A 55,956-nucleotide genomic window follows, 5' to 3' on the forward strand; every position below is an offset into this window, starting at 1 on the left:
ATTAACCGGTCAACTTCAAGAGTTGATCGTCAACAGTGAACGATTGGCGGATGAACGCATCATTCCGATTCCAGCGGCCGTATCTTCACGAAACGAGGTCGGACAATTGACGAACTCATTCCGTCAAATGGCCTCTTCGCTCGCGACACAACGCAACCAAGTCGAGGAAGAACGCGAGAAAACGGCGCGCCTCCTGCACTCGATTCGTGATGCGGTCATTTATGTCGAGCATACGACACATGAGAAGTTCGCCAACCAGGCCCTCTTCATCATGTTCAATCAAGCCGCCACGAAACGGAACGAGATGGACTTGTATCGTTTGGATGCCGATTTAGAAGAACTTGGTTTCCAAGTCGATCAAAAAGACTCGTTCTTCTCATTCATGCGCCGCGCGTTTGATGGCGAGAGCATGGAAGAAAGTGTGACGTTCTCGATGAATCAAGAAGAACGCTTCATTCAGATGTATGCGGAGAAAATCCACTTGCGCGGCACCCGTCACGGCACGATGCTCGTCTTCCGGGACGTGACACAAGAGACCGAGGTCGACCGTTTGAAAACGGAGCTCGTGTCGACCGTGTCGCACGAACTGCGCACACCGCTCACGAGCATCATCGGTTTCACCGAGCTGCTTCGCTATCGGACGATGCCCGCGGAGCGCATCGATCAATATTTAGGGATGATTCACCAAGAGACGCTCCGTCTCGAAGACTTGATTTCCAACTTGCTCGATGTGCAACGGATGGAGTCCGGAAAACAGACGTACCATAGCCGACCCGAGAGCTTGCATACGATTTTAAAAGAAACGATCGCCATCCATCAAGGTGCGAGTGAACATCATCAGCTCGACCTCGAATGTGATACGAATCTATATGTATACGGTGATCGGGATCGCTTGAGTCAACTGTTCACGAACTTGCTCCACAACGCGATCAAATATTCACCAGAAGGCGGAAAAGTCGCCGTCTGTGTCACGAATGACAAGTCCGATGTCATCGAAATTTCGATTCAAGACACCGGCATCGGCATTCCGACGTCGGCGCTGCCGAAACTCTTCGACAAGTTTTATCGCGTCGACAACTCGGCCAGTCGTAAAATCGGTGGCACGGGCCTCGGCCTGGCCATCTGTAAAGAAATTGCCGAAGGACACGGCGGAACGATTCGCGTCGATTCGAGCGTCGGCCACGGCTCGACATTCACCATCATCTTGCCGAAATACGCGGCGGAAGATCAACTAAGCAGTTAATAGACAAAGGGAGACGCCGCTTGACGCGGAGCCTCCCTTTTATCATTGCACTTTATTTTCAGGACCGAATGATGGATAGAGCGACAAGCCTCCGTCCGCGAAAATCGTCGCGCCGGTGACGTATGATGACTCGTCTGAAGCAAGCCATGCCGCAACGGCCGCAATCTGTTCCGGACGACCAATCTCATGAGTCGGGATGAGCGCCTCGAGCCCTTTCTTCTCTTCAGGGTCTTGCATTGTCTCTTCATTGATTGGTGTGTCGATGGCGCCTGGTGCGATGCCATTGACACGAATTTTGTTCGGTGCGTACTCGAGGGCGACCGATTTCGTGAACATCTTCACGCCACCTTTACTCGCCGCATAATGCGTATAGCCTGGACGTGGAATCACTTCGTGCACCGATGACATGTTGATGATGTTCCCTTGAATCTCATGGTCGACAAAGTATTTGAGGGCGGCACGTACACCGAGGAACGTTCCCGTCAAATTCGTGTCGATGATTTTCTTCCAGTTATCGAGCTCCATCTCGTGCGTCTTCGCCTCGACCTGTACGCCGGCATTGTTGACGAAAATGTCCATCTTCCCGAACTCCGATACGGCCGTTTCAATCATCTTCTCGGCGAGACCCTCTTCGGCGACGTCCCCTTTGACCGCGACCGCTTTCCCGCCAGCAGCCTCGATGCCTTCAATGACTTTGTTCATCTCGTCCTCGCTGCTACGATAATTCAAGACGACATGAACCCCTTCCTTCGCATATCGTTCCGCGATGGCGCGCCCGAGTCCTTTCGAACTCCCGGTGATGACCGCGACTTTTCCTTTTAGTTCTGGATAGTTAGCCATATCAATTCCTCCTTCGTCTCTTCTCGATTTGTAGTTCCCTCATTCCCCTCTTGTCGAAACCTTTCCGCCTGTTTTTTGAATATTTTTGGTAAATCCACTATACTGAAACAAACTATTCGTTTTCAGGGATTCTCCTGAACGACATACGACTTAACGTTAATGGAGGTGACTCCCCGATTTTTGGGGGAATTTTTGGACAGTCCCATGTTACTCAGCTTATTGATCGTCGCCTTGCTCATTTTTATGACCGCCTTTTTCGTGGCAGCCGAATTCTCCATCGTCAAAGTGCGTGGGGCCCGACTCGACCAACTCGTGCTCGAGGGGAACCGACGGGCCGCTGTCGCCAAGAAAGTGATTGAGAATCTCGATGACTCGCTATCGGCCTCACAGTTCGGCATCACACTCGCTGCCCTCGGGCTAGGCTGGATTGGCGCGGACCAAATCGAAGGGATGATTCAACCGCTCGTCGACCGCTTGAACGTCTCATCGTCGCTCGCGACCATCCTATCTTTCTTGATTGCCTTCTTGCTGATTGCCTTCTTACACGTCGTCATCGGGGAACTCGTCCCGAAAACGCTTGCTGTGCATGAAGCCGAACGCTTGACGTTACTCGTCGCCCGACCGCTCTATTTCTTCACGAAATTACTGTATCCGTTTATCCATGTGTTGAACGGGACGGCCCGGTTGACGTTGCGCTTGTTCGGCGTGCAGACGACCGCGCAAGAAACGGCGCACTCGGAAGAAGAACTTAAGATCATCATGACCGAGAGCTTCCGCAGCGGAGAAATTAACGAGAATGAGCTCGCCTACGTTCAAAACATCTTCTCCTTCGACGAACGGATCGCCAAGGACGCGATGGTCCCACGAATGAACATGGTGACCATCGACGAAGAAGACTCGATTGAGACGATTATCGCTACCGTCCAAGAACATCAATACACCCGTTATCCGGTCACGCGTGATGGCGACCGCGATGACGTGCTTGGCTTCATCAATGCCAAACAATTATTCACCGCTCAACTCGTCAAAAGCGATGCCCCGTTCGAGACGTTCATTCATCAGCTGCCGCTCGTGACGGAATTCACACCGCTCCAAGAAGCGATGGTGAAAATGCAGAACGCGCGGACGATGATGTGTCTCGTCATCGATGAGTACGGCGGCACGGCCGGTCTCCTCACGATCGAGGACATCCTCGAAGAAATCGTCGGAGAGATTCGTGACGAGTTCGACCGTGACGAACAGGCTGAAATCACCGAGGTCACACCCGGTCATTACCGCTTGTCCGGTCTCGTCTTGACGCAAGAGATTGAAGAACGGTTCGGCATCGAAATCGAGGATGACGTCGATACAATCGGCGGTTTCGTCTTATCGCAAAAAGCGAATGCCCGCACCGGTGAACGGTTCGTCTTACCGGGCGAACATGAACTGATCGTCCGTGAAATCGACAATCACCGCGTCGTTTTCGTCGATTTGATTTTAGCCCATAAAGACGAGATTCAACCTGAACTCGACTGACTCAATGGACTGCCCTCCCCGATTTTTCGGGGAGGGCTTTTCGTGGAGCGGTCGAACTGTCGCTATATTTTCATGTCTTGTCGTGATATACTGCACATATGTTGCTAATTTGAGTGCGTGTCACTCATTGACACAACATCACCGAACAGTTCATCAATGTTCGGTCCAACAACTACAGAAAGAAGGTTACGCATGGAACGTAAACTATTTTTAATTGACGGAAACTCCATGCTGGCCAGTGCCTACTATGGTGCCGCCGCGAGCCGAACGAAAAAAGGACGCGAGGTATCTAAAAACGATCGGAGTGCCGTCATCGGTATGACCGGCCTCATCCGGACGATTCTACGCAGACATCGTCCGACTCATTTCGTCGTCGTGTGGGACGTCTCACGTGAAACATTATGGCGCCGCGAGCTTTATCCAGGCTATAAACGCCGTCGCCGCCAGACACCACCCGAGTTGAAAGCACAAATGGAACTCATGCGCCAATTGCTTGAAGAGAGCGGCATTCCGCAATATCAAGTCGAAGGCTATGAAGGTGAAGATTTGATTGCTCATATCGCTCGGAAGTTCAGCTGTAGCGCCCCTGTCGTCATTATGACGAAAGACAAGGACTTGCTTCAGCTCGTGAGCCCACGCATCACCGTCTGGCTTCAAACGCAAGAGCTGCAACAAATGCAGGCTCGTTGCGACATCAAAGACAATCGCCCGCTCCCGCTCAAGCGACATCTCGAGATTCGCCCTGAGGAGATTGCGGCATTGTACGAGGGATTGAAGCCAAAACAGCTCTCAGCAGTCAAAGCATTGACAGGAGACCGTTCAGACGGGATTCCACCTGTGGCCGGATTAGATGAAAGTCAATCGGTCCAGTTAATCAAACGCTTCGGTTCGCTCGATAAGCTCTATACGGCGCTCAGCGTCAAAGGCGACAAACGACAATTGATCAATGAAACGATCGCGGCACTGACGTCAGAAGAAGTGCCCCGTAACTTGAGACGCACACGTAAAAAGGCCGAGCGCAACATGGAGCTCGTCCGTCTCGATGTCACGGTGCCAGAACTTGAACACTTGAAACTCGCTCATCTTGAGCTCAGTATCAATTCAAAACGTGTCGAACAAGCGTATCAAAAGCGCGGCATTCGCCTCTCGTTTGATTCAAGTCAAAAGAAAATTTCAGCACGCTAAAAAAGCGCGGACATTAGTCCACGCTTTTTATATTGACCGTGATGCCGTCGTCATCGGTGAGCGACCATTCCGATGTCGTCCCGCCGAGTTCGCGATTCGTGGCCGTATCGACTAAGAGCGTCCACGCCTCCAGACCGGCCTCTTGTCCCATCGGCTGGCTTGGTCGGGCCCAGACGTTCGCGCCAATGTGGTGATGATACCCGTCGGCCGCTAAAAATAAGGCGCCCGGATACGAATCGGTCGTCACCTTGAAACCGAGACGATTTTGATAGAATAATTTTGCCGCTTCTAGGGAACGTACTTTGAAGTGGACATGCCCCATCGTCGTCCCGTTCGGAAGACCCGTGAACGGACGGTCGGCCGCCGCCTCGAGCATCGATTCATATTCAACTGGGTCCGTCGACATCTTCACATGACCGTTCGCTTCATATTCCCACTGCTCGCGAGGACGATCGGCGTAGAGCTCGATGCCGTTACCTTCCGGGTCGCTCAAATAGAACGCCTCACTGACCAAATGGTCGCCTTGTCCGACTTCAATCCGTTGTTCAATCAAATGACGAAGGATCCGTCCGAGTTCGACGCGGTTTGGCAATAGGATCGCCATATGGAACAAGCCAGCTGTTCGTGGATTTGGACGCACGCCGCTCACTTCATGTAAGACGACGAGCGCCATTTCCTTCGTTCCGAGCGTGACGCGATGTTCTGACGTCTCGAGTACATCCATTCCGATGACGCGCTCATAATATGTTTTCATCGTTTCTAAATCGCTGACGCGCAATGTGACGGCGCCGAGTTTAATGTTTGTTAAGTTCATCCTTGATCACCTCTTTCTCAGTATACCCGCTAAGTAGAATCGACAGAAGACGGCACAAAAAGGTGGTATAGTTACCTCAAGGATACTATAGAGAGGAGTGAGACTGATGCCATTGATTTCAAGTTGCGAAGTCGATACCGCGCTCGAGCTGATCACGGGGAAATGGAAACCGTCGATTTTACTCGCGCTCATTAATGGGGACACGTTACGGTTCAGCGAATTGAAACGCTCGCTCCCAAATATCAGCCAAAAGATTTTGACGGCACAGCTTCGCGATTTAGAGGAGCAAGACATCATCATCCGAACCGTCTATCCCGAAGTTCCGCCTCGTGTGGACTATCGCTTGAGCGAGTATGGGAAGACGTTGATTCCGGTGCTCGAGACGATGAACGCTTGGGGCATCCAACACGCAGAACGTATGCGTCAAAAATAATTGTCCACATGTGGATAACTCGTTCCCGCATTCCCATCTATCACTTATCCACAGGAGGCTCACATGATTCGTTATCCACAATTGACCGGACATCACTTCGGTGTGACGGCCCCTTCGTCTGGCGTTCCCGCTGAATTACATGGACTGCTCCATGAGGCCGAGGCGACATTCTCCCGCCATGGGTTCACGCTCCAATTCGAGCCATCGGTCTGGACGCAAGACAAAGCAAAATCGGCACCAGCAGAAGTCCGCGCCGATGAATTGACCCGGTTGTTCCACAATGATGCAATCGATTTGATTATCCCGCCATGGGGCGGCGTCCTCTTGATTGAGTTGCTAGACGCTATCGACTGGGACGCGCTCCCACCGAAATGGATGCTCGGCTATTCTGACGTCAGCTTATTCCTATTCGTGTACACGCTCAAGACCGGTATCGCTTCGGCCCACGGGACGAACCTTGTCGACCTACGCGGCGAAGAATGGGACGCGACAAGCTCGCGTTGGCTCGACGTCGTATCAGCAAAAGAAGGCGAGACGGTCATCCAGCTCGCCTCGGAACAGTTCCAAAAAGAGTGGCAGCATGAGAACCCAAGCCCGCACGTCTATCATTTGACCGAACCGACGGAGTGGAAATCACTCGGCGGGACAGAAGCGACCGGACGACTGCTCGGCGGCTGTATCGATGTCCTGATGCATACGATTGGTACACCGTACGGCGACGTCGCCACGTTCCAACAGACCCATTTGAACGGGGAGCCGATCCTTTGGTATTTCGAAAACGCCGAGCTCGATGTCCCGGCACTCAAACGGACCCTGCTTCAAATGAAGTGGGCCGGTTGGTTCAATCATACGTCTGGCATTCTGTTCGGGCGTAGCGCGGCCCAACAGCCCGTCCAAGGCTACACGGCAGAAGACGTGTATGCGGAACTGCAGTACTTGCTCGACGTCCCTGTCATTTACGATATCGACTGCGGGCACGTCCCGCCGCAAATGACACTCATCAACGGTGCCCACGCCTCGATTCAAGTCGAGGACGGCAAAGGGACACTCATTCAAACGTTCAAGGGCTGACGCGTCAGCCCTTGATTTTTTTGATGAGCGACATCAGATGGCTGCGGAAACGACCTTCCGGGAACAGACCCACTTCTCGTTCGATCAACGGGACCCATTCATCCCCACACCCGTGACTCGTTCCAATTAATAACCCTTCGAAATAAATCGCTTGATCGACAAATCCATGCTTCGACCATTGATCATGATGCTCCAACAGTTTCAAAAACGATTGCCGGGCTGCCTCTGTCTCACCGGTCAAGGCGAAATAGACACCTTTACTCATCTCGAACGCCGCGATGAATTCTGTATTTCCGTCTAGCAGTTGGTTCATGACCACAATCTGTTGATGGAGCAGCTCCGTCTTCCGATATTCAATCGCATAGAGCGCTTCCGTCATCGCCAAGCGTATTTTCATCGTCACGTCGTCCGTGAAATTCGTGTATTGTTTCGCTTTTTGCAGCGCATCGACAATCGCCGCTTCATCTTTCAAATAGAGGGCACAAATCGCAATCGTTCGATACACATCGTCGACCCGATAATACATTTTCGTTCGTTTCATATAATCGAGCGTGTCCTCGAGACGACGAATCGCGCCCGGTAAATCGTCGTCATACAACATATTTCGGAACACCATCAACATGCTGAATTCGACGCGGGTCTTCGTCTTCATGCTTCTCGAATCAATCAATTCAATCGTATCGATCCGTTCAATTGCCTCATCAAACCGATTCCACATAAGCAGATAAAACGCTTGGCTGATGCGGGCCATAATCAATTCTTCTTTCTCCTCGAGCCGCTCAAACACCGCGATTGCCCGATCATACCACTCCAACAGTTGTTGTTGATTCCCACTATAAAATACACTGTCCGCGAGTAACGTGTACGCCTTCCCTTGCCATACCGAGTTCATCTCAACGTCCACGTAAGGGAGGAGCGCCTTCTGAACGGCCTCGTCTTCCCATGAGTGGAGACCTCCTTGCGTATATTCAATCTCCTCGACGATTTTCTGTAAGTCCTCCTCGCGAGGATCGACGAGCAATGACTGTACCGACACGTCGAGTCGTTTCGCGATTTCACGAAGGCTGCGCATCGACGTCTCTGCTTTGCCGTTCTCAATCATACTGAGCATCGATTTCGTGATGATGCCTTCAGCGAGCTGGCTTTGCGTCAGTTTTTTTTCTTTGCGTAACGCTTTAATCCGTTGTCCAATCATAGAGCACCTCTTAAAAGTTAAATTTAATTGAACTTATTGTATACAAATCGAGTGTCACCGTTTACTATAAAGTTAAATCAGATTGAACTTAACTGTAAAGGAGAATCGATATGACGACCACTTCATCAAACTTGTATGTATTATTGCTCGGAAAATTCATGTCGTTGTTTGCATCCAGTCTCTTCACGTTCGTCGCGGGACTGACGGTTCTGACGACGTCCGGTTCGGGACTACAGTTCGCACTCGTCTTGCTTGCCGGCACAGTGCCACGTGTCTTATTATCTCCGTTTGCTGGGGCGTTTGCCGACAAACTGGATCGCAAGCGCGTGATCATTACGATGGAGTCCGTGAACGCCTTATTATTTTTAGCTGCCGGCATCGCGAGTCTCGTCTGGACGTTCGGCGTTCCTGCTTTCTTGATTATCACATGTCTGCTCTCTGTCGTCTCGACTTTCTTATCCGTCACATTATCGAGTTCGATTCCATTCTTGTTCGACGAAGACGGACTCCAACGCGCCAATTCCCTCATTCAAAGTACCATCTCCATCTCAAGCATCGGCACGCCGCTGCTCGCCGGGGCACTGTTCACGTTACTTCCGGTATCAGCGTTTCTCTTCAGCTCGTCTCTCTTATTTATGATCGCCGCTCTTGTCGCCTCTCGTCTCCACTTTAAAGCGTACGACCATGTCCCCAGCGAGCAATCGACTTGGTCCGAGGTCCGGTCTGGCTTCCGCTACTTGAAACGCCAGCGCGTACTTTGGACGTTGACCCTCTTGGCCGCCTTGCTCAATTTCTTTTTTGTTGCCACCGAAGTGCTGTTCCCGATTGCCGCCCTACAAGAAATCGGCGTCAGCCCGCTTCAATTCGGATTTTTAGAAAGCATGTTCGCCGTCGGATTTTTAGTCGCCTCGCTCGCCCATGCATTGCCGGTCTTTCAAATCAAACATCGGCTAGCCACGACCCGAACCGCGCTGATCATTATGAGTTGCCTCTTTATCGGACCGGCCGTCCCGCTCTATTTCGACTTCTCAGTCACACCAGCTATCGTCTTCTTCGCTGGTTTCGCCTTATTAAGCGGATTCTTCATCATCCGCGTCAATATCCCCATCCAGCTCTATTTACAGACGAACACGGAACCAAGTTATCTCGGTCGCGTGATCGGTGTTCTCGAATCCCTCGCCATGGGCATCACACCGTTCGGATTCATCGTGTTTGGCCTATTGAGCGAATGGATGCCGGTCGCTTCACTCTATACGATTTGTATGCTCTGCCTGCTCACCATCACGTTGTTCGCGATGTATCGGATCCGTCACGACATCTCTGCCGAAAAAGCAAATGTGTCAGCGAAAGCAGAAAGTGCGTGAACACAAAAAGACATCGAACGTTTTTCAGTTCGATGTCTTTTCTGTTGATGGAAGGACGCGTTTCTCTAACAAGAACGGTCCGAGTGGGATGACCGACGCCATGACGGCGAGGACCAACACTTTGAAGCCCCAGTTGAAACGCCATGCCATATAGACGGCTGCCGCCACGTAAGCGACGAACAGGAAACCATGGGCCGCGCCGACGATACTGACAGCGAGCGGCATGCCCGCCAAATACTTGAGCGGCATCGCGATGAGCAACAAGAGTAAGAAAGACACTCCTTCTGTGTATCCGAGCCATTTAAAATGTGTCGCGTTCATATTCGTTCTCCTTTTCAATCGATGCTACGTTCATCGTAGCCGAAAGTGGTGAGGTTTGTCACAGGAGAACGTCATAAAGTCGTTACGCTATTTGACGATTTGGTGAACGATGCATGACTTTTGTTTCCACGAACTTGCGAAGGAACAATCCATCGACGCCAAGTTTACCAGCATTGTAGCCTGCGACGAGAATGAGGACTGAGACGATTAACATCGTCGGGTTCGTGCTGACCGTACCTGAGAGCAAGAACGCCATGTTCATGACGAGACCGAAGAAGGCTGCGCTACGTGTGAGGGCACCCACTAAGAGTCCAAGACCGACTAGGAATTCACCGTATGGGATCAACACATCGAACAAGGCTGCGTTCGGGATGGCGAAGTTTTCAAGGAATGCTGCCCACCAACCGGCAACGGCTGGGTGATCACCCGTGGCGAGAGAAGCTGCGTTTTGAAGATATCCTTCTGAACCAAATCCGCCTGTGATTTTGCCCCAACCTGCTGTGAGCCAGTGATAGCCGAGCCAGACGCGAAGGACTGTCAAAATACCGGTGGCGACGTTGTGGTTCTGCCAAAATTTTGTGAACATGATAATTCCTCCTTAGAATGAGTGAATGATGACTTATATGTGATTACATTCACAATATACCATCCATGTTCATCTTTTCACATAGGTTAGGACAACAGTTCACGTTTCGTTCATATGTGTGTCACAGGTCAGTCACTTTTTGGAAATTGGTCAATTACAAAAGACGCCCACTCGGGACGTCTTTGTTTGAATTACAGATTCACTTCTTGGGGTGGCTGTCCTTTTTTATTCATCACGCGCATCGATTGCGGCGAGATTTTTAAGATGACGAGTTTTGGATCATCTGGACCGTCGAACCAGCCTTCTAGTTTCTCGTTCCATACTTTTTCTTTCATCGATTCGTCATCGGATACCGTCGTCTCCCCCAAAATCTCGAGATACGTGTCCCCGACGCCATCGCCGTCATAGCCAATCAGAATATGCGTATACGGATTGTTCTTCAGTTCATCGACTTTATCCGTGTCTTTCGATGTTGCCGTGTAGAGTGTCAGCTCATCATGGAAAAACGTCATATAACGGCTATGCGGCTTGCCTTTATAGACCGTCGCCATCGTGCCCACGTTACTATGATCTAAAATCTCTCTTGCCGTTTGCATTGCATCCATTCTGAAAAACCTCCTTGTGGTAGTCACTCGTATATTGATTCCCCTGGGACAAGTGATTAAACACGCGGACAACAAAAAACCTGCTCGCCGAAGCGAGCAGGTTATAAAATTCCTTAGAAAGGAAGATTAGATTTTTTCAACGTTAGAAGCTTGTGGTCCACGAGCTCCGTCAGTGATTTCGAAAGTTACTGCTTGGCCTTCTTCAAGTGTCTTGAAGCCGTCGCCTTGGATTGCTGAGAAGTGTACGAATACGTCGTCTCCGCCTTCCATTTCGATGAAGCCGTAACCTTTTTCTGAGTTAAACCATTTTACTTTACCTGTGTTCATAATGAACCCTCCTGAAATAAACGCTGTGCGTTCTAGTAGTGCCTTACTAGAAAAAACTGACCAATAAAAAATCACAAACCTCTAGGATTATCTTAAACGAAAAATAATCCAAAGCGTTTTGTGAATTATGTTTCCAGCTATTCTTAATTAAGCACATATAGAATATACCATGGATAAATGCTTCTGTCTACTAAATACTTCGGTTTGCTAAAAATACTTTTAAAACGGGTACATTCAATTGTAGTGAACGCTAGGAGGATGAACCATATGACCGCACACATTGATCGCTCGAATATCGCTGCCACCATCGCCCACCATTCGAACTGGGCGCTCGGTGATCTATTGAAAGAAACACTTGATTGGCATGAGACGACACGACAGGCTCACTATCCCGACCAAGCGAAAACCTATCTCTCTCACCTGCCGATGACCGAACGCATCGTCCCAGTGACAAGTTCCTTGCCGCTCGAGACGATCGATGGAATCGTCCGCCCGGTGTGGATGCGCCGGCTCGACGCCGAGCACTTGAACTTGAGACAAGCGACACGCCAACATGTCGACGTCACCGACTACGGGGCCGTCGGGGATGGTTTGACGGATTGCACGCTCGCTTTCCGGCTCGCCCTCCGGTCAAACCGCCACGTCCACGTGCCGGCCGGCGTGTATGTCGTCCGCGGCATCCGCATCCCGTCGAACTGTGTGCTTGAAGGGGCAAGCCAGCAGGAAACGATCATCAAGCTCTCGGACCGAGCTCCGAAACATCGACGGTTGCTTCGAAATGCAACCCCGTTCGCCGGAAACCACCATATTGAAGTCGCACATTTGACGCTCGACTGGAACGTGGAGCGCCTCGGTGACGTCGACCGGACCTCGAGTGGCGATACCGCTTCGAGCGCATTGACGTTCGCGCACGTCAAATTCGGTTGGATTCACCATGTCACGGCGAAAAACGCTGGACTCCATGCCTTCGATATCACGTCTCCTCATTATCATTACTTAGGGGACGGGCTTCGCGCCAAAAAAGGGAGCCGGTACGTGTGGCTCGACCATTGCGAAGCGACGAATTACGGGGACGACGGCATTACGACCCATCATAGCGACGCCCTCTATATCACGAACTGTTACTGCCATCATCCACATGGACGCACCCACGCCCATGGCTTCTCGAACTCAAACGGGATCGAGATTGATGACGGGTCACGCCACGTCACACTCGTCAATAATATGAGCGAAGGTTGTTTCGGGGGCGTCGAAGTGAAAGCGCACGGGACGTCTTCAGCCGCTCACGACGTCCACATATTCGGACACTTCTCGTATCACGACAATCGGTCGTTCAATTTCCGTCACATCAGCCATCACTTGGCCGATGACCCACAGTCGAAGACGGCACGCTTCCTTTCAGGGACGAACCTCGTCTCGATGGAACCGGTCCGCTCGAAGCTGTATACGAAATCTTCGGCACGCAGCCTCGTCGTGTCGGCGTATCAGGACGTTTTGATTCATGGATTTACGGCCATCGGCAATCCGGATTACGATTATCGCGCCAATCCAGCCCTCGCCGTCCAATATAAATCTCGCAACGTACGTTTGAAACGGATTGCGACGAGCGGATTTGCATCGGGTCGGGCCGACATTGAACTGTTCGGCGGCGATAACCGGACCGACCACGTCACGATCGAGGACGTTATCTGTCGCAACTCGGCCCCGGTCGCGTTGAAAGTCGGCGGGCAATTGACGAACGTCATGCTCCGTCGGATTGAAGGCGAACAAAAAAGTGGAGATGTACTCATCTCCACGAGTAGCCCGATCGAGGCCCATGATTTATTCGCTTATGGGTTTTCCGATCGCGTACGCAATGACGCTTGAGCCGACTCGACGAGTTCATCGAGCATCGCCTCATCTAAATTGAGTGAACTCACCGTCTGTTTCGCCATCATGCGGACGATGGCTTTGTCGAGAAAGCCCATTCGTTCGAAATCATAGCCGTTGCCGACGACTTCGACGAAATAAGCATGTGCCCGCAACACTTCTCGATAAGCATCCTCGAGTTCTCGTTGCCGTTCGGCCGCAGTCGGCGTACCGGCACATAAATAGAGGCCGAGCGGTCGTTTGAGCAGTTGGGTTTCGTTCCTGTGCAGCCAAGCCGTCATCTCGTCTTGAATTTTGCCCATCCGGATCGAGCTGCCGACAATCACATGATCGACCGTCTCCCACTCGACATCCGGCTGCTCGACTACATTTTGGATGTGAACGTCTCCTGGAAGCCGCTCCGCCAACAAATGAGCAACTTTCTCACTCGTCCCGTAGCGGGTCGAATAAGCAATTAACGTATTCATCGTGTTTCCCCCTTTCGGTCAGACTCTACTATCCCTATTCCCGAAACGGGTCATCTTTACTAACGACACAACAAAAACTCGCCACGGAGGCGAGTTTTTTTCGTCACACTTTATACACTTGCGCTTCGTACGGACGAAGCGTGAACGGCTCGATTGGTTCCATGTTGCCGATGACGCGTTCTGTCACGTCATACGGCAGCTCCCGCGTCACCGTCTCAGCTGAGAAGTTGCAGAGCACGAGCCACGTCTCGCCTTCGAACGTACGTGTGAAGGCGTATACCGCTTCATCGTCCGGCAGCAACAACTCATACTTCCCGTAAACGACAATCGGATGTTGTTTCCGGAGCTGAATCAATTGGCGATAGTAATGGAAGAGTGAGTCCGGATCGCGTCGTGCCGCTTCCGCGTTCACGGTCACATAGTTCGGGTTGACCCCGATCCAAGGCGTGCCGGACGTGAATCCGCCTTGCGCCTCGGCCGACCACTGGACCGGCGTCCGTGAGTTGTCGCGCCCACGTGCGTGAATGCCGCGGAAAATCTCATCATGCGTCAACAGTCCGTTCGTCGTGTAATCCCGATACGCGTTGAGCGTCTCGATATCGCGGTACTCATCGATCGAGTCGAACGCCACGTTCGTCATCCCGAACTCTTCACCTTGATAGATGTAAGGCGTCCCTTTCAACATGTGCAGGAGCGTCGCCAGCATCTTACCGGAGACGACACGGTATTCGTCCGAGTCGTTCCCGAACCGTGAGATGGCTCGCGGTTGATCATGGTTGCTCCAATAGAGACTGTTCCAGCCATCTTCCTCAAGACCTTCCTGCCAACGCGAGAAGATTGTCTTCAAATCCGTCAACTTCCAGTCCGTCGGGTTCCATTTGCCGAAACTGCCGTTGCCGACGTCGACGTGTTCGAAATGGAACACCATGTTCAACTCATCACGGTCTGTTCCCGTATATAGCTTCGCCTCATCGACGCTGACGCCAGGCATCTCACCGACCGTGATCGTATCGTATTTCGACAAGACCTCACGATTCATCTCCTGCATGAACTCATGGATGCGCGGTCCGTTGAAGAAGAACGGTGTGCCGTCCCCATAACCTGTCCCACGCGTCTCCCCGTCTGGATAGCTCGGATCTTTCGAGATCATGTTGATGACGTCCATCCGGAAACCATCGACCCCTTTATCGAGCCAGTACGTCATCAAATCGTATACTTCACGGCGCAACGTCTCTGACTCCCAGTTCAAGTCTGGTTGCTTTTTGCTGAACAGGTGCAAGTAGTATTCGTCGCTTGCCTCATCGTATTGCCACGCACTCCCTCCGAAGAAAGCACCCCAGTTCGTCGGTGGCTGACCGTTCTCGCCTTTTTTCCAAATGTAGTAGTCTCGGTACGGGCTGTCTTTTGAGGATCGCGATTCCATGAACCATTGGTGTTCGTCCGACGAATGGTTGACGACGAGGTCCATCATGATTTTGATGCCGTGACGATGCGCTTCTTCGAGCATCGCATCGAAATCGTCCATCGTTCCGAACTCATCCATGATGGCCCGGTAATCGCGGATGTCGTATCCGTTGTCGTCGTTCGGTGAATCGTACACCGGCGATAGCCAGATGACATCGATGCCGAGTTCCGCCAAATACGACATCTTCTCAGTGATTCCAGGGATGTCCCCAATCCCGTCACCGTTCGAGTCATTAAAGCTACGCGGGTAAATTTGATAGACGACCGCTTCTTTCCACCATTGTTTCATGTTTCATCCTCCTCATACGTTCTGTCGATTTCATCGTACCCGCTCGTCGCCTTGATTTCTATCCATGATATGATGAAAATATGCACGATTTTGCTATTAAGAAAGGATGATTCGATGGAAATTGGCTTTTGTGGCTATTCGTATCATACAACGACCTATACTTTTCCTTTTCCCAATCGGTTGGAGACGTATTTGATTCGCTTGCAAACAGAAGGCACGGCGCGCATCGTCGTCAATGGGAAGACGTATACGGCACGGCCTGGCGACCTGTTGCTCGTTAAACCTGGTGACGCGTACGAACTGCATGTCGATACCCCGGCAAGCGGGGATTATCATCTTTTCTGTGACGGTCTGACCCTCGATGCATGGTGGGTGGCGGTCGATCGTTCCCGCATCACGTCCATCTCGATCGACCCTCGCTTGTTGTCACTCTGGCAGCATATCACCGAAGAGGCGCGACGCCCGACGACTGAACAAAGTCCGGACTTGATTGAAACACTGATTGAAGCCTTGCTCCTCATGCTCGACCGTTCAGTCCAAGAAGTGCAAGCAAACGTGCGACCACCTGTCGTGTCACGCATGATGCGTTATATAGAAGGAAACGTTACAAGCGACTTCAAAGTGGCGGACGTCGCCGACGCGGTCGGGCTCAGTGTATCGCGGACCGTCCACTTATTTAAAGAAGTGACCGGTATGACTATTGTCGCCTATGCTCAATCGATTCGACTCCAGCTCGCCGAAGAACAGATGCAGTATACCCAACACTCTCTCGAACGGATTGCCGAGCTGTCCGGATTCCGCTCCTATCCATATTTTCATCGTATCTTTAAACGAAAATATGGCGTCGCACCAGGGGTTTATCGCACACTTCAACAAAAAAACGAAAAAAAATAAAAAAAGAGTGATCCATTTTTTGAACCGCTCCGTTAGATGGGTGTAAACAACGACAACCACTCAAAAAAAGGAGCGATTACCCATGAAGAAGAAAACAATGAACAAGATTGTAGCACCGGCACTCGCACTCGGCTTACTCGTACCATTGAATGCACAGGCAGCGGATCACGCACCGACAGCAAGCACACCAGCAGGTGACTTACGAGCCACGCTCGACCAATTACTGTCTGAGCATTACGTCTTAGCCGTCACATCGATGATGAAAGCATATGATGGAGCACCAGACGCTGAAGTCGCGATGAAGGCACTCGATCAAAACGCACTCGACATGACACCGGCCATCGCTTCAATTTATGGAGATGAGGGCGCAGCCCAGTTCGAAGACATCTTCGCTGGTCACAACGACTACTCAGCTGACTTCGTTGAAGCGGCTAAATCAGAAGACAAAGAGCTTCGTGCTGACGCTGAAGCTGAGGTCGACGAATTCGTCGAAGAGTTCTCAACATTCCTTGATGCAGCAACAGAAGGTAACTTACCGAAAGACGCTGCTGCTGACGTACTTGAGCTTCACGAAGACCAAGTTCTCTCAGTATTCGACAACTATGTCGCAGGTGACTACGAGTCGGCATACATGACGTACCGTGAAGGGTACAAGCTCATGTTCGACATCAGTAAAGCCCTCTCAGGCGCAATCGTCACACAGATGCCTGACAAATTTGAAACTGCTGCTGACACACCAGCCGTCGAGCTTCGTTCAACATTGAACAGCCTTGCTGGTGAACACTTCGCACTCGCAGCAATCGGCATGCAAAAAGGCTACGATCAAGCAGAAGACTTCGACTACGTGAGCTGGGCTGAAGATCAGAACACACTCGATTTCAAAGCAGCCATCGGTTCAGTCTACGGTGATGAAGGTGCGGCCCAATTCGAAAAAGTATGGAACGGGAACCACATCACAGCCCAAGGTGACATCGTTGCCGCTACACTCGAAGGCGATGAAGCTAAAATTGAAGAAGCACGCATGAAGCTCGACCAGTTCGCTGTCGATTTCAGCACATTCCTCGATGCAGCGACAGAAGGTAACTTGCCACAAGAAGCTGGCCAAGAAGCCATCAAACAACATGAGGCCCTCGTGCTTCAAACGTTCGATCAGTATGTAGCTGGTGACGCGGATGCCGCTTGGATGTCATTCCGTGAAGGATACGCGTTCATGTTCGGTGTTGGTGAGACACTCGGTAACGCGATCGTGACACAAATGCCTGACAAGTTCGCTGAAACAACAATGCCTGAAGAGATGCCTGAAACAGGTCTCGGTGGTGCACAAGAACAATCAATGAACACGCTCTACGCTGGCCTTGCTGTACTTGGCGGAATCTTGCTCGCCTTTGTAACGCTTCGTAACCGTAAACAATCTGTTCAATAATCAATAAGGAGGGAGCCCCATGAACAAGCGCCATTTGTTTCTGGCGCTCTCTCTCTTTTGTTTTGGCTTCTGGACGTGGACGAGCGCCCAAGAATCGTCGTCACCACCTGTAGAAGAAAAACAAATAGAGGAGAGCCCAGATTTATCGGCTGAATTCTCACTTCTACAGGAAGAGGTGAAGAAGCTCCGATTAGCCGAGGAAGAGGAAAGTGCCAAGGCCGCGACACCCGTCCAACTTCAAATCCCAACCGTTGACGTCGACACCGCGATTGAACAAGTCGGTGTGCTCGACAATGGACAGATGGGCGTCCCAAAAGACGAGAACCAAGTCGGTTGGTTCGAACCGGGCGTCAAACCCGGCAGTAAAGGCAACGCCGTCATCGCCGGACACGTCGACAGCAAGACCGGCCCCGCCGTCTTCTATGAACTCGATCAGCTGAAGACAGGCGATGCCGTGACGATTATCGACGAGACCGGTAACACGTTGCGGTTTCGTGTCACAAAGACAGAGAGTTATGACACGAGCAACGCCCCGATCGAAGCAATTTTCGGTGCTACGTCGAGTCGGCATTTGAACTTGATCACGTGTTCCGGCACCTTCGGAGACGGCGGCTATGACCAACGTTTCGTCGTCTACACCGAACTCGTCGATAGCGAGATCAAGTCGACAGTCGAACTCGACGCACCGACGAGCGTCGAACTCCGCGGGAACTTATTGACGTGGCACGCCGTCCGTGACGACGCCGTCATCGGCTATCGCGTCTACGAAATGGTCGACGGTGAAGCGACACATATCGAAAGTATCCCGTCGCACGCCCGGAAGAGCATCGAAGTCACGAACGAGCAGGCAGCGTATTACGTGACAGCGATCGATCAACTCGGGAACGAGTCGAGTCCTTCCGCACAGACGAAGTGATGATCGAAGCACCCACAGACCGCCATCTGTGGGTGCTTTTTATCAACTTGCAACTTCAAGCAAAAAAGCATCCCTCGATGAGGAATGCTTTTTCGTTTAGACGAAACACGGAATCTGCGGGTTGAACGTCTTATTGTTCTCCGTCATGATCTGTTTTTTGATTTTGCCTTCGCCGAGATAGACGATACGGTCAGCGAGCGCCTCCGCGTCCTCTTCATCGTGGGTGACGAAGATTGTCGTCGTCCCCGTCTGTTTGAGGAGGCGGCGCAAATCGTCCCGAATGCGATGTTGGAGCGACGTGTCCAAGTTGCTGAACGGCTCATCTAAGATGAGGAGCGATGGTTTCGGTGCGAGCGCACGCGCGAGCGCGACACGCTGTTGCTGACCACCACTGAGCTCATACGGATAGCGGTGACGGAACTCGGACAGGTTTACGAGCGTCAGCATCTCTTCGACACGCTCGTTCCGCTCTTTCCGGCTCAGTTTATGCAGACCGAAGCGGATGTTCTTCTCAACGGTCATATGTGGGAAGAGCGCATAGTCTTGGAACACCATCCCGACACCACGCTGTTCAGGCGGCATGAACTGGCAATCGTCGCAACAGACACAGTCGTTGACGACGACGACGCCTTGATTCGGCATCTCAAGCCCTGCGATGAGGCGTAAAATCGTACTCTTCCCAGAACCGCTGTCACCGAGAAGCGAGACGATTTCACCTTTCGTGATCGAGATCGAGAATCCTTTAATCGTCTCGGCTTGCGCACCTTTATAGCTGAAGTGTAAATCGTTGATTTGAACAAACATTAGTCGGCCTCCTTATCAAGCACCTTATGGAACACAAAGATCAACAGTCCGCTCATGAGCACGATGACGATTGAGGCGAGCGCGGCCTCATGTATCTTCTCGTCACTGACATATTTGAACGCCTGTGTGGCGAGCGTCGAAAAATTGAATGGCTGTAAAAACAGCGTCAGCGGCAATTCTTTCATAATATCGATAAAGACGAGGATGAACGCGCTCATGATCGCCCCTTTAATCATCGGGATATCGACCCGGAAGAACGTCTGTACCGTCCCCCACCCGAGCATGCGTGACGCTTCCGTGAATGACTTCCCGACTTTCTCAAATCCGCTCTCGATCGAATTATAGCCGATGGCGAGGAAGCGAATGACGTAGGCGAAGATGAGCATGATGAGCGTCGTCCTGAACACGAACGTCTGGCCCAATTCCAAGGCGAGCGCCACGTTCAGCACCCACTCATCGAGCAACAAGAACAACGTGATGACGGCGATGGCGATGGCCGCTCCCGGGATCGAATAACCGAGCGTCGTCACTTTCGAGATGACGCGTGTCATGTTCGACGGGAACAGGCGCGTGTAGTTCGCGATGATGAGCGCGAACACGAGAATGATCACGGTCGCAATGAACGCCACGCTCACCGTGTTCCAGACGAGGCGGAAAAACTCGGCCGTGAACACTTGCTCGAACGTCAATACCGTCCAAGCGACGAGTTGTACGAACGGGATGAGAAACGCGACGGCGAAGATGGTCGCCACATAGCCGAACACGGCGTAGCGGTGCCACCCGGTCAATTGTCTCGGTTTAAGCGGCTTCACTTTTGTCGTCGCATAGCTGAACTGCTTCCGCCCCCGGACGAGCCGTTCCATCGTCAAGATGGCGATAACAAGAATCATGAGCGTCCCGGCGAGTTTGAGCGCCGAGGACGTATCTTTCATCCCGAACCATGTACTGAAGATGGCCGTGCTGAACGTCTGAATCCCGAAGTATTTGACGACCCCATAGTCGTTCAATACTTCCATCAAGACGAGGCTGACCCCACCGATGATGGCGACACGCGAAATCGGGATGACGACGGTGAAGAAGATGTCCCATGAGCCGCGGCCGAGGATGCGGGCGTTCTCAATCATCGAGGACGATTGATTGTGTAGGAAGGCCCGCGTGATCGTATAAATGTATGGATACAAGAACAGCGTGAAGATGAACACCGTCCCTTGAATCGTCATGATGTTGAAGTACGTCTGGTCGACGGTGATACCGAACTCATTGCGCAGCGTCGTCTGGATGACGCCCGTATAGTTCAAGATTCCGTGATACGTGTATCCCCCGATATAAGGCGGGATAGCGAGCGGTAAGATGAGCGCCCATTTGAAGAACCGACGGAACGGAAAATCATAGACGGTGACGAACCAAGCCAAGCTCGTCCCGATGATGGTCGTCAACAATCCGGTCGCGAGCATGATGAACAGCGTATTGCGCACATAAGTCGGTAACAAGTACTCGCGGATGTGTTGCCAGTTCTCGTTGACCGGTGCGAACAGTTCGACCAAGACGACGACGCCTGGCAGGACGATGAACACCAGCGCGATAAAGCTGAGGATGGCCCATCCATTCAGTTGTCGTTTCAGCGCGTACCAGTTCATGTCGTACAACTCCCGTTCTTTCGTTCAGTCACTTCCTGTCCCATCATATCAGGTTCAACGCTCTCGTTGTACCGCTAGCGTGTCGAGAAACGCAAAAATCTTCGGCCTGAACGTTTGTTCAAGCCGAAGTCTTCTTATTTCCAGCCCGCTTCGTTGAAGAGACGGATGGCTTCTTGTTGATGTTCTCCAAGCGCCGAGAGGTTGATGTCTTGCTCTTTGAACTCACCCCATGATTGGAGGAGTTCGTTCGGTTCAACCGATTCGTTGACCGGATACTCATAGTTCGCGCTAGCGAACTGTTCTTGTGCTGACGGATCAGACATGAATTCCATGAGTTTCTTCGCGTTATCTGAGTTCTTCGATGCTTTTGTCATCGCGATTCCTGAGATGTTCACGTGTGTCCCCGTCGTGTCTTGGTTCGGGAAGAAGACGCCGAGTTGCTCAGCCACTTTCTTCTCTTCCGCGTCTTCCGAGTTCAACATGAGACCCATATAGTATGTGTTCATGATGGCGACATCACCTTCACCGGCCACGACTGCTTTCGCTTGGTCACGGTCGTTTCCTTGTGGGTCGCGTGCAAAGTTATTGACCATACCTTTCGCCCACTCTTTTGCCTGGTCGACACCGTTCACTTCGATGAACGAGGCGAGGAGCGAGATGTTGTACATGTTCTCAGACGGACGGACGAGAACTTTGCCGTTCCACTGTTCTTCTGTGAGTGCTTCATACGTTGACAAGTCTTCTGGTTTCACGCGGTCTTTCGCATAGACGATGACACGGGCCCGTTTCGTGAGACCGAACCATTCTTTGTCTGTGTCACGGTATTTCTCAGGGACGTTTGACTCAAGCACGTCGCTATCGACCGCTTGCAGATGTCCTGCTTCTTTCGCTTGATACAAGTTCCCTGCATCCGCTGTGATGAAGAGATCGGCTTCCGTGTTGTCGCCTTCTGTGTTCAAACGCTCGAGCAACTCATCGCTTTTCCCTTCGACGACGTTGACTTTCACGCCTGTCTCTTCTTCGAACTGCTTGTAAAGCTCTTTATCTACATCATAGTGACGGCTCGAGTAAACATTGACGACTTTTGACTCTTCTGCTGTCTCGTTGTCGCTTGAAGTCGTCGTTTCTTCTGTGCTGGCGCAAGCCGCAAGAAGTGATGTCGTGAGCGCAGCCGAAAGGCCAAGTGCCATGTACTTTTTGTTCATTTCATAATCCCCCACTTATTCATCTCTAATATTGGTAATGATAATTACTCTCAGTTACTATCATCACTGATAATCATTCTCACGTCAACCTTTTTTTGAAATCGTTTACAGTGTTTATGAATATATAACTTAACAGTTTTCCTGTCATCATTTCTTGACTTCAAATTGATTAGACGGCTATAGTGAAAAAGAACAAACCGTCTGGTCGGTACAGAAAGGAGGCATGACATGACAAACCGATCAATGATCACGAAACAGAAACTGTTGGATGCAGCGACGGACATCATCATGGAGCATGGTGTGCATCATCTTACTTTAGATGAAGTCGCGAAGACAGCCGGTGTTTCGAAAGGTGGTCTTTTGTATCATTATCCGTCCAAAGAAGCGTTGCTAACTGCCATCGTCGAACGGCTCCAAAACGAGCAAAATGAGTTGTACGAGTCGCTTCAAGCTGATGGCAACGGACCCGTGGAAGCGTTCGTCCGCCTATTTGATGAGACGAAACTCCATCCCGAGCGTTCACCGATTCACATTGACGCCGAGAAAATGATTGCCTTCTTGACACTGTTCGCTGTCGACCAGGAATACGCCGAACGGTGGAAGCACGACCTCGACACGTTCTTCGCAGCGTTCCAACAGACGAGCGATCCCGTCGAGACGATGATTATCCGTTATGCGCTCGAAGGCATGATGATGTCCGAGCACTTCAACGTCGGCGTCGCGCCGCCCCCCTTAAAACACGACATTATCGCTCGCTTGATCGAGCGAGCCCAGAACATCGATTCGGGTAAAACAGACTAAGCCATCAGAGGAGAAATGAACCCCATGCAGAAAATCACGTCCTTCTCCGTCAACAACAAGTTCGCCGTATGGTTGATGACGATCATCTTGACAGCCACCGGAATTTTCGCTGGTCTGACGATGAAACTAGAAACATTGCCTGATATCACGACACCGACCGTTTCGGTGACGACGATTTATCCAGGCGCCTCTCCTGAACAAGTACTCGAGGAAGTGAGCACCGTCCTCGAAGAGAGATTGAAGAACTTGAACGGCGTCGAACAAGTCCGTTCGTCTTCATTCCAAAACGCTTCAAACATTCAAATCGATTACGATTTCAGCACCGACATGGAAGAAGCAGAGCAACTCGTCAAAGACGCGCTCAGCAATGTCGAGTTGCCGGAATCCGTCCAAGACCCGCAAGTGTCGCGTCTCAGCTTTGACGCATTCCCGGTCATCGGAGCCGCCGTCTCAGACGAGAACCTCGATTTGGCCGAGTTGACGAAACTCGTCGAAGAAGAACTCCAACCGGCACTTGAAGGCGTCGAAGGCGCTCAAACCGTCCAAATCGCCGGACAAGAGATTCGTCGCGTCGAGCTCCAATTCGATCAAGACGCGCTCGCTGAATACAACTTGACGGAGGATACGGTCAAACAGTTGATTCAAGCAAACGATGCTCGCATCGCGCTCGGTCTTTATGAACTTGGTGATACGGAACAAGCCGTCGTCATCGACGGGAAGTCAGAGACGCTCGAAGCGTTCCGCGATCTCCAAATCCCGTACTCACCGGCCCAAACTACACCGACTGCTCCGGCTGCATCGGCCGCCCCAGGTGCGCCAACGGAACTTCCAACTGGCGAGACACCACAAGTTCCGACTGAAGTGCCAGGTGCCGTCCCACCTGCGAATCTGCCGACAACTGTCCCGACTGTCGCCTTGAGCGAACTCGCGACGATTGAAGACCGCGGTGTCGAGGAATCGATTTCTCGCTCGAACGGAGAACGTTCCATCGGGATTCAAGTGACGAAAACACAAGACGCGAACACGGTCGACGTCGTCAACGCCGTGAAAGATGTACTTGCCGACTTCGAAGCCGACTTTGACACGGCCAACGTCTCGGTCACGCTCGACCAAGGTCAACCGATTGAAGAATCGGTCGAGACGATGGTCTCGAAAGCGTTGCTCGGTGGCTTGTTCGCCATCTTGATCATTCTCGTGTTCCTTCGTAACTTCCGTTCGACAATCATCGCGGTCATCTCGATTCCGCTATCACTTCTCATGGCATTGATTGTCTTGAAACAGCTCGATATCACGCTCAACATCATGACGCTCGGTGCGATGACCGTTGCCATCGGACGGGTTGTCGACGATTCGATTGTCGTCATCGAGAACATTTACCGTCGCCTCACGCGTTCGAACGAGACGCTCCGCGGCAAAGAGTTGATTATTGCTGCGACGAAAGAAGTGTTCGTCCCAATCGCGTCTTCGACGATTGTCACAATCGCCGTCTTCTTACCGCTAGGCTTCGTTACTGGATTCGTTGGTGAACTGTTCTTGCCGTTCGCATTGACCGTCGTCTTCGCCTTGCTCGCGTCACTTCTCGTCGCGATCACGGTCGTTCCGATGATGGCCGACTCGTTCTTCAAGAACCGCGACAAGTTGAAACCGGAAGAAGGTCCCGGAAAGCTTGCCGAATGGTATCGCGGCGTCCTCAACTGGTCGCTCAACCATAAACTCGTCGTCTTTGGTCTCGCGACAGCACTCCTAATTGGAAGTTTCGCCCTCGTCCCAGCCATCGGCGTCAACTTCTTGAACCAAGAGTCTGAGAAGACGCTTTTCGTCACGTTCGACCCAGAACCGGGTCAAACCCTTGACGATTCAATCGCGGCAGCTGAAGTTGCCGAGACGTACTTCATGGAAGAGCAAGCGAACGCGACCGACGTTCAATTCACGGTCGGTGGTGAGAACCCGCTCAACCCTGGCAATAATAAACAAGGAATCTTCATCGTCCAGTATGATCCGGACACGGAAGACTTTGCTGACGTCAAAATCGCCGATGTCGAACGCTTGAACGAACTCGCCACAGGCGGTGAGTGGAAAGAACAAGACTTCACTGGCGGTGCCGGGACGAGCGGTGTGACGTACAACGTCTATGCCAACTCGCTCGAAGACTTAGAAGCCATCGTCCCGACGTTCATCGAGACGATTGAAGAAGAAACGGACTATGTCCGTCAAGCAACGTCAGATTTGCGTGAATCGTACGTTCAGTACACGTTCAACGTCGACCAACAAGCTGCTGCTGAGGCAGGCGTCTCGGCCGCTCAGCTCGCACAGACGATTGGTCAGTTCCAAGCGCAAGAGAGCCCGCTCTCGACGGTGACGATTGATGACAAACAACTCGACGTCGTCATCCCGACCGAACAAGTCACGTACGACAGCATTGACGAGTTGCAAGAACAAGAAGTAACGACGCCGTTCGGACCGCGTCCAATCTCGGACTTCATCGAAGCTGAGGAAGGCACGACACCAGACACGCTCGTCCAGCGCGATGGAAAACTATTAGCTCGTGTCAACGTCGAACTCAGTACAGACAAAGCGACGGAAGCTTCGGCTGCCATCGAGGAACGTGTGGCTGACATCGAGCTTCCGGCTGGCGTCTCGTATGATGTCGGTGGTGTCACTGAACAGATTGAAGAATCGTTCACCCAGCTCGGTCTCGCGATGCTCGCGGCCGTCGCCATCGTTTACTTGGTGCTCGTCATCACGTTCGGTGGTGCCGTCACGCCGTTTGTCGTCCTGTTCTCGCTCCCTTACGCGATTATCGGGGGACTTGTCGCCCTCCTCATCACAGGCGAAACGATTTCGGTATCTGCCTTGATCGGTGCGCTCATGTTGATCGGGATTGTCGTCACGAACGCCATCGTCTTGATTGACCGCGTCATTCATAAAGAAGAAGCCGGTCTCTCGACGCGTGATGCATTGCTCGAGGCAGCCGGTACGCGTCTCCGTCCGATCCTCATGACGGCGCTCGCGACGATTGGTGCCCTTGCACCGCTCGCCCTCGGCCTCGAAGGCGGCGCCTTGATCTCGAAAGGTCTCGGTGTGACCGTCATCGGCGGATTGACAAGTTCGACGCTGTTGACGCTCCTCATCGTCCCAATCGTGTATGAGTTCTTCGCACGGTTCCGTAAGAAAAAACAAGCATAATTCAAAAAGAGAGTTGACCGTGGACATTGGCCAACTCTCTTTTTTGTGTTCAATGGCATTGCATGATGATTTCGGTCTCTTCAAACCGTTTGGCTCGGAGCGCATCGGTCGGGATCAAGAAATAGAGAATCCCCGCGTCACCGAACATGACGTCGAGCTCTTCTGTCGAGTCCATTTGGAAAAGGAGGAACGGATCGCTGAAACGGTCACCGTACGTGTCTTCCACTTCTTCGAACACATCGTTTTGCACTTCGTCCGGATGTCCGCCGATCGCGTGCACCTCGCCTTCATCGAACAACTCTTCTAAGGCGATGTACTCGTCTTCAGTCATGAGATTGAATAACGTATCAACGTTCGGTGCGTAGGATTCCTCGAACGCGACGGCCCGTTCATTGAGCGCCTCGCCGATCCGGACCCGTTCAAGTGTCGTCGTTTCGGTGTAGAAAACTCGCCAAAGATGACGTTCATCCGCATCACCCCAAGGCTGTTCCTCCATATCATAAAAGAAAGAGAGCAATCCTTGTTTCGGAAGCGCCTCGACCGACTCGAAGCCTACGAAGTCGCTCAAGCGAAATTGCGCTAAAAACGTCAAGTTTTCTCCCGGATGGTCCGACACACTCGGTAAATCTGGGTAACCGCCAAATTTTGAATGTCCGATGGCCACTTCTTCTCGAGCAGTCCGTGGTACGAGCTTCAAGTTGATCCGTTTCGTGAATGCTGCCAAGACTTCGTTCCCGTCCTTAATCCCATGTGTTTGTATAAACTGCTTTACCGCTTGTAGTTCCATCTCCACACCTCGTTTATATAGGATGCTCATAGTGTATCACAGCGAACGTACGTACCCATTCTCTTTTTTGTCATCGCCTCTCTCTTGACCTAGATGATAAAGTTTGAGAGAATCCATACGTTTTGAACTTATTCGCGAAAGGGTGTCACATATGCAACGTCTTATCAAATGGGTAATCGGCCTTTCGCTCTTGTTTGGCTTGAGCGCACTCGGCAATTGGATCGTCGCGACGCTTGATTTAAAAATTCCTGGGAGCGTCATCGGCATGGTCCTCTTGTTGCTCTTATTGATGACCAAATTGATCCGTGTCGAGTGGATTGAAGACAGCGCTGGCTTTTTAACGAAGCATCTCGCCTTCTTCTTTATCCCGATCGCGGTCGGACTCATGTCGTACAGTGATTTATTAAAGGTGGAAGGCGTGCCGCTCTTTGCCGCCATGATCATCAGTCTATTCGTCGGTCTCATCGTTACCGCCCTCATCTCCGGAAGACGAGGTGAAGCATCATGACGTTATTTTGGGTGCTCGTCACCATCGGAGTCTACATGTTCAGCCGCAAACTGTCCTTTAAATGGGCGTCCCCGTTTACGAACGTCGTCTTCTTGAGTACGGCGACATTGATTGTGGTGTTGCTCTTGTCCGGACAGACGTACGAGACATATGCCCCGGCCAGAGACGCCATCACGACGCTGCTCGGACCAGCTACGGTCGCACTCGGATTGCCGCTCTATCGCAACTTGCCCATCTTGCTCGCACGTGCGAAACGGGCGCTCGGGGCCATCATGTTCGGGACGCTGTCGACGATTTTCGTTGCTGTTGGCTTAGGGACCGCGCTCAAATTGACGGATCACGTCTTGCTCGCCTTGTCCGTCAAATCAGTAACGTCACCGATTGCCTTAGAATTGGCACGGCAATTACAAGGTGACGCTGCACTCGCCGCTTCGGTCGCCGTCGCTTGCGGGATTCTCGGGGCCATGCTCGGTCCGACGATTCTCACGCGCTTCAACGTGACCGACCCGTTCACGCGTGGACTTGCGCTCGGGACGCTCAGCCACGGCATCGGAACGGCCCAAGCCGCGACGGAACATCCACTGTCAGGGGCCACGGGCGGAGCGGCGATGGGTCTGTCTGCCATCTTCACATCATTCATGTTACCGTTTCTACTTCCTCTTCTGTTTTGATTTGGGAAGAACTCGGGCACGGAGAGGCCTTCGCGCCTCTCTTTTTATTTTCAAACAATTTCGATACTTTTCAAAACGGCTCTCATGCTACACTAATTGAGAACAGATTGATCAGAGGAGGTAGACCATGCAATCGAAATTGATTGAACGTTTAATCACGTATGCAAAAATTGATACACAGTCCGACTTCACGAGTGAGACGACACCGTCGACGGCGAAACAATGGGACTTGATTCGCCACCTCGAGGCCGAATTGAAAGCACTCGGTCTAGAAGATGTTGAAACCGACGAATACGGCTACTTGTTCGCGACCTTACCGAGCAACGTCGACCACGATGTGCCGACGATCGGGCTTCTCGCCCACGTCGATACGGCGACCGACTTCACCGGTACGAACGTCAACCCGCAACTCGTCGAGCATTACGAAGGCGGCGAGATCGTCTTGAACGAGGCGCTCGGTGTCATCCTATCGCCGCGCGACTTCCCGGAGCTCGACGGCTACGTCGGACATACGCTCATCACGACAGACGGGACGACGCTACTCGGTGCCGATGATAAAGCCGGCATGGCCGAGATTGTCACCGCGGTCGAATACTTATTGGCCCATCCGGAGATCCCGCACGGACCGGTCCGCATCGCCTTCACACCGGACGAAGAGATCGGACGCGGCCCGCACAAGTTCGACGTCGCCCGCTTCAACGCCGACTTCGCCTATACGATGGACGGTGGTCCGCTCGGTGAACTCCAATATGAGAGCTTCAACGCCGCCGGTGCCACGGTCACGTTCCACGGAACGAACGTCCACCCGGGCAGTGCTAAAAACAAGATGGTCAACTCGATGAAATTGGCGATGGCGTTCCACAACCGCCTTCCGGCCGATGAGGCACCAGAGCATACGAGCGACTATGAAGGCTTCTTTCATTTGAACGGTTTCTCTGGCGACGTGGAGACGACGACATTGCAATACATCATCCGCGACCATGACCGGGAGAAGTTCGAGGCGCGCAAAGCGTTGCTCGAAAAGCTCGTCGTCGAATGGAAACAGAAATACGGTGAAGCGCGTGTCGACTTGAAAATGGACGATCAATACTACAACATGGCCGAGAAAATCGAGCCCGTGAAACACATCGTCGACACTGTCGCCGACGTCATGCGCGAACTCGGGATTGAACCGAAAATCGAACCGATTCGCGGCGGGACGGACGGTTCGCAACTATCGTATATGGGCCTCCCGACCCCGAACATCTTCACGGGCGGCGAGAACTATCACGGCAAGTTCGAATACGTCTCTGTCAACAACATGGAAAAAGCGACCCACGTCATCATCCAGACGCTCCGCACGTTCGCTGAACGCGCGCGAGCATAATCTATGCGCCTCCAATCGTTCTCTTCTAGAATAGAGACATTGGAGGCGATTTTTTATGAAGCATACGTTTCAAATGAACCTCGACTGGACCGGCGGACGTAACGACGTCGGAACGATCGAGGCCGAACGGTTGAAGACACAAATCTCGATCCCCCCGGAAATGGATGGGCCGGGCATCGGGACGAACCCCGATGAGATGTTGCTCGGTGCTGCGGCGACGTGCTATATCATCACGCTCGCGGCCATGCTCGGTCGAAGCGAACTGCCACACCAAGGCATCACCATCGACGCCGAAGGCATCGTCGACGTGACGAACGGTGTCTTCACCTACGAGACGATTCGCTACGCGACAAACATCAACGTGCCACAGACGGCGACAGACCGTGACATCACGCTCGTCGAACGGATCGCCAAAAAAGCGAAGGACGGCTGTATGATTTCGCGCGCCTTGGCCGGCAACGTCACGTTCGAGCTCGACACGACGGTCACCCGCGTCGACTGACGATGATCCGTTTCGAACGACCGTTGATGGAAGGCACGATCGTCAAGCGGCGCAACCGCTTCATCATGGATGTCTTGCTCGACGATGAAATCGTCGCGTGTCACTGTCCGGTCACGGGGCGAATCGGCGACCTCGTCTTTGACGGTGTGCCATGTCTCGTCTCAGAGGCACCGATTTCCACACGCCGGACTCGGTTCACGGTCGAGGCGATCTCAGTGGACACGGACAATCAATGGATCGGGATTCATCAAGGACAAGTCAACGACCATGTCGCCCATCTATTGTCCTCGACACAACTCGACGTCTTCCCGTCTGCCCAACACGTGGAGCGTGAAGTCCTCATCGACTCGTCACGCCTCGACTTCAACGTCGATGGCGTGTACATGGAAGTGAAGACCCCGCTCGCCGAACTGTTCGTGACGCCGATGCCTCATGTTTCACGAGACGCGGTCAAGGCGCCCGTCGAGACGAAACGATTCCTCCGCCACTTGGAGGCGCTCATCTCGACCTTGCCGGAAACCGGTCGGGCCGTGCTGTTATACGTCTTCTTGTACGACGCGCCCGTCTTCACCGGTCATCCGAACCGAAGACACGACACCTTGATTCGCCAACGGCTTCGCGACGCGACCGTGGATGGACTGGAAGTGTGGCAATTGAACTGTCGTTTCACGGCAGAAGGCATCGTCCCGCTCCGTTGCGTTGAGACAACACCTCACTTCAATTGAAAAAGCCATCGTTGATGGCTTTTTCACTGTAATAACAATGGGGTCACGTACGCCTCGATGACAGCGGAGATCGCAAGGAGCGGAACCGCAATCAACACGAACGTCTTCACCCCAGCGAGAAACAGCGCCTTGAATGTGACGTCCGTCTCTTTCCCGCGCAGCTTCTTCCACACATGACGGTTAAGCGATAACCCCATCGCCGCTCCGAGTAAGATGGCCGAGATCTCGGTGATCCCGTGCGGCAAGATGCCGAGCACGATGACCCGAATCACAGATTCGCCAGCGAACCCGACGAGCATGGCGACCAGGCCGATGACCGCGGCGTTGATGACGACGAACACGTATGGAATGAAGAGTGGGATCAACCCGAATAGAAATGCAAACAGCGTGACACGGGTATTGTTCACGAACAAGGCGATCATCGTCTCGCGCGCGCTCGAATCGAACGTCAATCCCCTCGATTCAAACGTATCCCCGAGCTGGGCTAAAATCTCGTCTATTTGATTAGGTGCGATGACCGATCGAAACAAGAAGTACGATCCGATGCCCGTGATGATGAATAGCATCCACAGGCGCAGAAAGTCTTTCCGATAATAGTTCGACCATGCCTCGCGAATGGATAGCGATGTTTTCATTTGAATTCCCCCTTACCAAGCTATACGAATCTCGTCAACGTTTGTTTCATTTTCCCCACAACTGCGCGTTTTCAAAAAACGTGATACAATACACGTCGTAAACAAATCAGAAAAACGAGGGATCCTATACATGATTACAGTAAATAACGTAAGTCTCCAATTCGGTGGCCGCAAGTTGTTCGAAGACGTGAACATCAAGTTCACACCAGGCAACTGTTACGGCTTGATCGGCGCAAACGGCGCCGGGAAGTCAACATTCTTAAAAATTCTTGCCGGTGAGCAAGACACGACAACAGGTGACGTCAGCTTCTCGCCTGGCGAACGCCTCGCCGTCCTCAAACAGGACCATTACGCGTACGAAGACCAAGCGGTACTCGAGACGGTCATCATGGGCCACGAGCGTTTATATCAAGTCATGAAAGAGAAAGACGCCATCTATATGAAGGAAGATTTCTCTGACGAAGATGGTATGCGCGCGGCTGAACTCGAAGGCGAATTCGCCGAGATGAACGGTTGGGAAGCCGAATCAGAAGCAGCCATGGTCCTTCAAGGACTCGGCATCACGGACGCGTCACACCACAAGCTCATGAGCGAGCTCACAGGTGGCGAGAAAGTCAAAGTCCTCCTTGCTCAAGCATTGTTTGGCAAACCTGACATTCTTCTCCTCGATGAGCCGACGAACGGTCTTGACCTCAAGGCGATTCAATGGCTCGAAGAGTTCTTGATCAACTTTGAGAACACCGTCATCGTCGTATCCCATGACCGTCACTTCTTGAACAAAGTGTGTACGCACATGGCCGACCTCGACTTCGGGAAGATTCAATTGTACGTCGGTAACTACGACTTCTGGTACGAGTCGAGCCAACTCGCTTCACGTATGGCCAACGACCAGAACAAGAAAAAAGAAGAGAAAATCAAAGAACTTCAAAACTTCATCGCCCGCTTCAGCTCGAACGCCTCGAAGGCGCGTCAAGCGACGTCGCGTAAGAAGTTGCTCGATAAAATCACGCTCGACGATATCCGTCCGTCGTCACGCCGTTATCCGTTCGTCGGCTTCTCGATGGAGCGCGAAATCGGGAATGACGTACTCTACGTCGACAACGTCTCGAAAACAATCGATGGCGTCAAAGTACTCGACAACGTCACGTTCTCACTGAACAAGACAGACAAAGTCGCATTCGTCGGCCGTTCGGACGTCGCCATCACGACACTCTTCAAAATCATCATGGGTGAGATGGAGCCTGACACAGGTACAATCAAATGGGGCGTCACGACGACACAGTCTTACTTCCCGAAAGACAACTCAGAATACTTCGAAGGCTCGGATAAGAGCATCTTGGATTGGTTACGCCAGTTCTCACCAGCAGACGAGTCGGATACGTTCCTTCGCGGCTTCCTCGGTCGTATGCTCTTCTCAGGCGAAGAAGTCATGAAGAAAGCGTCTGTCCTCTCAGGGGGCGAGAAAGTGCGTTGCATGCTCTCGAAAATGATGCTTTCGAACTCGAACGTCCTCGTCCTCGACGATCCGACAAACCACTTGGACCTCGAGTCAATCACGGCGCTCAACAACGGCCTCGAGACGTTCAAAGGCGTACTCCTCTTCAGCTCGCATGACCATCAGCTCATCTCGACGATCGCTACGCGCATCATCGAAGTGACGCCGAACGGGATCGTCGACAAAGAAGCGACGTACGACGAGTTCCTCGAGAACGAATCGCTCCAACAACAAGTCGAATCACTTTATCAGAACGCATAAGAAAAATCGATCGGCCGCGGCCGATCGATTTTTTATTTGACCTCGACGGTTTCCATGATGTGTTCATGGATGTCGTGTCCTTTTGTCACATGGACTTGAACGTTGTACGTACCGGTCTCAGGGAACGTATGCTCACCTTCATAGCTTCCGCCTTCCGTTTCATCAAGCTTCACCCAGTCGTGCTTGTCCGCTCCGTCTTTGAACACTTCGAGTTGGACGTCCGCACCCGTCAACGCCTCATGCTCAATTTCGACGTTGACTGTGAACGGTTGGACTTCATTGGCGACAGCTTGAGTCGGATCAAGGACAATGTCTGCTCCCGCGTGGTTGTGATGGTCTTGCTCAGCTTCAGTCTCAGCCTCGGCCGCCGTCTCCGGATGGCCGACCGTAACGTTAGTCGTCGGCATCGTATGCATCGAACGGGCCGTCACATGGACTTGCACCGTGTAAACTGCTTCTTCGACAAACGTCGTCTCCGCCTCGTAGACTCCATCTTCTGTGAGCGACGCTTTCGTCATCTCACTCTCTTCCTTGGCGCCATTTTTCCAGACCTCGAACTTAATCTCGTCGGCATCATCGACCGCTTCACCGTCTTGTGTGACGCGAACCGCCAACGTGACCGTCTCGTCTTTGTCCGCCGTGGCCGGAACGTTTAATTCTGCTTCTACCGGTTCCATCGACTGCACCGTCTCCGTGCCACTGACCGTTTCATCGGCTCCGCACGCCCCAAGGACGAACAGACCGACGAGACCAAATGCCACCCCGAACCGTTTCATTGATTTACTCATGTTGAATCCCCCTATTCAATCGCTTACATTCTTCACACATTGTTCATGATAGCACCCTTTTTTAGGAAATGTGTGAGGATTGTGTGATATTTGACACGTTGGTCACTCATAAATCGAACACAAATATTGAGAGTCATTATCCAAAAATTCCTTTCCCTATTTTTAGGGTTAGACGATGTTTACCACTAAAAGGGGGTATATAAAATATATACACAGCTCAATATATGGAAAGCCTTAACATCAAGATACATACACCCAAGAATGGAGGCGAAACCAAAATGAAGAGCAAGTTTGTACGTGTGTTGATGGCCTTGTTGATCATGTTGGCACCGTTAGTCGCTTATCCAAAATCGGCTGACGCCGCCGCTTCGAAATTCATCACGAGCGTGAATACGACGAGTAAAGTTGTCGCGTTGACGTTCGATGACGGGGCGGATGGTGCGAATACGAATAAGATTTTGGACATACTTGCCAAGAACAACGTCAAAGCCACTTTCTTTTTGACTGGATCAGGCGCCAATAACCATCCTCAATACATTAAAAACATCGCAGCTAAAGGTCACCAACTCGGTAACCATTCGTATACCCATCCAGACTTCACAAAGTTGACCGCCACGCAAATGAAATCAGAACTTGATCGGACGGAAGCGCTCATTAAATCGCTTACTGGCAAAACGACAAAACCAATCTTCCGGGCACCGTTCGGCGCCGTCAATAGCGCCGTGTTGAGCGGAGTCGGCGCTGCCGGCTACGGTTATACGATTCAATGGAACATCGATACCGTGGACTGGAAAGGAGTCACTGCTAGCCAAATCAATACGAAAGTACAGGCGAACATCAAACCAGGCTCAATCGTCTTGATGCACACCGGTGCCGGCGCTCCAGGTACACCACTCGCCTTGCCGACGATGATTGCCCAGTTGAAAGCGAAAGGCTACAAGTTCGTCACCGTCTCGCAATTGCTCGCTTACCAAAACACATCTACTAGCAAAACGTATACCGTCAAATCAGGCGATACCCTTTATAGCATCGCCCGAGCTTACAACGTCACAGTCGCTGCGCTCGCTGCGGCCAACAAAATTACAAACTACAGTCTCATCTATGTCGGACAAGTGCTCGTCATCCCGGGTACCACTGTAACTCCTCCACCTACGACGACCGTCAAGTATACGGTTAAATCGGGTGACACGCTCTATAAGATCGCCACTTTGTACAAAACGACCGTCGCTAAGATTGCAGCCGCCAACAATATTACGAACGTCAGCTTGATTAGCGTCGGGCAAGTGCTTACAATCCCACGCTAACCAAAAAAGTGTCCTCCGCTTTTCGGGGGACACTTTTTTATGCGCCAAGACACTCATCGACCATCGCGATTGCGACGTTCGCGTCATCAATTCCATGGACGAGCACACGACCGTCTTTAAATAAAAGCATCCGATGATTCCGCCATCGCCATTCTAATGTGAACGGTGTCTGTTTCACAGCGATGTCCGCACGCTCGAGTTGATGTGCGATTGGTTCAAGCCCTTCGATGGACCGACGGACTTGGACGACGTCACGCCCACAGAGGAGTGCTGTCTGTTGCCGATTCGGGACGAGGCTCGGATAGTCGTGAATTTGACAAGAAGGACAAGACACATCGACGAGACGTGCGACATCTAGTCGCTGTGACTGGTTTTCCCACATATCTTCAATCAAGAGTCGACGTTCCATCTTTTCATGACGCCCCGTCAAATATTTCAATGCCTCAACGGCTTGACGACTTGCCACATGTTGAACGATTGGCGCTACCACCCCCGCTGTCGCGCACGTTTGCCCGGCTAGCGGCAAATGACGCATGAGACAACGAAGACACGGCGCTTCTCCCGGCATCACTGTGTAGTTCATGCCGTATGCCCCGACGCAAGAGGCAAACAAGAACGGAATGCCACGCTCGAGTGCGAAATCGTTCAATAGAAGACGCGTCTCGACGTTATCGGTTGCGTCCAAGATGAGATCAACGGACGGCAAAGGCCGAAGCCAATCCCACGAGACATCGGCGATTTGAGCGTCCAACTCAACGTCTGAGTTGATGGCCCGCAGGCGTTCGAGCGCTGCGACCGCTTTCGGCGTCTCGGAACGTGCGTCCTGTTCCGTATAGAGCGTCTGTCGTTGTAAGTTCGTCACCTCGACGTAGTCGCGGTCGACGAGGATGAGCGAGACGCCGGCCCGAACAAGTTGATCGCTAACGGCCGCCCCGAGCGCGCCGAGACCGACGACGAGCACGCGTTTCTCCATCAGACGTTCTTGGCCCTCCACCCCGATGCCGTGGAACCGGGCCTGCCGCGCGTAACGTTCTGGGACAGGTGTCATCGGATGTAGTCCCCTGACTTCCCGCCTTGTTTCTCGAGCAAGTATGTCGGTCCGATGACGATGCCTTTATCGACTGCTTTCGTCATATCGTACACGGTCAAGGCAGCGACCATTGCTGCCGTCAACGCCTCCATCTCGACACCGGTATCGCCTTTCGTCTTCACAAACGACTCGATGATGAGCTGTGTCCCGTCCCATTCGAACGTCAAATCGACTTTTTTCAAGGCGAGCGGATGACACATCGGAATGATGCGGCTCGTCTCTTTGGCGGCCATGATGCCAGCCACTTGAGCGACAGCGAGTACATCCCCTTTTGCAAGACCCCCATCCGTGATGAGTTGTTTGAGTTCACCGCTCAGTTCAACTGATGTACGGGCCCGAGTAGTACGTGTCGTTTCCGGTTTATCCGAGACATCGACCATCCGCGTCCGGCCTCATACCATTCCGCATCGAGTTGTTTGAGACCGAGACGAATCGTTTGGTAGATGAGTGGGAACGCGGCCAAGGCGGACGCGATGACGTTCGCCTGTTTGGTGAACAAGATAGTAATCGGCAACAATCCGCCGATCCCGTTGTTCCCAAGGACAATCAAGGCGTATAGTCCGATGACTGTCGGCGGCAAGATGAGCGGCAGTAAAAACACCGTCTCCAGCAGCCGCTTTCCTTTGAATTGACGGTGATGCATGAAATAGGCCGCTCCGAAGGCGAGGACGAAGGCGCTCACCGTCGCCATCATCCCGACTTCGAATGTGAGTTAAAGTGGAGATTGCGTCATTTAGAAAATCCTTTCGCTAAAAAGTGAGCTTGGATATCATCGTCAAACAAACGCGCGTAAACATCGCGCACGTATGGGTTGTGCGTCAATCGGACCGCCGGATACGCGATCGTACCCGTCGTCAGTTCCGTCTTATAGACAAATCCCGCATTGGCGTCGCCTTGTTCGATGAGCGTCAACACTTGTCTCACATTCTGGGCGAACATGATTCGTGGTTCCACTTCTTCCCACACGCCTTCCACTTCTAGCGCCGCTTTCGCGTAGCGACCGGCCGGGACATTGACCGGGTCACCGATGACGATCCGAGCACATGCGTTTAAGTCGTCCCACGTCTCCGCGCACGGATTCCCTTTCGGTGTCACGAGCCACAGCTCGTTATGCAAAAACGCATCCCGCTCTAGAATCGGGATTTGTAATCGGTCGACATCTCAACGCTCGCGGCTAAAAAGATATCTGCCGGAGACCCGTGATCGATTTGTGCTCGCAAGGCGCCGCTCCCGTTCGTCACGACCCGAACGTCGATCCCATCGAATTCCGCTTCAAGTTGTCGCTCGACCGCTTCTAAAGCCGGTCCTAAGCTTGCCGCCGCCAAAATGGTCACGGTGGTGTCCTCCGAATCTGAACTCGACCAGACTTGACTTAGTAATAAGGCGACCGTCACCCCTACGATGACTCCACTCACCCGTTTCATGATTAATCACTCCTTTGCCTCCCCTTTATCGTAGCGCTTGATTTGCCTCCCATCTGTATCAAACGTCACAAAAAGACACCCCCACGTAAGTAGAGGTGTGCCACTGCTTAAGCGAACGTGCGCGCCCGCGGGAATAAAATGTTGTTTTCGAGATGAATGTGTTCAAATGTATCCGATTCGAGCGCTTCTAACCGTTGATAGACAAGACGATACGTCCCACACGCTCCTTCAGGCGGCGTATAGTCGTTCGTGATTTGACGCAACTCTTTTAAAATGTCACCGGCTGCCGCGTGTTCTGACTCGAGCGAGGCCAAGATGTCATCAAGCTCCCGTCTCGTTTCAGCTGTCGGTGCCGTCTCGTGACGAAGCAACGTCGGGAAGTCTTCTGTCTCTTCTTTGACGATATGTTGTTCAAGTTCCACTTTCAATTGATTGAACAGTTGATGAATGCGTCCGAGGTGCGGATGGTTTTGTCCGTGAACCCGGAACACTTTTGTCACATATGGTGTGAGCTGTGGCAATTCGTCCGTCAAAAACTGGTGATGCTTATAAATGATGTGCTCAATCAATTCCGATGAAGAAGCAGCATCCCAATCGATGCTCTTCTCGTTCATCTCTTGCTTGCGTTGATAGAGCGCATTGACTTCTTCTAAAATGTCTTCCGTCGACCGTTTCGATTTGTCAGTCGCTTCAGCGAGTGGCCGGTTGCCGCCACAACAAAAATCGATTCGGTTCCGTTTGAAAATGTCTGCCGCTTGCGGGCATTGTTTGACGATTTCAGATACGTGCGTATCGCCCGTGAATGTCTGTGTCATCTGTCATAACCTCCATATTCATTTTGACATGTTCAGCGTAGCAAAAGTTTGACGACAAAAATGTGAAATACGTCACATTTAAGTGAACAGGATGCACGCGTTCTGAATTTGGACACAAAAAAAGCCCCTCTTGTGGAGGGGCGACGCTTAATGGGACGGCGCTTCAAATTGTTCTGCCTCGGTCGATCCGGTCAGCGCCGTCGTTGACGACTGGCCTCCCGAGATGACGAGAGACACCTCATCGAAATACCCGGTCCCGACCTCACGTTGGTGACGTGTCGCCGTATAACCGTGCTGTTCTGCACTGAATTCGGCCTGTTGCAGTTCCGAGTAGGCGGCCATCCCGCGGTCTTTATACCCGCGTGCGAGTTCGAACATGCCGAAGTTGAGCGAGTGGAAGCCAGCGAGCGTGACGAATTGGAATTTGTATCCCATCGCACCAATCTCTTGTTGGAACGTTGCGATCTCGTCATCCGACAACTTCTTCTTCCAATTGAATGACGGCGAACAGTTGTAAGCGAGAAGTTTGCCCGGATACTTCGCATGAATCTCATCCGCGAATTGACGCGCTTCGTCCAAATCAGGCTCGGACGTCTCGCACCAGACGAGGTCGGCGTACGGTGCATAGGCGAGACCGCGTGCGATCGCCTGTTCGATTCCTGCCTCGGTCCGATAAAACCCTTCTGGCGTCCGGTCGCCGACGATGAACGGATGATCGATTGGGTCGATGTCGCTCGTAATCAAGTTCGCGGCGTGGGCGTCGGTCCGGGCGACGATAATCGTCGACACCCCCATGACGTCTGCCGCGAGACGTGCGGCAATCAAGTTTTTCACGGCCGTCTGTGTCGGCAGCAACACTTTGCCGCCGAGGTGACCGCACTTCTTCTCCGACGACAGTTGATCTTCTAAGTGAACGCCGGCTGCACCCGCCTCAATCATCGCCTTCGTCAACTCGAACACGTTGAGCACACCGCCGAAACCGGCTTCCATGTCAGCGACGATCGGGGCGAACCAATGCGTATCGCCTTTCCCTTCCGCCGTTTGAATTTGATCGGCCCGTTGAAGCGCCTGGTTAATCCGTTTGACGACGCTCGGCACCGAGTTAGCCGGGTACAGGCTTTGGTCCGGGTACATGTGCCCCGACAAGTTCGCATCGGCGGCGACTTGCCATCCGCTCAAATAGATGGCTTCGAGACCCGCCTTCACTTGCTGGATGGCCTGGTTCCCCGTCAACGCCCCGAGCGCGTGGACGTAGTCCCGCTCGTGGAGTAACTCCCATAACCGTTCCGCTCCTTTTGTCGCGAGCGTATGCTCGATTAGTACCGATCCCCGAAGTCTCATCACGTCTTCGACTCCATATGGACGTTCGACCCCGTTAAACCGTTCCGACTGTAACATATCCTCTAGCTGCATTTGTTGTTCGTTCATATCCATTCCTCCTGTATTATATTAACTTATATATTTACCGTTTGTTATATAACAGATAATGCGAGCTTAATCCAAGTATGCACAGCATTCGAGCGCCGCTTTGAATGACGAGTGCTCCATGCCGCAGCAACGACAGACGTTTTCTTCGTCACGATCTTCTGGTTTACGGAATATGACGACCTCTTCGACCGGCTCTCTCATGATTTGGAGCGACCCGTCGGCCCGGTCGAGCACGAGGCGCATCAAATCGTTCCCATAGACGAACGCCGTGTTAGCGAGCGCCGCTGTCGATTCCCCCGAGACGATCCGACGGACGACCCAACGTTCAATCAACTGTTCGCTTTCGATTTTTTTCGTTGTCATGATGATGCTCCTCCTTTTAAATTCGGTTCTAATGTCACTTGTTGTAAAAACTGTCGGCGGCGCCGGTGCAGGATTGGTTCCGTATATCCATTTGGTGATGCATCGCCTTCGAACACTAACTCTTTCGCCGCTTGATAGGCGATGGAGCAGTCTACATCTGGCGCCATCGGACGATAGTGCGGATCTTCCGCGTTTTGCGCGTCGACGACCTCGGCCATCCGGTAAAGCGTCGCTTCGACTTGTTCACGGCTACAGATTCCATGGTATAGCCAGTTGGCGACATGTTGACTCGAAATACGAAGCGTTGCTCGGTCTTCCATCAACCCGACATGATGAATATCTGGCACTTTGGAGCAACCGACACCTTGCTCGACCCAACGGACGACGTAACCGAGCAACCCTTGCAGGTTGTTCTCGAGTTCCTCGTTCACTTCCTCATCTGTATAGAGACGCGTGGCGAGTGGTACCTCGAGCAGACGCCCTCGCTCAGTTGCTGGATCAAACGAACGATTCGCCAACTCACGCTGAACGTCAAACGCATCGACTTGATGGTAATGCAGCGCATGAAGCGTGGCCGCCGTCGGGGACGGCACCCAAGCCGTCGTCGCCCCGGACCGGACATGATTGCTTTTTTCACGCATCATGTCGCGCATCCGATCGGGCATCGCCCACATCCCTTTCCCGATTTGCCCGCGTTGATGGAATCCTGCGTCAAGCCCGATCTGGACATTCAGACGTTCATAAGCATCGAGCCACTCCGATGTTTTCATCTCGCCTTTCTTGCGCATCGGTCCGAGCGTGAGCGAGGAGTGAATCTCATCGCCCGTCCGGTCGAGGAATCCGGTATTGATGAAGACGATGCGTTCCTTCACTTGCTCGATACAGTTCTTTAAATTAAGCGACGTGCGTCGCTCCTCGTCCATCACGCCGACTTTGAGCGTGTGACGCGGTAACTCGAGTACATCTTCAATCGCATCGAACAAGTCGTTCGTGAACGCGACTTCCTTAGATCCATGCATCTTCGGTTTGACGATATAGATGGAGCGTTCGCGGGAATTTCGTCTGGCATCAAGATGGCGGCTCGCGATGAGCGCAGTGAAAATCCCGTCCAAGATCCCTTCCGGTACTTCACGCCCTTCCGCGTCGAGCATCAAGTCTGTCGTCATCAAATGCCCGACGTTTCTAATAAAGAGGAGCGATCGGCCCGGAAGCGTGACTTCACGCCCGTCTTTCCCGACATACTTCCGGTCAGGGTTCAACTTCCGAGTGAGCGGCCGACCTCCTTTCGTGAATGTTGCTTCGAGCGTCCCGTCCATCAGGCCTAGCCAGTTCGCGTAAAGGTGGACCTTGTCTTCCGCCCGAACAGCGGCAACCGAGTCTTCACAGTCGACGATGGCAGACAAGGCGGACTCGAGTTCGATGTCAATGAGCCCTGCTCGATCGACCCGTCCGATTGGGTGGTCCCGGTCAAACTGCAACTCGGCGTGAATCCCGTTATGGACGAGCAAGAGCTTATTCGGATCACTCGTTTCCCCGACATAGCCGACGAGACAATCGTCTTGAAACGCGATGCGGTTCCCTTCGATGATGGCGTATGGCCTGCCCTCTGACACGAGATAGCCGTTCGCTTCTTCGTGCGAGCCCTCCCGGAGCGGAAATGTATCGTCGAGAAACTGTTTGGCGTAGGCGATGACCGCTTCACCTCGGACTGGATTATAACCACTCGACTTCGTTTTCCCGTCCTCTTCGTCGATGACGTCCGTTCCGTACAAGGCGTCATACAGGCTTCCCCAGCGGGCGTTCGCCGCGTTCAACGCATAGCGCGCGTTGTCGAGCGGAACGACGAGCTGTGGTCCGGCTTGCCTACTAACCTCTGAATCGACACCTGAAACGTCGATGCTGAAATCAGGGACGGTCGCTTCGATGTAATCGATGGACCGAAGGAAACGCTCATAGTCTTCCAGGTCGAAGGCTTGCTTGTGCTCGCTGTACCATTCCTGTAATAGTCGCTCATACGACTCACGTTCGTGAAGCAGTGACTCATTCCGAGGAATGAACTCATCGAGTAGGCGCCCGACCCCAGGCCAAAATTGTCGGTGTGCCTCTTCGTCAGGCAATATACGAGCCGAGATGAAGTCGAGCAACGTTTCATGTACGTGATAAGTACCTACTTGTTTGTAATGTTCCAAGCCGTCACATCCTTCCATTCAATTGTTATATATCAGTTGACTTTAATATAGACTATTATATAACAGTTTGACAACAGTTTTTTTGAATCTTTTTATTTGCCTTCTCTCTTCAAACCGATTAGGATGAATTGTGTGACCTATCAATGATTGATTTATCAATTAGTTTTAAGGAGGATGTCTCATGCGCGACGCCTGTTCGCTCAGCGACGAAATCCTTTACCACGTCATCACCGTACAAAAAGAACTCGCCCAACTGTTCGATACGGAAATGGACGGACTCAGTTCGACCCGCTTCGATATTTTGAGCAACTTGCATCACGTCGGACCGTTACGTCAACGTGAACTGCAACAACGGGTCGGAGTCGACCATGCCGCCATCACACGTCATTTGAAACAGCTCGAGACACAGGGCTTAATCACGCGCGAACGATGTCTTCAAGACAATCGGGTCATCTTTGTCGATTTGACGGATGACGGTCGCGAGCGGATTGCACATTGGACCGAGCAAAAGAAGTGCTTATCGGACCGACTTTTTGTAAACATGAAGGTAGAGGATCAACAACAGCTACTCGAATTGTTAAATACATTACAAACCAACATTCAACACGAAAGGAAGACCCTTATATGAACACGACTACACAAAAAGACTTTATGGAGATCGTCAAAGGACGCCGCTCGATTCGCGTCTATGACGAGAACGTCAAAATCTCGAAAGAAGAGATGACACAAATCTTGGAGGAAGCGACGACGGCTCCATCTTCACTTAACCTGCAGCCGTGGCGCTTCGTCGTCATCGATAGCGCGGAAGGCAAAGACACGCTCCTCCCGCTCGCAAGCTTCAACAAACGCCAAGTCGAGACGTCATCTGCCGTCATCGCCATCTTCGCCGATTATCAAATGGCCGATTACACAGAAGAGATTTTCGATACGGCCGTTGAACGTGGCCTCATGCCTTCAGACGTCCGTGACCGCCAAGTCGACATGATTACAGGCATCTTCAAGGACGCGCCAAAAGAGTCAATCAAAGACAGTATCTTGCTCGACTCAGGTCTCGTCGCGATGCAGCTCATGCTCGTCGCCCGCGCCCACGGCTATGACACGAACCCGATCGGTGGCTACGACAAAGCGAACATCGCTGAAGCGTTCGGCCTCGAGAAAGAGCGCTACCTTCCGGTCATGCTCCTCTCAATCGGAAAAGCCGCGGAAGACGGTTACCAATCGGTCCGCTTCCCAATCGACCGCATCACCGACTGGAAATAAGCAAAAGCTCAAGCGCCTCGGCGCTTGAGCTTTTTTTTCATCCGATGTATTTGACGACCTCATTGAAGTCACGGCGTGTCTTCGGCGCGAAGTCACGGGCCCGATGTCCGAACGCGACCATGACCGAGAGCGACCAGGCGCCTCGTTCCATGACGCCTTCTGAAATCAATAATTCGTCAATCTCCGCTTGATTGAACCCTTCGATCGGGCATGAGTCGACGCCGATTTGGGCAGCGGCCGTCATCATGTTGCCGAGCGGGATATACGTTTGGCGTTTAATCCACTCTTGGAACACACGCTCGTCGTCCAACAGTCGATAATCTTGTTCTTGGAACTCACGGACACGTTTTACCCGAAGGGCGTACTCGTCTTCCGTCCGTCCTTGGACGTCCGTGACGATATGACGGATATAGTCCGAGTCGTAGCGCATCGCTTCAGGCGTCCGCGCCAAGATCAACACGAAATGGCTTGCCGTCAACGCCTGTCCTTGCGCTCCCCAAGCATGGTCTTTAATCTTTTGGAGCAAGTCTTCGCGACGAACGACGACGAACTGCCAAGGCTCGAAACCGAACGAACTTGGTGACAGGCGGCCTGTCTCCAAGATGAATTCGAAATCGTCCTCATCGATTTTGCGGTCCGCGTCGAACTCTTTCGTCGCTTGACGCCAACGATACGCATCTAAAATATCTTCTTTCTTCACGATGATCCACTCCCCATTTACCAAGATGACTCCATCATATCAAAACGATAAATAAGAAAGCGCTCATGGAGATTCTTTAACGGCAAGCGAACGTCCTGTACGTAGCGGAAAGGCGTCTCGTCATTCAAAAAATGTAAGTACTCATCGGCCGGATAATAGAGGATGAGGTCGACCGGACGCTGTGCGCGCTCGACCGACTCGATGATGTTCGCAACGACCTGCCGGAACACGTTCACCGAGAACGGGTTGAAGAAATAAAAGCGGTTCGCCTCAGCCGGCACCTCAAACTGTTCGGCGTAGCCGCGGACGAGCTGGACACTGCCACGCGTCCGGTGTTTCTTGGCGTAGTTCATCCAATTCTCAAGTGCCGCTTCGTGGAAGCCGCCATCCATTTCGATGCCAATGGCCCGAACTCGGAACGTATAGGCGAGATAAAACGGGAGGCGCCCTTTCCCCGAGCCGAAGTCGACGACCGTGTCCGTGGCCGCGAGCGGATAGGCGTCACGCAACAAGTCGAGCGCCTCATAAGGAGTCGGTTCATAGCGGTGGTATTCGGCCGAGGCCGGGAACCCTTGTTGCGGTTTCGCCGTCTCGATTTGAAGCAATCGTTCATAGTCTTGTTCAGTCATAAATCTGTCCTTTCTTGGATGGCGCGGAAAAACGGATGACGCTCCATCTCTTGTTTGAACGCCTGTCGTTCTTGCCACATCACATAGCCGACGTAGAGCGGGATGAGCAACTTGAACCAGCTCGGTACGAGGAGCATCCCCGTGACGGCAAGCGGGATGAGACGCAGCCATAAGTTCCGATGACGCGGCGTCCGTATATAGAGTAAAATGGCCGACGTGCGCCGGGCGGTCCCAAACCGATTCGGTCTCGGTCGATAGAGCGGACGTTTGCGCCGGCTCGGCTTCTCGATGGCGCCCGACGTCGATAATAATGCCCGGTCAAAGGCGGTACGCAACGCCTCACTACGTTTGAGTTCTTGGCTAAGATATGGGTGGCGTGACAGCCACCCTTCTCCGACATACATCGCAAATGCAACGAGGCCGCTGCCGAGTACGGCCGACCATAAAGGTGAGTCGATGAGGAGCGCATACATACAAACGAACGTTACACACGTCACCGTAACTCGTAACATCCAATGGCTGCGCCGGACCGTCAACTGATAACGGATCCACGTATGAAGCCCGGTCAAAAACAGGAGGCTGATCCCAAATGCGGATATAGAGACAACGGGCCAACCGTCAAGCCAAAGCACGGGGATGAACACCAATAGGACAAAGAGGAGCGTTGAACCTAGTTTGATGGCGTGATAAAGCAACGAATCGTGCTTCAATCTGTGAATCAAAGAACGTTTGGCCACCAGTGTCACGTCCGCCCGTTCGACCCAGACGAAAAACGGATTTCTAAGGAGTACGATTCCAATTCCAAGTGCCCAAACGAACATCGGCACCTGACTCACCCACTCGATTTCGCCTTGCCAAAGCAATCGGTATTGATACCCGAGAAAGATGGCGAACGGAATGACGCCGTACAGAACGACTGTCCAATCCAAGATGAGCCGCCACGTCTTCCACTGTTTGGTCACATGGGTGCGGACACGTCTAACGAATAGCTGATGTTCATTCATCGCATGGCCACATCTTCCATCATGTCGAACAGCGACTCGCCTTCGGTTTGCAGGCTGAGACGCAATTCATCTTTCGTCCCACTTGCGAGCATGCGTCCGTCATCGATCCAGACGAAGCGGTCGCATAACCGCTCTGCCGTGTCGAGGACGTGGGTGACGAGAAGCACCCCGGTGCCTTGACGGCGTTCCGCTTCAAGTAAACGAAGCAGCTGGATCGTCGTCGTCGCATCGAGTCCGACGAACGGTTCGTCGACAAGGAGAAACTTCGCTTCTTGGATGAGCGCCAAGAGAATCATCGCTTTTTGCTTCATCCCTTTTGAGAACGAGGCGATATAGTCGTGGCGGACCGTCTCGAACCGAAACAACCGGATCAGTTCTTCCGTCCGCTCACGATTATCAACGTCCGTCAATTCCAACACGAGAGCGATATGTTCCTCGAGCGTCAAATAGTCATAGTACACCGGTTGCTCCGGGATGTAGGCGTAGCGGTCGATTTGCACCGTTCCACGCATCCACGGGATCGTTCCGGTGAGACAGGCGAGCGTCGTGCTCTTCCCGGCCCCGTTCGACCCAATCATCCCGACGATTTCGCCCGGCCGGACCTCAAATTCGATGTCCTCAATGACCGACTCACCGTGTTCATACCCGGCTTGTTCAATGTGAACGTCCATTCGAACCTCCTTCGCAAAAAGTCGCCTTTTCAGGCGACGTCATCGAACGATATTGACCGAAGAGAAAACGAACCTGTCATAGCGGTGCCGGGCGAATGAATATTCGAACGGCTTCCCGTTACTCAAGTAAACGACTTGTTCGACTTCGATGATTGGGTCGGTAATGTCATTCTTCAAGTAGCGTTGGTCGTACTCGTCAGGCTTGTCGGCTCGAATCATCTTGTGTGAACTCGTGATCGTGTAACCGAGCTCCTGTTGGATGTAGCTATAGACCGACTTCTCTAAAATTTTACGCGACAGTCCTGTAATTAGATTGGCGACCATGTACGTCAATTCGATGACATACGGCTCTTCGTCCACATAGCGGACACGACGAATCTCATAGACTGGTTCCGTCAGCTCAATCATCAAATGGTCGGCGACTTCCTGGGTCGGGAACTTCACTTCGAAATCGAGCACTTCACTGCGCAAACTGCGGTCGCCGATGACTTGCGTCAATCCTCTCGTCTCTTTACTGATGATGTTGATGCGTTCTTTTTGGAAACTGGCCGGCAAGATGAACGTCCCTTTGCCACGCTTCCGATAAATCAAGCCTTCCATCACGAGAATTTCGAGAGCGCGCTTCATCGTCATACGGCTGACACCAAATTCTTCTGCCAATTGAATCTCATCTGGGAGCGGTGTTTCGAGTTCATAAGCCTGTTCATTGATCCGATGCCGAATCTCATCCGCAATCGATTCATATTTTGGTTTTTTCTTTGTAGACATATTCCACCTCATGTATAGACATATACAAATAATATATCAAAAAAAGCTGACAAAGAGTAGGTCCTTGTCAGCTTTTCCTATTATTCTGTAAATCCATGATTGGTAATCACTTGTTTGAACCAGTGACCAGACTTTTTAACGGTCCGCTCTTGGGTCGCCAAGTCGACACCGACGAACCCATAGCGGTTCTTATAGGCGTTGCTCCATGACCAGTTGTCCATGAACGTCCATAAATGGTACCCTTTCACGTTCGCACCTTCTTCGAGCGCCCGATGCGTCCATTTCAAATGCTCGCGAATGAAATCGATCCGGTAGTCGTCTTGGACGCTGCCGTCGGTGTCACGGTAACGTTCTTCTCCTTCGACGCCCATCCCGTTCTCAGAAATGAAACACGGGATGTTACCGTAGTTGTCTTTCAAGTTGATCAAGATGTCATAGACGCCCTGCTCATAAATTTCCCAACCACGATACGGGTTCATCTTGCGACCCGGCATCTCATAGAAGTCGAACAAATTCTCGGGTAGGAACGGCGCATCAGGATTCGGTAGCGACGCCTTTGCCTTGACCCGACGCGGTTGATAGTAGTTGATGCCAAGGAGGTCGATCGTATTCGCCCGAATGAGATCCAAGTCTCCAGGTTGCATCTCCGGCATCGCGCCTTGTTCCTGTAACACGTCGACGAGTTCTTCAGGGAACGTCCCGAGCACGGACGGGTCCAAGAACGAGCGGTTGAAGATCGCGTCGGCCAAGCGTGACGCCTTCAGATCGGCCGGATGTTGGCTGCGCGGATACGACGGCGTCAAATTCAGGATAATTCCGATTTGACCGGCCTGTTCCCGCTCCCGGTACGCCTGAATGGCGAGCGCGCTCGATATGATCGAATGGTAAGCGACTTGAACGGCACGCTTGAAATCGACGACGTTCGGATAGTGGAAATCGTACAAATAGCCGCCTTCGACCGGTACGATCGGTTCGTTATGGGTGAACCATGTCGTCACACGGTCTCCGAAAAGTTCGAAACACGTCTTCGCGAACTGTACGTAAGCGTCGACGACGTCACGTGACTCCCAGCCGCCTCGGTCTTGAAGCGCCATCGGCATGTCGAAGTGATACAAGTTGATGAACGGCTCGATGTCATGATCGATGAGGCAATTAATCACATTGTTATAGAACGTGATCGCCTCTTCATTCACCTCACCGACGCCTTCTGGGAATAGACGTGACCACGAGATTGAGAAACGGAACGTGTTATGTCCGAGCTCCTTCATGAGTGCGATGTCTTGCTCGTACAAATGATAGAAGTTAGACGCCTCCGTCGCGCTGACGCCATTGAAGAATCGGTTCGGCTGTTGCATATACCAATAATCCCAAATATTTAAGCCTTTGCCTCCCTCAAACGCCGCACCTTCCATTTGCGTCGCCGAAGAGGCCGTCCCCCACCAAAAATCGGTCGGGAATTGATACGTCACTGCTGCTGATGTTTTCGTTTCTGTCGGGTTCGTCATAAACTTTCTCTCCCTTATTCTCTATTTCTCATTCATACCGCTTCGTCTTTATGGTTAGCGGCTTCTTCCTGTTCTTTCTTCAAGTTCAAACGGTCAATAAATTTAAGGAATGGGAACCAGACCGCCAAGATGATCAAGAAGTTGACGAGTTGTAGCAAACCTCCGGCAAGTGAGTTCGTCGCCATCATCCCGCTGATGAACATCGGGACGGTCCAAGGTACCGCGACCCCTGTCGGCGGCGGGACGAGCCCTGTCGACATCGCAAAGTAAGTGACCGTGACCGTGATGAGTGGGGCGACAATCCACGGAATCATGATGAGCGGGTTCATGACGATCGGCAGACCGAAAATGACCGGTTCGTTGACGTTAAAAATCCCTGGTCCGAGTGACAGTTTCCCGATTTGTTTCAACTGCTTCGATTTCAAGAACAACAAAATCGCTACGATGACGGCAAGCGTCGAGCCGGAGCCACCAAGGCCGACCGTATAGATTTCGACGAACTGTTTACTGATGATGTTCGGCACATCTCCGGTCGCCGTGTACGCGTTCAAGTTTTCAAGCGACAACGTATTCCAAATCGGATCCATGACCGAGTTGACGATGACTTGTCCGTGCAACCCGAAGAACCAGAACAATTGGACGAAGAAGATGGCGATCAACGTTGGGACGAGACCGTTACCCAATTTAACGAGCGGCTGTTGCACGACGTTGAAGATGACGTCATGTAAGTTCGTATTGAACAAGCTCGTCACACCAATGTTGAGGAGCAAGAAGACTGTGAGCGTCAACAAGGCCGGAACGAGCGCCGAGAACGACTTCGCAACCGCCGGCGGTACGCCGTCCGGCATTTTGATCGTCCAGTTCTTTTGAACGACGAATCGATAAATCTCACCTGAGAGGAAACCTGTAATCATGGCGAGGAACATTCCTTTGGCGCCAAGACGATCAAGCGGGAGGACGTTACCGACCGCTTCTGTCATTCCTTCGACTTCAATGAGGAACGGTGTCAACAAGAGGAACGATACGAGCGAAATCGCCCCACCGAAGACGGCTTCGACGTTGTAACTTTTCGAAAGATAATAGCCAATACCGAAAACGACGAAGATTGACATGATTCCCATCGTGGCCGATGGGGCGTTACCGAGTGACGATTTGAACGCATTCAGCGTCCCTTCCGACATGAACTTGTCTAAGAACGGCAAGTTGGCAATAACGACGACGATTGAACCGAACATGGTAATCGGGAACGCGAGCATGAACGCATCCCGTAATACTTGCAAATACCGACTGTTGTTCAAGTAAGTCGCCATCGGCATGAGCAACTTGCTGATCAATAAGAACATTTTGTTGTCCTGTGACATAGGATTCACCCTTCTTGATTAGGATTTACAATCTTTTGCTCCATCATCTCGATCAGGCTTGCCGTCAAATCGAGCATCGTCTGAGTCGACATGAGATGGTCTTCGGCGTGAAGGAGCAACAGTGACATGTCCGTCTTCTCCCCGTTCGCCTCTTTTTGAATTTGACCGAAGTGCGTCTGATGCGCTTCTTTTAACTGTTCACGTGCTGTCGCTAGCTGCGCTTCAAACGCTTCGTAGGAACCGTTCTTATACGTTTGAATTGCTTCTTGAATCGTGCTCCGAGCGTTCCCGCTATGCAAAATCATCATGAACGCCATCTGTTCTAACGTTAACTCTTCCGTTCCTTCCATGACCTCACCCCATCAATTTGATTGCTTGCTCATACGCTGCTTTCCCATTCGCCGTTCCGTAGGCCATCATGTCGATGACTTCGACCGGCTTCGATGTTTGCGCTTTCAATTTATCGAGCAAAAAGCGCATTTGCGGTCCGATGAGGATGACGTCCGCTTCTTCCATCTCCTTACCAACCTGGTCTTGACCGACTGCCCAAATTTTCGCTTCGTCCCCGATTGACGCCGCGTGCTGTTGCATTTTCGTGACGAGCAGGCTCGTCGACATTCCTGAACTACAAGCAAGTAATACCTTCTTCATGTTCGACCACTCCTTTTTTGAAATCGTTTACAACTTTTATTATACACATGATTAATTTCATGTCTATACTTGATTTAAAGTTTGTTTAGTTTTTAAATTTAAAAGTGTATACGATAATAAATGAGAGTGAGGGAATTGACGATGAAAATCATCCCGTTACAGCCGCATTATCAATATCGTCTTTGGGGAGGCGACCGCTTAAAGCGTTTTGGTTTTTGTTTTGATGAAGTCTCGATCGGCGAAGCATGGACCGCCTCGGCGTTGCCGCAAGGCAGTTCCGTCGTGTCTGCCGGATCGCATATTGGGACAACGCTAGACGACCTTTATGCCACGCATCCAGAACTGTTCGGCATTAACTCACCTGTATTTCCGTTATTGATCAAGTGGATTGACCCGAACGATGATTTATCGATTCAAGTGCATCCTGATGACGAGCTCGCGCAGTCGCTCGAGGGTCAACCGTATGGAAAGAATGAATGCTGGTACATCCTCGACGCGCCAGAAGGGGGAGAAATCATCTACGGGCATACGTTCGAGTCGAAAGAGACGTTACAACAGGCGCTCGAAGCTGGTGATGTCATGTCCGGTTTAATTCGAAAACCTGTCAGCCGCGGCGATTTTTTATACGTGCCGGCCGGGACTGTCCACGCTTTGACGAAAGACGTATCTGTTCTCGAGATTCAACAAAGTTCGGATACGACGTACCGTCTCTATGATTACGGACGCACTGAACCGACGACGGGCCGCACACGTGATCTCCACGTCAATCAAGGTACCCTTGCCTCCTTCGCACCCCATCTCGACTATGTGGAACCTGCCCTGTCACTGGATCATTTCCGAACGCAGTTGACGCGCAATCCGTATTTCTTCGTCGAAAAATGGACGATCGAACGCGAAGAATCCGTCTCGACGGACACGTTCCGTTTGCTCTCGGTCGTCGAAGGGACACTTGAGATTGACGGTTCGGCCTTCGAGATCGGTGCGACGTTGCTTTTGCCAGCGGGTCAGTCATTTCAGTTAGACGGAACGGCCACGTGCCTCGTCACCGGTGTATCCTCTCCAACGAAACAAAAAGCCCGCATCGGCATCGATTTGGGCGGCACAAACACACGAATCGCCGTCGTGTCGACAGAAGGGCGTCTCGAGAAACAATATAAATTGAAGACACAGCCGCACCTTGCGCTCGACACCTTGTTGAACCAAATCAAGCTTGCCGTCGAACGATTCCAACTCGAATATGACATCACGCACGTCGGCATCGCGGCACCGGGTCCGCTCGACTTAAAACGAGGTGCGTTCTTGACCCCGCCGAACCTCCCGAACTGGCACCATCAGACAATCGTGGAGCCGCTATGCACTCTGCTCGGCCTACCTGTCACGTTAGAGAATGATGCCAATGCGGCAGCGCTCGCCGAAGCGAAATTTGGGGCTGGTCGTCATGTCGACTCCGTCTTTTACGTCACGGTCAGCACAGGTATTGGCGGCGGTTTCGTCTATAAGCAAAATTTGATTAGCGGGGCTCATGGTAGCGCCGGAGAAGTCGGCAATATGATCATTCGTACGGACGGACCAGCACATCCGACGCTGAACGTCGGAGCGCTTGAGACGCATGCGAGTGGAACGGCACTTCACGAACGTGCCCGCACTAAAGGAATGACTGATTCGATGACGCTTTTGACAGACGAAATCGAACGCAGCACGTTCGTCGAGGATTTAGCGACCGGTCTCGCCAATATCATCCACACGGTCGATCCTGACGTCATCATTCTTGGAGGAGGCGTGACGGCTTCGGCTCCGTTATACTGGAATCAGTTACAAGACGCGGTCGCGATGCGAGTATACCCTCATTTGAGAGGAGCGACCCCCCTCGTCCTGCAGCAACTGCATGGCGACGCTGGCGTCATCGGGGCCGCGTTCTTGCCATAAGGAGTGGAAACAAGACATGCAACATTATTTAGCCATCGATATCGGTGGTACCAGTATCAAATACGGAGTCGTCCAAGCCGACGGCAACCTCCTGTCGAACAAACACGTCCCAACCCCAGCGACGTGGGACGGCTTGCTTGATCAAGTCGATGTGATTTTTAACGAAGCGACCGTCGAGTCCCCGCTCGACGGAATCGCCTTCAGTGCGCCCGGCTCCGTCGACTCGACGACCGGTGTGATTCATGGCATCAGCGCATTGCCGTATATCCACAATCGTCCGTTTCTACAGGCGTTCGAAGACCGTTACGACTTACCGGTCACCGTCTTGAACGATGCCAATGCGGCAGCACTTGCAGAAGGATGGAACGGTGCGGCCGCATCCGTGAAACGTTATGCGACCGTGGTCATCGGTACCGGCATCGGTGGTGCCTTCGTCGACTCGGACGTCCTCATGGTCGGGTCACACTTCCACGGCGGTGAGTACGGGTACTGGATTTTGGACCCGAACTTGCCGCATCCAGATGGAACATGGAGCGCCATCGGTTCGACGGCCGTCCTCGTCAAGCGTTGCAGCGAACAGCTCGGTCGTCCACTTACCGGAAAAGACGTGTTCGCGCTTCAAACCAATCCGGTCATCCAAACGGAATTAGAGCGCTTCTATCGCTGGAACGCAATCGGCATGTACAATCTTCAATTCGGACTCGACCCGGAGCGGATTTTAATCGGTGGCGGCATCAGTCGCCGTCCGGAAGTCCGAGACGGCATCAAACGACACTTGGATGCGCTCTGTGACGCGTTCGGGACGTTCCACATCGATCTCGAGACGTGTGCCCACTTCAACGCGGCCAACTTGATCGGTGCCGCACGATTTCACATGTTAGCGCAGTAAAAAAAGGGTTTCCACCACGAGTCTGTGATGGAAACCCTTTCATTGTGCGAGGTGATCTTCATGGAGGTGATCATACACCTCGTCTCGAATCGCTTCGAGCGTACGGTCATGGACAATCATATGCTCCCGAATCGTCCGGTTGACGCGTTCATTAATCTTTCCGGCCTCCAAGTGTCGATCCAACACAGGAAGGCTGAAATCGTCAATCGGCAAATAGGCGATAGGAATCACGGCGGACCCTGATTTAACCGAGACTTGCACGCCGTTCACTTCTGGAAAGAAATACGACTCATAATACGGTTCGACGACCAGCTCTTCTTTCATCGCATCCCGCACTTCGGGAATCGTTGTCGGCAAGGCGATGAAATACACCATTTGGTCGAACGAGAATGAGACGTCTTTCAGCGAGACGCCCAGTGCCTCCGCGTGTCGGTTGGCCACACTACCCGTCACAAACCGATAACTTGGACGGCTCGTAAACAAGATGGTCGCTATAAAGGCGACGGTCATGATCATGACACTGAATTCGGTCATAGCGGCACCCCTTCCCAGCGGCAGACTTGGTTTTTCCCTCGTGATTTGGCCGCGTACAACGCTTGATCGGCGCACTCAATCAACCGTTCGCGTGACTGTTCGTGAAGCGTGTGCTTCGAAGCGACACCGAAGCTCAGCGTTAACTGACCACCTGGTTGTCGCTCCCCGTACATGAAGTTGGTGCCGAGCACGGCCGCACGAATCGTCTCCGCGACGTGGGACGCCTCGACTTCGTCGAACTGCGGCAAGAGAACGACAAACTCTTCGCCACCGAACCGATACGCCATCTGTTCATCCGGCACGCTTCGTCGAATGACACTCGCGAGCCGCGTGAGTAACTCGTTTCCAGCCAAGTGACCGTTTGTGTCGTTGAAATGCTTGAAATGGTCAATATCCATCACAATCAGTGACAGCTCGTCCGTTTCGCACTCCCGGAACAAGACATCCAAATCTTGTTCGAACGAGCGATGGTTTTTAAGACGCGTCAACCCGTCACGAAGCGCCAACGTCTCGATGCGTTGGTACAGCATCGTCTGATGCAATGCGAGTGAAGCTTGCTCCGCGATTGGTCGAACACTGTCCATTTTTTGAGGGGTGATCGGTTTCTTATTGACGACGTTGTCGATGACGAGAAGTCCGTATGGGATTCCTTGGTGATGGAGCGGGAAAATCGTACACTCGTCCATCTGTAAATCGGTATGTAACATACGCAACACCGGATCGTCGGTGATGCTCGCGTAGACGTGGAGCGGCCGTCCCGAGTCGAGTGTCTGCTTGAACAGATGGTCTCCATGAAACGGGATCGTCATTTTCCGAATCCGTTCGTTCAACTGCTCATCGTGTGTCGAGTCCGTCTCTTTCTCGTCAATCAGTCCTTGGAGATCATAATGTTGCCGAGTGATTTCTTCCCAAATTTGAAAACCATCTTCCGGGTTCATTGGACCCGTTCCCATGACCCCGTAAATACTATCTTTTTCCACATCGGCGAAGAAAATGATCGATCGGTTAAAGCCGAGACCGTGCCCAGCCGTCACTGACGTTAAAATTGTTTGGAGCAACCGGTCCGGGTCGAGCGTGTCTTGCATGGTGAAACTGACCTCTCGGAACACGTTCAATTGTCGAGAACTCGCCGTCAACATGCGCAATCGTCCTGATCGTTCTCGTTTCAACTGGGTGACATAGCCGAAAAGAAGCGCTGCACCTAGGCCGAAGAAGATATAACTGAGCAAGAGTGGAAAGGATAACGTCCCGGA

Annotated in this window: 58 protein-coding genes (2 of these 58 only partly in view); 23 read left to right on the forward strand and 35 right to left on the reverse strand. The window is 52.2% G+C overall.

Annotated features, from left to right (window positions below; genetic code table 11):
- Positions 1-1,243, forward strand: the 3' portion of a protein-coding gene (locus KNP82_RS09715) for a HAMP domain-containing sensor histidine kinase (RefSeq protein ID WP_029596295.1). It extends 713 nt beyond the left edge of the window; only the last 1,243 of its 1,956 coding nucleotides appear in the window; the start codon falls outside the window, past its left edge; the stop codon is at positions 1,241-1,243.
- A 42-nt stretch (positions 1,244-1,285) separates the two neighbouring features.
- Here KNP82_RS09715 and KNP82_RS09720 read toward each other — a convergent pair whose 3' ends face one another.
- Positions 1,286-2,083: a glucose 1-dehydrogenase gene (locus KNP82_RS09720; protein ID WP_029596296.1), complete on the reverse strand. Its 798-nt coding sequence runs from the start codon at positions 2,081-2,083 to the stop codon at positions 1,286-1,288.
- A 192-nt stretch (positions 2,084-2,275) separates the two neighbouring features.
- Here KNP82_RS09720 and KNP82_RS09725 point away from each other — a divergent pair, with 192 nt between their 5' ends.
- Entirely contained in the window at positions 2,276-3,598 is a 1,323-nt protein-coding gene (locus tag KNP82_RS09725) for a hemolysin family protein (protein ID WP_035385700.1), read from the forward strand.
- 192 nt (positions 3,599-3,790) lie between these two features.
- Complete coding sequence (locus KNP82_RS09730) at positions 3,791-4,783, forward strand: 5'-3' exonuclease (protein WP_021068063.1); 993 nt, start codon at positions 3,791-3,793, stop codon at positions 4,781-4,783.
- A 13-nt stretch (positions 4,784-4,796) separates the two neighbouring features.
- Here the strand turns inward: KNP82_RS09730 and KNP82_RS09735 are convergent, their stop codons facing one another.
- Positions 4,797-5,597 carry a VOC family protein gene (locus tag KNP82_RS09735; protein ID WP_029596298.1) on the reverse strand — a complete coding sequence of 267 codons (801 nt, stop codon included), beginning with the start codon at positions 5,595-5,597 and terminating at the stop codon, positions 4,797-4,799.
- A 106-nt stretch (positions 5,598-5,703) separates the two neighbouring features.
- Here KNP82_RS09735 and KNP82_RS09740 point away from each other — a divergent pair, with 106 nt between their 5' ends.
- Both KNP82_RS09740 and KNP82_RS09745 read left to right on the forward strand, forming a co-directional pair.
- Positions 5,704-6,030, forward strand: a complete 327-nt coding sequence (locus KNP82_RS09740; RefSeq protein ID WP_021068061.1) for a winged helix-turn-helix transcriptional regulator — start codon at positions 5,704-5,706, stop codon at positions 6,028-6,030.
- Positions 6,031-6,093: 63 nt separating this feature from the next.
- Positions 6,094-7,101, forward strand: coding sequence for a S66 family peptidase (locus KNP82_RS09745; RefSeq protein WP_214827727.1), 1,008 nt, complete (start codon positions 6,094-6,096; stop codon positions 7,099-7,101).
- A 4-nt stretch (positions 7,102-7,105) separates the two neighbouring features.
- On the opposite strand, the gene KNP82_RS09750 is transcribed toward KNP82_RS09745, so the two are convergent.
- Positions 7,106-8,296, reverse strand: a complete 1,191-nt coding sequence (locus KNP82_RS09750; protein ID WP_029596300.1) for a helix-turn-helix domain-containing protein — start codon at positions 8,294-8,296, stop codon at positions 7,106-7,108.
- Positions 8,297-8,406: 110 nt separating this feature from the next.
- On the opposite strand from KNP82_RS09750, the gene KNP82_RS09755 reads away from it, so the two are divergent.
- Positions 8,407-9,660 carry an MFS transporter gene (locus tag KNP82_RS09755; protein ID WP_029596301.1) on the forward strand — a complete coding sequence of 418 codons (1,254 nt, stop codon included), beginning with the start codon at positions 8,407-8,409 and terminating at the stop codon, positions 9,658-9,660.
- Positions 9,661-9,684: 24 nt separating this feature from the next.
- Here KNP82_RS09755 and KNP82_RS09760 read toward each other — a convergent pair whose 3' ends face one another.
- The 4 genes from KNP82_RS09760 to KNP82_RS09775 form a co-directional block, all read right to left on the reverse strand.
- The gene (locus KNP82_RS09760) at positions 9,685-9,981 is read right to left on the reverse strand and encodes a DUF3817 domain-containing protein (protein ID WP_029596302.1); all 297 of its coding nucleotides are present in this window, start codon (positions 9,979-9,981) and stop codon (positions 9,685-9,687) included.
- A gap of 82 nt (positions 9,982-10,063) precedes the next feature.
- Entirely contained in the window at positions 10,064-10,567 is a 504-nt protein-coding gene (locus tag KNP82_RS09765) for a DoxX family protein (RefSeq protein ID WP_029596303.1), read from the reverse strand.
- Between the two features lie 191 nt (positions 10,568-10,758).
- A complete protein-coding gene (locus KNP82_RS09770) occupies positions 10,759-11,172 on the reverse strand; it encodes a pyridoxamine 5'-phosphate oxidase family protein (protein ID WP_214827729.1) in 414 nt (137 codons plus the stop codon).
- Positions 11,173-11,298: 126 nt separating this feature from the next.
- Positions 11,299-11,499, reverse strand: coding sequence for a cold-shock protein (locus tag KNP82_RS09775; protein ID WP_016507985.1), 201 nt, complete (start codon positions 11,497-11,499; stop codon positions 11,299-11,301).
- 267 nt (positions 11,500-11,766) lie between these two features.
- Between KNP82_RS09775 and KNP82_RS09780 the strand changes: the two genes are divergently transcribed.
- Entirely contained in the window at positions 11,767-13,365 is a 1,599-nt protein-coding gene (locus KNP82_RS09780) for a glycoside hydrolase family 55 protein (protein ID WP_214827732.1), read from the forward strand.
- Here KNP82_RS09780 and KNP82_RS09785 read toward each other — a convergent pair.
- Positions 13,329-13,835: a flavodoxin domain-containing protein gene (locus KNP82_RS09785; RefSeq protein ID WP_214709715.1), complete on the reverse strand. Its 507-nt coding sequence runs from the start codon at positions 13,833-13,835 to the stop codon at positions 13,329-13,331. The genes KNP82_RS09780 and KNP82_RS09785 overlap by 37 nt on opposite strands.
- 103 nt (positions 13,836-13,938) lie before the next feature.
- Entirely contained in the window at positions 13,939-15,588 is a 1,650-nt protein-coding gene (locus KNP82_RS09790) for a glycoside hydrolase family 13 protein (protein ID WP_131471653.1), read from the reverse strand.
- Positions 15,589-15,702: 114 nt separating this feature from the next.
- Here KNP82_RS09790 and KNP82_RS09795 point away from each other — a divergent pair, with 114 nt between their 5' ends.
- From KNP82_RS09795 to KNP82_RS09805, 3 genes are all read left to right on the forward strand, one after another.
- Positions 15,703-16,482 (forward strand): helix-turn-helix domain-containing protein, encoded by a 780-nt coding sequence (locus KNP82_RS09795; protein WP_035385701.1) that lies wholly within the window; start codon positions 15,703-15,705, stop codon positions 16,480-16,482.
- 82 nt (positions 16,483-16,564) lie between these two features.
- Positions 16,565-17,905 (forward strand): globin family protein, encoded by a 1,341-nt coding sequence (locus KNP82_RS09800; RefSeq protein ID WP_214756408.1) that lies wholly within the window; start codon positions 16,565-16,567, stop codon positions 17,903-17,905.
- 19 nt (positions 17,906-17,924) lie between these two features.
- Positions 17,925-18,821 carry a class F sortase gene (locus KNP82_RS09805; RefSeq protein WP_214756409.1) on the forward strand — a complete coding sequence of 299 codons (897 nt, stop codon included), beginning with the start codon at positions 17,925-17,927 and terminating at the stop codon, positions 18,819-18,821.
- A gap of 96 nt (positions 18,822-18,917) precedes the next feature.
- Here the strand turns inward: KNP82_RS09805 and KNP82_RS09810 are convergent, their stop codons facing one another.
- From KNP82_RS09810 to KNP82_RS09820, 3 genes are all read right to left on the reverse strand, one after another.
- Positions 18,918-19,625, reverse strand: a complete 708-nt coding sequence (locus KNP82_RS09810; protein WP_021068048.1) for an ABC transporter ATP-binding protein — start codon at positions 19,623-19,625, stop codon at positions 18,918-18,920.
- A complete protein-coding gene (locus KNP82_RS09815; RefSeq protein WP_214827735.1) occupies positions 19,625-21,262 on the reverse strand; it encodes an ABC transporter permease in 1,638 nt (545 codons plus the stop codon). The genes KNP82_RS09810 and KNP82_RS09815 overlap by 1 nt, the downstream gene beginning before the upstream one ends.
- 134 nt (positions 21,263-21,396) lie before the next feature.
- The gene (locus KNP82_RS09820) at positions 21,397-22,467 is read right to left on the reverse strand and encodes a Fe(3+) ABC transporter substrate-binding protein (RefSeq protein WP_021068046.1); all 1,071 of its coding nucleotides are present in this window, start codon (positions 22,465-22,467) and stop codon (positions 21,397-21,399) included.
- 228 nt (positions 22,468-22,695) lie between these two features.
- Here KNP82_RS09820 and KNP82_RS09825 point away from each other — a divergent pair, with 228 nt between their 5' ends.
- Both KNP82_RS09825 and KNP82_RS09830 read left to right on the forward strand, forming a co-directional pair.
- Complete coding sequence (locus KNP82_RS09825) at positions 22,696-23,268, forward strand: TetR/AcrR family transcriptional regulator (protein WP_214827738.1); 573 nt, start codon at positions 22,696-22,698, stop codon at positions 23,266-23,268.
- 24 nt (positions 23,269-23,292) lie between these two features.
- Positions 23,293-26,454 (forward strand): efflux RND transporter permease subunit, encoded by a 3,162-nt coding sequence (locus tag KNP82_RS09830; protein WP_214827752.1) that lies wholly within the window; start codon positions 23,293-23,295, stop codon positions 26,452-26,454.
- A 49-nt stretch (positions 26,455-26,503) separates the two neighbouring features.
- On the opposite strand, the gene KNP82_RS09835 is transcribed toward KNP82_RS09830, so the two are convergent.
- On the reverse strand, positions 26,504-27,241 hold the full coding sequence (locus KNP82_RS09835) for a YwqG family protein (protein WP_214715151.1): 738 nt from the start codon (positions 27,239-27,241) through the stop codon (positions 26,504-26,506).
- A gap of 151 nt (positions 27,242-27,392) precedes the next feature.
- Here KNP82_RS09835 and KNP82_RS09840 point away from each other — a divergent pair, with 151 nt between their 5' ends.
- The 5 genes from KNP82_RS09840 to KNP82_RS09860 all read left to right on the forward strand — a co-directional run bounded on the left by KNP82_RS09840 (position 27,393) and on the right by KNP82_RS09860 (position 31,013).
- Positions 27,393-27,749 (forward strand): CidA/LrgA family protein, encoded by a 357-nt coding sequence (locus tag KNP82_RS09840; RefSeq protein WP_214715153.1) that lies wholly within the window; start codon positions 27,393-27,395, stop codon positions 27,747-27,749.
- Complete coding sequence (locus tag KNP82_RS09845; RefSeq protein WP_214756414.1) at positions 27,746-28,420, forward strand: LrgB family protein; 675 nt, start codon at positions 27,746-27,748, stop codon at positions 28,418-28,420. Before KNP82_RS09840 ends, KNP82_RS09845 begins: the two co-directional genes overlap by 4 nt.
- Positions 28,421-28,547: 127 nt before the next feature.
- The gene (gene pepT, locus KNP82_RS09850; protein WP_214827754.1) at positions 28,548-29,786 is read left to right on the forward strand and encodes a peptidase T; all 1,239 of its coding nucleotides are present in this window, start codon (positions 28,548-28,550) and stop codon (positions 29,784-29,786) included.
- Positions 29,787-29,841: 55 nt separating this feature from the next.
- A complete protein-coding gene (locus tag KNP82_RS09855) occupies positions 29,842-30,288 on the forward strand; it encodes an SACOL1771 family peroxiredoxin (protein WP_214827757.1) in 447 nt (148 codons plus the stop codon).
- Between the two features lie 2 nt (positions 30,289-30,290).
- The gene (locus KNP82_RS09860; RefSeq protein WP_214756417.1) at positions 30,291-31,013 is read left to right on the forward strand and encodes a DNA/RNA nuclease SfsA; all 723 of its coding nucleotides are present in this window, start codon (positions 30,291-30,293) and stop codon (positions 31,011-31,013) included.
- Between the two features lie 23 nt (positions 31,014-31,036).
- Here KNP82_RS09860 and KNP82_RS09865 read toward each other — a convergent pair whose 3' ends face one another.
- Positions 31,037-31,648 (reverse strand): stage II sporulation protein M, encoded by a 612-nt coding sequence (locus tag KNP82_RS09865; protein ID WP_214756418.1) that lies wholly within the window; start codon positions 31,646-31,648, stop codon positions 31,037-31,039.
- 130 nt (positions 31,649-31,778) lie between these two features.
- Here KNP82_RS09865 and KNP82_RS09870 point away from each other — a divergent pair, with 130 nt between their 5' ends.
- Positions 31,779-33,404, forward strand: a complete 1,626-nt coding sequence (locus KNP82_RS09870; protein ID WP_021068037.1) for an ABC-F family ATP-binding cassette domain-containing protein — start codon at positions 31,779-31,781, stop codon at positions 33,402-33,404.
- Positions 33,405-33,436: 32 nt separating this feature from the next.
- Here the strand turns inward: KNP82_RS09870 and KNP82_RS09875 are convergent, their stop codons facing one another.
- Positions 33,437-34,192 (reverse strand): FixH family protein, encoded by a 756-nt coding sequence (locus tag KNP82_RS09875; protein ID WP_214827760.1) that lies wholly within the window; start codon positions 34,190-34,192, stop codon positions 33,437-33,439.
- Positions 34,193-34,470: 278 nt separating this feature from the next.
- Between KNP82_RS09875 and KNP82_RS09880 the strand changes: the two genes are divergently transcribed.
- Entirely contained in the window at positions 34,471-35,496 is a 1,026-nt protein-coding gene (locus KNP82_RS09880) for a polysaccharide deacetylase family protein (protein ID WP_029596321.1), read from the forward strand.
- 37 nt (positions 35,497-35,533) lie between these two features.
- Here KNP82_RS09880 and KNP82_RS09885 read toward each other — a convergent pair whose 3' ends face one another.
- The 9 genes from KNP82_RS09885 to KNP82_RS09920 all read right to left on the reverse strand — a co-directional run bounded on the left by KNP82_RS09885 (position 35,534) and on the right by KNP82_RS09920 (position 42,805).
- On the reverse strand, positions 35,534-36,544 hold the full coding sequence (locus tag KNP82_RS09885) for a ThiF family adenylyltransferase (RefSeq protein WP_029596322.1): 1,011 nt from the start codon (positions 36,542-36,544) through the stop codon (positions 35,534-35,536).
- The gene (gene moaC, locus KNP82_RS09890) at positions 36,541-36,966 is read right to left on the reverse strand and encodes a cyclic pyranopterin monophosphate synthase MoaC (RefSeq protein WP_029596323.1); all 426 of its coding nucleotides are present in this window, start codon (positions 36,964-36,966) and stop codon (positions 36,541-36,543) included. The genes KNP82_RS09885 and moaC overlap by 4 nt, the downstream gene beginning before the upstream one ends.
- Positions 36,900-37,277, reverse strand: coding sequence for an ABC transporter permease subunit (locus KNP82_RS09895; RefSeq protein ID WP_251128706.1), 378 nt, complete (start codon positions 37,275-37,277; stop codon positions 36,900-36,902). The genes moaC and KNP82_RS09895 overlap by 67 nt, the downstream gene beginning before the upstream one ends.
- 38 nt (positions 37,278-37,315) lie before the next feature.
- Positions 37,316-37,702 carry a molybdate ABC transporter substrate-binding protein gene (gene modA, locus KNP82_RS15540; RefSeq protein ID WP_251128707.1) on the reverse strand — a complete coding sequence of 129 codons (387 nt, stop codon included), beginning with the start codon at positions 37,700-37,702 and terminating at the stop codon, positions 37,316-37,318.
- A gap of 14 nt (positions 37,703-37,716) precedes the next feature.
- Positions 37,717-38,010, reverse strand: coding sequence for a molybdate ABC transporter substrate-binding protein (locus tag KNP82_RS15545; protein WP_251128708.1), 294 nt, complete (start codon positions 38,008-38,010; stop codon positions 37,717-37,719).
- Between the two features lie 107 nt (positions 38,011-38,117).
- Positions 38,118-38,825: an iron-sulfur cluster repair di-iron protein gene (gene ric, locus KNP82_RS09905; protein WP_029596325.1), complete on the reverse strand. Its 708-nt coding sequence runs from the start codon at positions 38,823-38,825 to the stop codon at positions 38,118-38,120.
- Between the two features lie 147 nt (positions 38,826-38,972).
- Positions 38,973-40,253, reverse strand: a complete 1,281-nt coding sequence (gene aceA, locus KNP82_RS09910) for an isocitrate lyase (RefSeq protein ID WP_408584493.1) — start codon at positions 40,251-40,253, stop codon at positions 38,973-38,975.
- A 66-nt stretch (positions 40,254-40,319) separates the two neighbouring features.
- A complete protein-coding gene (locus tag KNP82_RS09915; protein WP_029596327.1) occupies positions 40,320-40,616 on the reverse strand; it encodes a hypothetical protein in 297 nt (98 codons plus the stop codon).
- The gene (locus KNP82_RS09920; RefSeq protein WP_251128709.1) at positions 40,613-42,805 is read right to left on the reverse strand and encodes a malate synthase G; all 2,193 of its coding nucleotides are present in this window, start codon (positions 42,803-42,805) and stop codon (positions 40,613-40,615) included. Before KNP82_RS09920 ends, KNP82_RS09915 begins: the two co-directional genes overlap by 4 nt.
- A 181-nt stretch (positions 42,806-42,986) precedes the next feature.
- Between KNP82_RS09920 and KNP82_RS09925 the strand changes: the two genes are divergently transcribed.
- The gene (locus tag KNP82_RS09925; RefSeq protein WP_021068009.1) at positions 42,987-43,433 is read left to right on the forward strand and encodes a MarR family winged helix-turn-helix transcriptional regulator; all 447 of its coding nucleotides are present in this window, start codon (positions 42,987-42,989) and stop codon (positions 43,431-43,433) included.
- Positions 43,430-44,065, forward strand: a complete 636-nt coding sequence (locus tag KNP82_RS09930; RefSeq protein ID WP_214827765.1) for a nitroreductase family protein — start codon at positions 43,430-43,432, stop codon at positions 44,063-44,065. Before KNP82_RS09925 ends, KNP82_RS09930 begins: the two co-directional genes overlap by 4 nt.
- Positions 44,066-44,102: 37 nt before the next feature.
- On the opposite strand, the gene KNP82_RS09935 is transcribed toward KNP82_RS09930, so the two are convergent.
- The 9 genes from KNP82_RS09935 to KNP82_RS09975 form a co-directional block, all read right to left on the reverse strand.
- Positions 44,103-44,765, reverse strand: a complete 663-nt coding sequence (locus KNP82_RS09935) for an NAD(P)H-dependent oxidoreductase (protein WP_214827768.1) — start codon at positions 44,763-44,765, stop codon at positions 44,103-44,105.
- Positions 44,766-44,782: 17 nt separating this feature from the next.
- Positions 44,783-45,394, reverse strand: a complete 612-nt coding sequence (locus KNP82_RS09940; RefSeq protein WP_029596332.1) for a class I SAM-dependent methyltransferase — start codon at positions 45,392-45,394, stop codon at positions 44,783-44,785.
- Positions 45,391-46,398 carry an ABC transporter permease gene (locus tag KNP82_RS09945; RefSeq protein WP_131471678.1) on the reverse strand — a complete coding sequence of 336 codons (1,008 nt, stop codon included), beginning with the start codon at positions 46,396-46,398 and terminating at the stop codon, positions 45,391-45,393. The genes KNP82_RS09940 and KNP82_RS09945 overlap by 4 nt, the downstream gene beginning before the upstream one ends.
- On the reverse strand, positions 46,395-47,069 hold the full coding sequence (locus KNP82_RS09950; protein ID WP_214827770.1) for an ABC transporter ATP-binding protein: 675 nt from the start codon (positions 47,067-47,069) through the stop codon (positions 46,395-46,397). The genes KNP82_RS09945 and KNP82_RS09950 overlap by 4 nt, the downstream gene beginning before the upstream one ends.
- A gap of 39 nt (positions 47,070-47,108) precedes the next feature.
- The gene (locus KNP82_RS09955; RefSeq protein WP_131471682.1) at positions 47,109-47,837 is read right to left on the reverse strand and encodes a GntR family transcriptional regulator; all 729 of its coding nucleotides are present in this window, start codon (positions 47,835-47,837) and stop codon (positions 47,109-47,111) included.
- A gap of 80 nt (positions 47,838-47,917) precedes the next feature.
- Positions 47,918-49,342 carry a glycoside hydrolase family 1 protein gene (locus KNP82_RS09960; protein ID WP_029596336.1) on the reverse strand — a complete coding sequence of 475 codons (1,425 nt, stop codon included), beginning with the start codon at positions 49,340-49,342 and terminating at the stop codon, positions 47,918-47,920.
- A 32-nt stretch (positions 49,343-49,374) separates the two neighbouring features.
- The gene (gene celB, locus KNP82_RS09965) at positions 49,375-50,685 is read right to left on the reverse strand and encodes a PTS cellobiose transporter subunit IIC (protein WP_058765536.1); all 1,311 of its coding nucleotides are present in this window, start codon (positions 50,683-50,685) and stop codon (positions 49,375-49,377) included.
- A 23-nt stretch (positions 50,686-50,708) separates the two neighbouring features.
- Entirely contained in the window at positions 50,709-51,053 is a 345-nt protein-coding gene (locus KNP82_RS09970) for a PTS sugar transporter subunit IIA (RefSeq protein WP_021068000.1), read from the reverse strand.
- Positions 51,054-51,057: 4 nt separating this feature from the next.
- Entirely contained in the window at positions 51,058-51,354 is a 297-nt protein-coding gene (locus tag KNP82_RS09975; RefSeq protein ID WP_021067999.1) for a PTS sugar transporter subunit IIB, read from the reverse strand.
- Positions 51,355-51,495: 141 nt separating this feature from the next.
- On the opposite strand from KNP82_RS09975, the gene KNP82_RS09980 reads away from it, so the two are divergent.
- Positions 51,496-53,280 carry a type I phosphomannose isomerase catalytic subunit gene (locus tag KNP82_RS09980; protein ID WP_165569425.1) on the forward strand — a complete coding sequence of 595 codons (1,785 nt, stop codon included), beginning with the start codon at positions 51,496-51,498 and terminating at the stop codon, positions 53,278-53,280.
- Positions 53,281-53,296: 16 nt separating this feature from the next.
- On the forward strand, positions 53,297-54,169 hold the full coding sequence (locus KNP82_RS09985) for an ROK family protein (RefSeq protein WP_029596338.1): 873 nt from the start codon (positions 53,297-53,299) through the stop codon (positions 54,167-54,169).
- Positions 54,170-54,208: 39 nt separating this feature from the next.
- Here KNP82_RS09985 and KNP82_RS09990 read toward each other — a convergent pair whose 3' ends face one another.
- Both KNP82_RS09990 and KNP82_RS09995 read right to left on the reverse strand, forming a co-directional pair.
- Positions 54,209-54,703, reverse strand: a complete 495-nt coding sequence (locus KNP82_RS09990; RefSeq protein ID WP_214827773.1) for a hypothetical protein — start codon at positions 54,701-54,703, stop codon at positions 54,209-54,211.
- Positions 54,700-55,956, reverse strand: partial view of a sensor domain-containing diguanylate cyclase gene (locus KNP82_RS09995; RefSeq protein WP_131471689.1) — the 3' portion only. It continues 279 nt past the right edge of the window; the window shows 1,257 of its 1,536 coding nt (coding positions 280-1,536); its start codon lies off the right edge, out of view; its stop codon occupies positions 54,700-54,702. Before KNP82_RS09995 ends, KNP82_RS09990 begins: the two co-directional genes overlap by 4 nt.

The sequence above is a fragment of the Exiguobacterium sp. s26 genome (assembly GCF_018618235.1).
Taxonomy (GTDB): Bacteria; Bacillota; Bacilli; order Exiguobacteriales; family Exiguobacteriaceae; genus Exiguobacterium; species Exiguobacterium chiriqhucha.

What these genes read in the sequence shown, in the direction of transcription:
- KNP82_RS09945 (WP_131471678.1), bottom strand. Translation starts at nt 46,398, where the DNA reads ATGAATGAACATCAGCTATTCGTTAGACGTGTCCGCACCCATGTGACC.
- KNP82_RS09795 (WP_035385701.1), top strand. Translation starts at nt 15,703, where the DNA reads ATGGAAATTGGCTTTTGTGGCTATTCGTATCATACAACGACCTATACT.
- KNP82_RS09925 (WP_021068009.1), top strand. Translation starts at nt 42,987, where the DNA reads ATGCGCGACGCCTGTTCGCTCAGCGACGAAATCCTTTACCACGTCATC.
- KNP82_RS09975 (WP_021067999.1), bottom strand. Translation starts at nt 51,354, where the DNA reads ATGAAGAAGGTATTACTTGCTTGTAGTTCAGGAATGTCGACGAGCCTG.
- ric (WP_029596325.1), bottom strand. Translation starts at nt 38,825, where the DNA reads ATGACACAGACATTCACGGGCGATACGCACGTATCTGAAATCGTCAAA.
- KNP82_RS09825 (WP_214827738.1), top strand. Translation starts at nt 22,696, where the DNA reads ATGACAAACCGATCAATGATCACGAAACAGAAACTGTTGGATGCAGCG.
- KNP82_RS09895 (WP_251128706.1), bottom strand. Translation starts at nt 37,277, where the DNA reads ATGGCGACGGTGAGCGCCTTCGTCCTCGCCTTCGGAGCGGCCTATTTC.
- KNP82_RS09950 (WP_214827770.1), bottom strand. Translation starts at nt 47,069, where the DNA reads ATGGACGTTCACATTGAACAAGCCGGGTATGAACACGGTGAGTCGGTC.
- KNP82_RS09915 (WP_029596327.1), bottom strand. Translation starts at nt 40,616, where the DNA reads ATGACAACGAAAAAAATCGAAAGCGAACAGTTGATTGAACGTTGGGTC.
- KNP82_RS09985 (WP_029596338.1), top strand. Translation starts at nt 53,297, where the DNA reads ATGCAACATTATTTAGCCATCGATATCGGTGGTACCAGTATCAAATAC.
- KNP82_RS09980 (WP_165569425.1), top strand. Translation starts at nt 51,496, where the DNA reads ATGAAAATCATCCCGTTACAGCCGCATTATCAATATCGTCTTTGGGGA.
- pepT (WP_214827754.1), top strand. Translation starts at nt 28,548, where the DNA reads ATGCAATCGAAATTGATTGAACGTTTAATCACGTATGCAAAAATTGAT.
- KNP82_RS09970 (WP_021068000.1), bottom strand. Translation starts at nt 51,053, where the DNA reads ATGGAAGGAACGGAAGAGTTAACGTTAGAACAGATGGCGTTCATGATG.
- celB (WP_058765536.1), bottom strand. Translation starts at nt 50,685, where the DNA reads ATGTTCTTATTGATCAGCAAGTTGCTCATGCCGATGGCGACTTACTTG.
- KNP82_RS09840 (WP_214715153.1), top strand. Translation starts at nt 27,393, where the DNA reads ATGCAACGTCTTATCAAATGGGTAATCGGCCTTTCGCTCTTGTTTGGC.
- KNP82_RS09755 (WP_029596301.1), top strand. Translation starts at nt 8,407, where the DNA reads ATGACGACCACTTCATCAAACTTGTATGTATTATTGCTCGGAAAATTC.
- KNP82_RS09870 (WP_021068037.1), top strand. Translation starts at nt 31,779, where the DNA reads ATGATTACAGTAAATAACGTAAGTCTCCAATTCGGTGGCCGCAAGTTG.
- KNP82_RS09730 (WP_021068063.1), top strand. Translation starts at nt 3,791, where the DNA reads ATGGAACGTAAACTATTTTTAATTGACGGAAACTCCATGCTGGCCAGT.
- KNP82_RS09740 (WP_021068061.1), top strand. Translation starts at nt 5,704, where the DNA reads ATGCCATTGATTTCAAGTTGCGAAGTCGATACCGCGCTCGAGCTGATC.
- KNP82_RS09960 (WP_029596336.1), bottom strand. Translation starts at nt 49,342, where the DNA reads ATGACGAACCCGACAGAAACGAAAACATCAGCAGCAGTGACGTATCAA.
- moaC (WP_029596323.1), bottom strand. Translation starts at nt 36,966, where the DNA reads ATGGTCGATGTCTCGGATAAACCGGAAACGACACGTACTACTCGGGCC.
- KNP82_RS09860 (WP_214756417.1), top strand. Translation starts at nt 30,291, where the DNA reads ATGATCCGTTTCGAACGACCGTTGATGGAAGGCACGATCGTCAAGCGG.
- aceA (WP_408584493.1), bottom strand. Translation starts at nt 40,253, where the DNA reads ATGAACGAACAACAAATGCAGCTAGAGGATATGTTACAGTCGGAACGG.
- KNP82_RS09855 (WP_214827757.1), top strand. Translation starts at nt 29,842, where the DNA reads ATGAAGCATACGTTTCAAATGAACCTCGACTGGACCGGCGGACGTAAC.
- KNP82_RS09785 (WP_214709715.1), bottom strand. Translation starts at nt 13,835, where the DNA reads ATGAATACGTTAATTGCTTATTCGACCCGCTACGGGACGAGTGAGAAA.
- KNP82_RS09865 (WP_214756418.1), bottom strand. Translation starts at nt 31,648, where the DNA reads ATGAAAACATCGCTATCCATTCGCGAGGCATGGTCGAACTATTATCGG.
- KNP82_RS09990 (WP_214827773.1), bottom strand. Translation starts at nt 54,703, where the DNA reads ATGACCGAATTCAGTGTCATGATCATGACCGTCGCCTTTATAGCGACC.
- KNP82_RS09765 (WP_029596303.1), bottom strand. Translation starts at nt 10,567, where the DNA reads ATGTTCACAAAATTTTGGCAGAACCACAACGTCGCCACCGGTATTTTG.
- KNP82_RS09815 (WP_214827735.1), bottom strand. Translation starts at nt 21,262, where the DNA reads ATGAACTGGTACGCGCTGAAACGACAACTGAATGGATGGGCCATCCTC.
- KNP82_RS09770 (WP_214827729.1), bottom strand. Translation starts at nt 11,172, where the DNA reads ATGGATGCAATGCAAACGGCAAGAGAGATTTTAGATCATAGTAACGTG.
- KNP82_RS09790 (WP_131471653.1), bottom strand. Translation starts at nt 15,588, where the DNA reads ATGAAACAATGGTGGAAAGAAGCGGTCGTCTATCAAATTTACCCGCGT.
- KNP82_RS09930 (WP_214827765.1), top strand. Translation starts at nt 43,430, where the DNA reads ATGAACACGACTACACAAAAAGACTTTATGGAGATCGTCAAAGGACGC.
- KNP82_RS09875 (WP_214827760.1), bottom strand. Translation starts at nt 34,192, where the DNA reads ATGAGTAAATCAATGAAACGGTTCGGGGTGGCATTTGGTCTCGTCGGT.
- KNP82_RS09835 (WP_214715151.1), bottom strand. Translation starts at nt 27,241, where the DNA reads ATGGAACTACAAGCGGTAAAGCAGTTTATACAAACACATGGGATTAAG.
- KNP82_RS09940 (WP_029596332.1), bottom strand. Translation starts at nt 45,394, where the DNA reads ATGACTGAACAAGACTATGAACGATTGCTTCAAATCGAGACGGCGAAA.
- KNP82_RS09745 (WP_214827727.1), top strand. Translation starts at nt 6,094, where the DNA reads ATGATTCGTTATCCACAATTGACCGGACATCACTTCGGTGTGACGGCC.
- KNP82_RS09780 (WP_214827732.1), top strand. Translation starts at nt 11,767, where the DNA reads ATGACCGCACACATTGATCGCTCGAATATCGCTGCCACCATCGCCCAC.
- KNP82_RS09750 (WP_029596300.1), bottom strand. Translation starts at nt 8,296, where the DNA reads ATGATTGGACAACGGATTAAAGCGTTACGCAAAGAAAAAAAACTGACG.
- KNP82_RS09775 (WP_016507985.1), bottom strand. Translation starts at nt 11,499, where the DNA reads ATGAACACAGGTAAAGTAAAATGGTTTAACTCAGAAAAAGGTTACGGC.
- KNP82_RS09805 (WP_214756409.1), top strand. Translation starts at nt 17,925, where the DNA reads ATGAACAAGCGCCATTTGTTTCTGGCGCTCTCTCTCTTTTGTTTTGGC.
- KNP82_RS09845 (WP_214756414.1), top strand. Translation starts at nt 27,746, where the DNA reads ATGACGTTATTTTGGGTGCTCGTCACCATCGGAGTCTACATGTTCAGC.
- KNP82_RS09720 (WP_029596296.1), bottom strand. Translation starts at nt 2,083, where the DNA reads ATGGCTAACTATCCAGAACTAAAAGGAAAAGTCGCGGTCATCACCGGG.
- KNP82_RS09885 (WP_029596322.1), bottom strand. Translation starts at nt 36,544, where the DNA reads ATGACACCTGTCCCAGAACGTTACGCGCGGCAGGCCCGGTTCCACGGC.
- KNP82_RS09830 (WP_214827752.1), top strand. Translation starts at nt 23,293, where the DNA reads ATGCAGAAAATCACGTCCTTCTCCGTCAACAACAAGTTCGCCGTATGG.
- KNP82_RS09810 (WP_021068048.1), bottom strand. Translation starts at nt 19,625, where the DNA reads ATGTTTGTTCAAATCAACGATTTACACTTCAGCTATAAAGGTGCGCAA.
- KNP82_RS09820 (WP_021068046.1), bottom strand. Translation starts at nt 22,467, where the DNA reads ATGAACAAAAAGTACATGGCACTTGGCCTTTCGGCTGCGCTCACGACA.
- KNP82_RS09880 (WP_029596321.1), top strand. Translation starts at nt 34,471, where the DNA reads ATGAAGAGCAAGTTTGTACGTGTGTTGATGGCCTTGTTGATCATGTTG.
- KNP82_RS09955 (WP_131471682.1), bottom strand. Translation starts at nt 47,837, where the DNA reads ATGTCTACAAAGAAAAAACCAAAATATGAATCGATTGCGGATGAGATT.
- KNP82_RS09760 (WP_029596302.1), bottom strand. Translation starts at nt 9,981, where the DNA reads ATGAACGCGACACATTTTAAATGGCTCGGATACACAGAAGGAGTGTCT.
- KNP82_RS15545 (WP_251128708.1), bottom strand. Translation starts at nt 38,010, where the DNA reads ATGAAACGGGTGAGTGGAGTCATCGTAGGGGTGACGGTCGCCTTATTA.
- KNP82_RS09800 (WP_214756408.1), top strand. Translation starts at nt 16,565, where the DNA reads ATGAAGAAGAAAACAATGAACAAGATTGTAGCACCGGCACTCGCACTC.
- KNP82_RS09735 (WP_029596298.1), bottom strand. Translation starts at nt 5,597, where the DNA reads ATGAACTTAACAAACATTAAACTCGGCGCCGTCACATTGCGCGTCAGC.